This window comes from Stenotrophomonas sp. NPDC077421 (assembly GCF_049545505.1).
In the GTDB taxonomy this organism is placed as follows: domain Bacteria; phylum Pseudomonadota; class Gammaproteobacteria; order Xanthomonadales; family Xanthomonadaceae; genus Stenotrophomonas; species Stenotrophomonas nematodicola.
This window is the reverse complement of the sequence record NZ_JBMWDP010000036.1, coordinates 1-46,607: the sequence shown is the minus strand read 5'-3', so window position 1 is coordinate 46,607 and position 46,607 is coordinate 1. Positions and strand designations below refer to the sequence as shown.

Genomic DNA, 46,607 nt, shown 5'->3' with positions numbered 1-46,607 from the left:
AGGGCCTGGCTCTTGAAGCCGGTGAACACCGCGCCGTGGTCATTGCCCTCGAACCACGCGGCCGCGTTGCCGGTGGCCTGCGCGCCGCCGCTGGCGACCTGGTTGTGCGAGGCATCGTTCTGGCCGCGGCCGTTGTAGACCGCACCGACCACCACCGGACGGTCGATGTCCCCCTCCAGGAACGCCACCAGTACCTCCTGGCCACGCCGCGGCAACACCACCCCGCCCCAGTTGTCGCCGGCCCACGGGGTCATCACCCGCACCCAGGTCCAGGCACCGCCGTTGGCCGGGGCATTGTCGTCGCCGCCCGGGTGCGCCTGGCCGGTGCTGGACGCACCGCCGCGCTGCCACGGGAACTGCACCTTGATGCGATGGTCGCGGTCGGACTGCAGCGGCTCGCCGTCGCTGACCACGATCGCGCTGAGCGTGCCGGTGATCGACGGGCGCGGATGCAGGCGCACGCCGTGGCCGTCCTCGGTCTGCGGGCGATAGACCACGTCAGCCGGAATCACCACGAAGCGGTTGTCGTAGAAGGTGGAGGTCACCGCCTGCGCGGGTGCGGCGGCGGCCAGCCCGGCCAGTGCGACCGGCAGCGCCAGCGGCGCCTGTGCGACCGGGCCGAGCTGCTGCTCGAGCGCATCGAGGATGTCCGCCTCGAGATTGTTGCGGGCCTGGTGCTGCACCGACAGGCACAGGAAGCTCGTGCCGGCGTCCACACCCGGATGCTGGCCCAACTGGAACTGCGCGCCCGGCACCAGCTGGCGCCAGCTGCCCTGCCCCTCGATGGTGTGCGCGCGCACGCGCAATGCATCCAGATGCTGCTGCGCGCGGCGCTGGCCGCGGGCGCTGTCCTGCCAGCCGTACGGGCCGCTGGTGTCGATGTCCTCGCCGATACCCGACACCTCCGCCGGTACCTCGGCACGCGCGTGGCGCAGGGTGGCGGTGCGGTGATCCCAACTTTGGCGTGACACGGCAGCCGGACACCAGCGCCGTGCCACGCGCCAGTGCCGCACGCTGTCGCTGCGCTCGGTGGCATCGCGGCGGTGGAAGCGCACGGTGCCCAGTCGAGGAACGTCGCCGTGGTGATCGGCCAGCACCAGCGTGTGTGCGCCCAGGCGGGCGTTGCCCGGGTCGCCGGCATGCTCGAACCAGTAGTAGATGCCCTCCTCGGCCAGCAGCCGCTGCAGGAAGCCCAGGTCCGACTCCTGGTACTGCGTGGTCAGGCTGCGCCTGGCGTACTGGCTGCGGTCGGCCAGCGCCCAGCGCCAGGCCGGCACCAGACCGGTGTAGTCGGCGAAGATGTCCTCGACGATCTCCACCACGCGGCGGTCATGGAACACGTAGCTGTCCACGCGCTGGGCCAGAAACGCCAGCCACGGCTGCAGGCGCAGCCGATAGCGCGCCAGACCGCCGTTGCTGCCGAGCCGCTCAACGGCGGTGACGTGCCCGTGGAACGCGCGTGGCGCGCCGGTGGTCTGCATCTGCAGCAGCGCAGGGGTGCCGTACAACTGTTCCAGCGGCAGATCGGCCTCCAGCGACAGCACCAGGACGTCCAGCACGAAACCCGCACCATCGACCTGCTCGATGCCGCTGAACGCCTCGACCGCCCCCAGCCGCGCTCCCAACAGCGTGTCCAGCCGCAGGTGGCGCCGCTCCTGCGTGGCGGCCGCCAGTGCCGCCCGCAGCGCGTATATCCCTTCCATGACCGATCCACTCCTTGTTGGCACGGAGGCTCCAGGCCGCCCGATGGCCGGGCGGGAGTACCCCGCACCGTGCGTCACCGCGTGAATTCTGGGCGGAGGCAGCGGAGTGCCACCATAGGAAAAGTTTGAATAAGCGATTGATGTTTCTATGAAATTTCGAAGATTGATCAACGCGGACTTCGCTCGACGCACGAACGGTGATGGCCAGCGCCGCATCCCCCATCCGCTCCTCCGCGTGGACCCCTGCGCACGCGCGACTTTTCCGATCCTGTCCCCATGACCTGTGGCCCCTTCGGCGGGCCTTGACGGCTGCTACGCTTGCCGGGTTTTCCTCTACGGTGCCGCCCGCAATGCCCAGAACGCTGCCCTTGTCCCTGCTGCTGCTCGCCGCCCTTGGCGGTACCGCCCACGCCGCGCCGACGCCGATCACCATCGAGCAGGCAATGGCCGACCCGGACTGGATCGGCCCGCCGGTCGAGAGCGCGTGGTGGTCCTGGAACAGCCAGCAGGTCGAGTACCAGCTCAAGCGCACAGGCAGCCCGGTCCGCGATACCTTCCGCCAGCCGATCGGCGGTGGCGTGGCGGTGCAGGTCAGCGACGACCAGCGCGGCACGCTGGACGTGGACAGTCCGGTGTACGACAGCGCGCGCCAGCGATCGGTGTTCGTGCGCAACGGCGATGTGTTCCTCCGCGACCTGCGCAGCGGCGCGCTGACCCAGCTGACCCGCAGCACCGAGAAATCCGCTGCGGTGGCGTTCGCCCGCGACGGCGGGGTGATCTGGCGCACCGGCCAGAACTGGTTCCACTGGACCGCCGCCGGGGGCGTGCAGCAGGTGGCCAGCCTGAAGGCCGAGAAGAATCCCGATGACGCGCCCAAGGCCGATGTGCTGCGCGACCAGCAGCTGCGCACCCTGGCCACGCTGCGCAACGACCGCGCGCAGCGCGAGGCGCTCAAGCAGCAGGAAGCGAGCTGGCGCCGCGCCGACAGCACCCGCGCCCCGGGTCCGGTGTACCTGGGCGCCGATGTGGAGATCGTCGACAGCGTGCTGTCGCCGGATGCCCGCACGCTGATCGTGGTGACCAAGCCGAAGAGCTTCGATGAAGGCCGCGGCGGCAAGATGCCCAAGTACGTGACCGAATCGGGCTATGAGGAATTCGAGGACACCCGCACCCGCGTGGGCCGCAACGATCCGGAGCCGCACGCGCTGTGGCTGGTCGATGCCGTGGCCGGCACGGTCAAGCCGCTGTCGCTGGACGGTCTGCCCGGCATCGGCACCGATCCGCTGGCCGCGCTGCGCAAGGCCGCCGGCAAGGACGCATTGAAGGGCAACCGTCCGCTGGAGGTGCTGGCCGGCCCGGGCAGCCCCGGCATCCGCTGGAGCGCCGATGGTCAGCAGGCGGCCATCATGCTGCGTGCCAACGACAACAAGGACCGCTGGATCGTCAGCGTCTCGGCGGCCAGCGCCAGGCTGGAGAATCGCCACCGGCTGACCGACAGCGCGTGGATCAACTGGGGCTTCAACGACTTCGGCTGGTCCAGCGACAACCGCACGCTGTGGCTGCTGTCGGAGGAATCGGGGTATTCACACCTGTACACCCAGCAGGGTACGGCCAAGCCACAGGCGCTGACCCGCGGCTCGTGGGAAACCTCGATGCCGGTGCCCAGCGCCGATGGCCGCGGTTTCTACTTCCTGTGCAACCAGCAGTCGCCCGGCGACTACGAAGTGTGTGCGGTGGACACCGCCAGCCGGCAGGTGCGTGAGCTGACCTCGCTCAACGGTGTGGAAGACTTCTCGCTGTCCCCGGACGGCCAGCAGCTGCTGGTGCGCTACTCCGGTGCCTACCTGCCGGCGCAGGTGGCGGTGGTCCCCACCGCCGGTGGCCAGGCCAGGCTGCTGACCGACACCCGTACGGCCGCCTTCAAGGCGCGCGAGTGGATCCAGCCCAAGCTGGTGCAGGTGCCGTCCAAGCACGGTGCCGGCGTGGTCTGGGCCAAGTACTACGGTCCGGAAACCCCCGAGCCGGGCAAGCAGTATCCGATCGCCATGTTCGTGCACGGTGCCGGCTACCTGCAGAACGTGCACCAGCGCTACCCGGCCTACTTCCGCGAGCAGATGTTCCACAACCTGCTGGTGCAGAAGGGCTACATCGTGCTGGACATGGATTACCGCGGCAGCGAAGGCTACGGCCGCAACTGGCGCACGGCGATCTACCGCAACATGGGCCACCCGGAGCTGGAAGACTACAAGGACGGCCTGGACTGGCTGGTGGACACCAAGCAGGGTGACCGCGCGCATGCCGGCATCTACGGCGGCTCCTATGGCGGCTTCATGACCTTCATGGCGCTGTTCCGCTCGCCGGGCACATTCAAGGCCGGTGCCGCGTTGCGCCCGGTGGTCGACTGGCACCAGTACAACCACGGCTACACCGCCAACATCCTCAACACGCCGGACATCGATCCGGAGGCGTACCGCACGTCGTCGCCGATCGAGTACGCCGATGGCCTGCAGGACCACCTGCTGATCGCCCACGGGATGATGGATGACAACGTGTTCTTCCAGGACTCGGTGAATCTGACCCAGAAGCTGATCGAGCTGCACAAGGACAACTGGACGATCGCGCCGTACCCGCTGGAACGCCACGGCTACGTGCGTCCGGATTCCTGGCTGGACCAGTACAAGCGCATCCTCAAGCTGTTCGAGGAGAACCTGAAGTGAGCCACGACGCGGCGCCGATCGAGATCGTCGCCGCGGTCATCCGCGACACCACCGGCCGCGTACTGGTGGTGCGCAAGCACGGCTCGGACACGTTCATCCAGCCCGGTGGCAAACCCGAGCCGGGTGAGGCGCCGCTGGACGCCCTCGCCCGCGAGCTGCACGAGGAACTGGGCGTGCGGCTGGACGCCGGCAGCGCCTTGCCGCTGGGGGCGTTCGAAGCCTGGGCGGTGAACGAGCCGGGCCGCCGGGTTCGCGCCCGCGCCTGGCAGGTGCGGGTGGCGGGAACGCCGCAGGCACGCGCCGAAATCGCGGAGCTGGCGTGGATTGCAGGCGTACCGCCGCACAATTGCCGCTTGGCACCGTTGAGCGCAGACCATATCCTGCCCGCGGCCGCACGTGCGGTGGCCGCGATCTGACATCGCGGTCTGGTCACCCAGGACACCGGATGTCATTGCCTCCTCCCCATTTACCGCTACGTACACCGCGCGCCGACGACTTCATCGCGCCGATGGCCAAGGCCTCGCTCCTGGTGTGCGCCGCCTCCAGCCTGTGGTTCGCCGTGCAGATGCTCGCGCTGCCGCTGCTGCTGACCGACGCCACGAGGATGGCGTTGTGGGAGAGCGACTGGTGGACCCTGCTGCCTGAGCCGGTAAAGCTGGGCATTGCGCATGCCCAGGCGTTGACCGCGGCGGCCCTGCTGCTCAGCCTGTTCGGCGTGGCTGCCTGCTGGGGGCTGCTGCGTTTCCAGCGCTGGGCCCTGGTGGGTTTCACCTTCCTGCTGGTGCTGACCGCGCTGCTCAATTTCGTGGTGCCGTGGCTGATGGACCTGTTTCTGCAGAACATGCAGGCCGCACTGGCCACCACCGTGCAGACCCCGGATATCCAGGCGCTGCGTGCGTCCCTGCGCGTGCAGCGCGCGATCTGGACCGGCCTGCTCGCGCTGGCGGCGATCGTGTTCTTCGCGCTGCACCTGTGGCTGGTGCAGCGGCTGTGGCGCGCCGACGTGCGCGCGCGGTTCTTTCCGTGATCCGGCGACTGCGGTGGGGGACGGGCGCGCTGGCGTGCCTGCTGGCCGGCAGCGCGCTGGCCGACGCGCAGCACATCCCGTGCGGCCGCTATGTGGTCGGCGAGGACGGACCGGCGCTGGAGGTGGTGGGCAGGGGCACGGTGGTCTACCCCTTCCCGCCCGACGACCCGACCTACTTCCGCCTGGAGCCGGACGGCGCGCACTGGCGCCTGACCGGGCTCGGCGATGGGCGACAGTACCGGATCGACTACGACGCAACCGACCAGACCCTGGTCAACGATGGCCAGCGCTATCGGCTGCGCGAAGCGGCCACCTGCCCCGACTGGACCGCGCCCGCCGAGGACGCAGCGCCGCTTCCCGTGACTCCGGTCGGCAGTGCCGGCCCGGTCCCCTGATCCTTTTTTTTCGTACAGGTACCTCCCATGTCCTTGATTCGTGTACTGGCCACGCTGGCCGGTCTGGCAGCGCCGGTGGCGCTGCTGTCGGCGGCCCCGGCGTCCGCCCCGCCCATCACGCTGCAATGCGGTACCTACCAGGCGGACGACAACCCCACCCGGATCGTCATTGAAAGCCCCATCCAGGGCTACCGCCAGATGCCCGGGAGTGCCCGCGAGCCGTATCTGCTGCGGCGCCTGGGGAAGCAACTGAAGATGGCCGACCCCGATGCCGGGGTGGTGCTGGAGGCGGACATCACCGATGGCGGCCGCAGCCTCGAAGCCGGTTACCTCACGTACCGGCTCAGCGAGCCGGCGCGCTGCAAGCCGCCTGTGCAGTTCCCGGAGAACAGTTGCCGTGCCAGCATCGGTACCTGCCTGGACGACATCCGCATGGCCGACCGCGACGTGCTGCGCCCGTGGTGCGCGGAGGGCGTGCCGGCGGCCTGCAAGGCGCTGCTGTCCAGTTACGAAACCGAGGCGCGCGAAGCCGTCACGCGCGAGGACATCGGCGAGGAGGATCCGGACCTGCAGGAACCGGCATCGTGCAAGCCCGACAGCGGCCAGTACGATGCCGAGGCCTGCAAGGAAGCGGCCAGCATGGCGATGGCCAAGGCATTCGCCGGCATCCTGCTGAGCAGCCAGAAGCCGGCCCCGCTGCCGGCGGCCGCGCTGGACGACGTGACCGCGCTGTGTCGCGCCTACCCGGCCGGCACGTTCTGCCAGGACGTGGCCCAGGCCCTGTGGACCGCCGGGCGCTGGCTGCCGGCCCGTGACGCGCTGCAACTGGCCTGCACCAAGGGCGGCAATCCGGACAGCTGCACCGCAGCTGCGCCGCTGCAGGGCCTGACGGCCGCCGACATGCGGCCGGTCGCCGCCACGTCCCTGCCCTGTGGCCAGTACACGGCCGCCACCGGGCTGATGGACAGCCTGGCCTTCGGCGATGGTGGGCTGGTGCAGATACCGCTCAGTGGCCAGCTGCGCGCACGCCTGGAGGACGGGCAGATCCGCATCCGCCACGACAAGGGTGACGACTTTGTGCTGCAGCCGCTCGCCAACGGCAGCCTGATCGGCGTGGACACCTGGAACCGCTACGCCTACTACACCCGCGAAGGCGCGGCCGGCCAGTGCGCCGCGTCGGTGGTGTTCGTCGAGGTGCCGCTGACCCAGGACTGCCCCACCGGCGGCAGCGAGCGCGGCGCGCAGGCCTGCTGCGATGCCGGCCGCCTGCAGGGCTGCAACGCGATGGGCCATCGCCTGGCGCTGGGCGATCGCTGGGCCGAGGCAGCCCCCTACTACCAGAAGATGTGCACCGCCGGTGTGCGCGAAGGCTGCGAGAACCTGGTCACGGTGTACGAGCACACCGGCGATGAGGCCATTCCCGAATCGATGCAGGCCCTGTGCGCCCGCGATGGCAAGGGCACCCATGTCGCCTGCGATGTGCACGCCACCCGCAACTGGGCGATGCTGCAGTTGTCAGGCAACCTGGAACGGATGGCCGACCGGCTGAGCCGCGAGGAGGACGAGGACACCGGATCGGACGACACCGCCGGTCCCGCGGCGGACGACGCGCCCGCATCGTCCAACCGCAACCGCAAGGGCGGCCGCTGAGCCCCCGGTGCCTGCGGCCTGCCGGCTGCAGGCACCTCGCGCGGCTGCGGTAAAGTACGCGCCATGAATGAATTCGAACGCGTACGCAGCTACCTGACCGACCTGCAGGACCGCATCTGCGCGGCCATCGAGGCCGCCGACGGCCGGGCGCGGTTCACCGAAGACCTCTGGCAGCGTGCCGAGGGCGGCGGTGGCCGTACCCGCATCCTGCGCGATGGCGCGGTGTTCGAGCAGGCCGGCATCGGCTTCTCCGACGTGTCCGGTACCCGCCTGCCGCCCTCGGCCTCGGCCAACCGGCCGGAACTGGCCGGCGCCTCGTGGCGGGCGACCGGGGTATCGCTGGTGTTCCACCCGCTCAATCCCTATTTGCCCACCACGCACGCCAACGTGCGCTACTTCCGCGCCGAGCGCGATGGCGAGGCGGTGGCGTCGTGGTTCGGCGGTGGTTTCGACCTGACCCCGTTCTATCCGTTCGACGAAGACGTGCAGCATTGGCACCGGGTGGCGCACGACCTGTGCGCACCGTTCGGCGACGAGCGCTACGCCGCGCACAAGCGCTGGTGCGACGAATACTTCTTCCTGCGCCACCGCAATGAAACGCGCGGCGTCGGCGGCCTGTTCTTCGACGACCTGCATGGCGACTTCGAGCGCGATTTCGCCTACCTGCGTGCGGTCGGCGACGGCTTCCTGGATGCGTACCTGCCGCTGGTGGCGCGCCGCAAGGCCACGCCCTACGGCGAACGCGAGCGCGAGTTCCAGCTGTACCGGCGCGGCCGCTACGTGGAATTCAACCTGGTCTACGACCGCGGCACGTTGTTCGGCCTGCAGAGCGGCGGTCGCAGCGAAAGCATCCTGATGAGCCTGCCGCCGCGCGCACGCTGGGAGTATGGCTTCCAGCCCGAGAGCGGCAGCGACGAGGCGCGGCTGGCCGATTACCTGGTGCCGCGCGACTGGGTGTGACGCGGCAACCCGAGGCTATGTCTTGTCCTTGGGCACGATGGTGATGTGGCCGTTGATCTCCAGCAGCGCCATCGCCACTTCGCTCACATCGCGACACCCCTGCTGACGCATGGCCGCGTTGAAATCGGCCTGGGTCACCAGTTCCCGTTTCAGCACCGAGGCCAGCAGTTTGCCGTCGCGTGCGATCAGCACCGGCTCGCCTTCGACCAGCGTTTCGATGCGACGGCTGCGCGTACTGAGCCAACCGACCGAATAGTTGATCAGGATCAGCGTCGCCGCCAGCAGCAGACCGCCGCCCAGCGAGGTGTCCTGCCCCAACAGCGCGTTCTGCACCGCGTTGCCGAGCAGCACAATCAGCAGCACGTCGAACGGCGTGATCTGGCCCAGCGCGCGTTTACCGGACAGGCGCACCATGCCCAGCACCACCACGTAGACAACCACCGCGCGCAGGATGAATTCCCACCACGGCATGGCCAAGGCAAACAGATCGCTCATTGCACTCTCCCCGGAACGTGCCGGCAGGATGGGCCAGAGCGCGGGCTGCAGGCAATCGGCAGTTGCGACAGGGGGCCTCCCGGGGCGGCCGTGCGGCTGGCAACGGCCCAAATAAAAAGCCCCGCCGACCAGGGGGAGGTCAGCGGGGCCGGGGAACGGGCGCTTGGGGAGGAGCCCCCGTTCCGAGATCTGCTCCAGGGGATGGGAGAGATCCACAACAGGCGTTGCGCCTGTCGAGGTCTATAAAAGCACCTCGAACATTGATAGTTCGTGAAGGGGCCCAATTAATCCTCGCCGCGTCACGGAAACATTCATCGAAGAGTCAGATTACGGCCGCGTAATGAACAAGTTCATCCTTCTGCGGCCGAAAATCCCTCAGTGCGCCTCATCCCAGTTGTCGCCGACGCCCGCGTCCACCACCAGCGGCACGCGCAGTTCCGCCGCCGAGGACATCAGCGCCACGACCTGGGAACGCAAGGTTTCGAGGAAGCTGCTTTCGGTTTCGAAGACCAGTTCATCGTGTACCTGCAGGATCATCCGGGCCTGGCCGTCCTGGGTCTGCAGCCAGTCATCCACCCGCACCATCGCGCGCTTGATGATGTCCGCCGCCGTACCCTGCATCGGCGCATTGATCGCCGCCCGTTCAGCGCCGGCGCGCAGGCCCTGATTGCGGGCGTTGATGTCGTTCAGATACAGGCGGCGACCGAACAGGGTTTCCACGTAGCCCTGCTCGCGCGCCTGCTGGCGCATGCGCTCCATGAAATCGCGCACGCCCGGATAGCGGCTGAAATACAGCGCGACATAATCCTGGGCCTGGCCACGGTCGATGCCCAGATTGCGCGCCAGGCCGAACGCACTCATGCCGTACATCAGGCCGAAATTGATCGCCTTGGCCGCGCGGCGTTCATTGGGGGTGACCTCGTCGAGCGCACGCCCGAACACTTCGGCCGCCGTTGCGCGATGCACGTCCGCCCCCTGCTCGAACGCACGCACCAGGCCCGGGTCCTCGGACAGGTGGGCCATGATCCGCAGCTCGATCTGCGAGTAGTCGCAGGCCAGCAGCTTGCGCCCCGGCGGCGCCACGAATGCGCGGCGGATGCGGCGACCGTCGTCGGTGCGGATCGGGATGTTCTGCAGGTTCGGGTCGGAGGACGACAACCGCCCGGTGGCCGCACCGGACTGGTGGTAGCTGGTATGGACGCGCCCGGTATCGGGATTGACCATCTCCGGCAGCTTGTCGGTGTAGGTGCTGCGCAGCTTGGCCAGCCCGCGGTACTCCAGGATCACCCGCGGCAGCTCGTGCTGTTCGGCGATGGCCTCCAGCGCCTCTTCGTTGGTGCTTGGCTGGCCCTTGGGGGTCTTCACCAGGGCCGGCAGCTTGAGCTCGTCGAACAGCACGGCCTGCAACTGCTTGGGCGAATCCAGGTTGAAGGTGTGGCCGGCCAGCTCGGTGGCCTTCTGCTGGGCCGCCAGCATGCGCACGCCCAGGTCCTGGCTCTGCCGGCGCAGTTCGGCCATGTCGATGTGCACGCCATTGGCCTCGATGGTGGCCAGCACCGGCACCAGCGGCATTTCGATGTCGCGGTAGACGCTGTACAGCGCCGGCACCGCCAGCAGCTGCGGCTGCAGCGCGTGGTGCAGGCGCAGGGTGATGTCGGCATCTTCGGCGGCGTAGCGGCCGGCTTCATCCAGGCCCACCTGGGAGAACGGGATCTGCTTGGCGCCCTTGCCGGCGACGTCCTCGAACTTGATGGTGGTGTAGCCCAGATAGCGCATCGCCAGCGAATCCATGTCGTGGCGGGTGGCGGTGGAGTTCAGCACGAAGCTCTCGAGCATGGTGTCGTCGTGGTAACCGCGCACCTCGACGCCATGCCGGCGCAGCACGTGCAGATCGTACTTGCCGTGCTGTCCGACCTTCTTCTTGGCCGGGTTCTCCAGCACCGGGCGCAGCGCGGCCAGCACCTGCTCGCGCGGCAGCTGGGCCGGCGCGCCGGGATAGTCGTGGCCCACCGGAATATAGGCCGCCCGGCCGGGCTCGACCGCCAGGCTGATGCCGACCAGATTGGCGCGCATCGCATCGAGCGCGTCGGTTTCGGTGTCGAAGGCGATCAGGTCGGCTGCTTCCGCACGCGCCACCCAGGCGGTGAGCTGTTCGGTGGTGAGCACAGTTTCGTAGTCACCCGGGGCGGACAGCGCCGGGTCGATCGCGGCGTCCGCCTCGGCCGGCGTGCTGCGGGCGAAGCCGGCCGCCGTGCCGCGCAGGCTGACCGGGGCGTCGCTGGCGGCGGCCGGTGCCGGTACCGGCCCGCCCAGCTCCTTCAGCGCCTGGGTGAAGCCGTAGCGCAGGTACAGCTCGCTCAGGGTGGGCACGTCCGGCTCGCGCAGCGGCAGCGTCTGCGGCGTGACGTCCAGCGCCACGTCGGTGCGGATGGTGACCAGCTCGCGGTTGAGTGGCAGGCGCTCGAGCGCCGCGCGCAGGTTGTCGCCGATCTTGCCCTTCATGGTCGCCGCCGCGGCCATCACCCCCTCCAGGTGCTGGTACTCGGCCAGCCATTTGGCAGCGGTCTTGGGGCCGCACTTCTCCACCCCGGGCACGTTGTCGACCGCATCGCCCATCAGCGCCAGCAGGTCGACGATCTGGTCGGCGCGCACGCCAAATTTCTCCATCACCGCCGTGTCCGAGTCCATGCGGCTGCCGGTCATGGTGTTGACCAGTTCGATGCCCGGGCGGACCAGCTGGGCGAAGTCCTTGTCGCCGGTGGAGATGGTGACCTGCAGGCCGTCACGGTGGCCCTGCAGCGCCAGCGTGCCGATCACGTCGTCGGCTTCCACGCCGGGGATGCGCAGGATGCTCAGCCCGAGTGCTTCGACGATGCGGCACATCGGCTCGATCTGCGGGCGCAGGTCATCGGGCATCGGCGGCCGGTTGGCCTTGTAGTCGGCATACAGGTCGTCGCGGAAGGTCTTGCCGGGCGCATCGACCACGAAGGCGACGAACTCTGGGCGCTCCTTCAGCGTGGCGCGCAGCATGTTGACCACGCCGAACAGCGCGCCGGTGGGTTCACCGTGCGCATTGGTCAGCGGCGGGAGCGCGTGGAACGCGCGATACAGGTAACTGGACCCGTCAATCAGGACTAATCGGCTCATGCGACGATTCTACGCGCCCGGCCCGCGCGGTTCGCGGCACCGGGCTCACAACGCATGGGGCATAATCCGGACTCCCCTGTCCAAGGACCTACGGCCCATGAAGATCCTGTTGCTGGCTGCCCTGCTCGCACTGGCTGGCTGCGCTTCCACCGGCGGCGCGGGCGCTCCCCCGGTCGATGTCAGCGGCGCGGACATTTCCAGGCGCACCCTGGACAACGGCGATACCGTCGAGGAATACCGGGTCAGCGGCCAGCTCCGCATGGTCAAGGTAACGCCCTCGCGCGGCCCCGCGTACTACATGTACGACCGCAACGGGGATGGCCGCATGGACAACGACAAGGATGGCGTATCGCCGGTCTACTGGAAGCTCTACAGCTGGTGAGCACCTGCCCTGCCGCTGTCGCCCGCCCCGCCCGATGACCACGCCTGAACGCCGCCAACCGCCGGACCCCGCCCAGCTGCGGGCCGGCCTGACCCCGGAACAGCGGCAGGCGGTGGAGACGCTGGAGCATTTCGGCTGGGTGCTGCGCTTCGTCCGCCGCCCGCTGTTCCGCGACCCGATCCCGGTGCTGTTCGATCGCAGCGGTGAACGCTATGTCGTGCTGCAGCCGGACGGCAGCCTGGACGAATCGCAGACGCTCGCGCTGCGCCCGTAGTGCCGGCCGCTGGCCGGCACCACGCCTCAGCGGATGACCAGCACCGGTACGGTACTGCGCGCCAGCACTTCGGCGGTCTGGCTGCCGAGCAGCACCCGGGTGACGCCGCGACGGCCGTGCGAGGTCATTACGATCAGGTCGCTGCCACGCTCGGTGGCGGTGTCGATGATGCCGTCGGCCGCGTAGCGGTCGAGCACATGCACGGTGTTCGCGCGCAGTCCCTGTGCATCGGCGGTCGCCTTGGCCGGGGCCAGCACCTTCTGCGCGGTCTCTTCGCGGTCGGCCTTGTACTCGGGGCTGTTCATATACCCCACGCTCCAGCCCATCGCGTCGTACATGCCCACCGCCCAAGGCTCGGACACGGTCACGATGTCGACCTCCGCATTGAGGTCCTTGGCCAGCTCCAGGCCTTTGAGCAGCCCCTTCTCGGCCAGCTCCGAACCATCGGTGGCAATCAGGATTCGCTTGTACATGACAGGGCTCCAGGGAGGGGCAATGGAAGGGACACCATTGCACACCCGGTGTGGAGATCATGCCTTGAGCAGGATCAATCCCCGTGCGGGCGCGCCACCACGCGCGCCGGATTGCCGACCACGGTGGCCCCGGCAGGAACGTCGCGGGTCACCACGCTGCCGGCGCCAACCACGGCGTCATCACCGATCTCCACGCCAGGCAGCAGGATGGCACCGCCCCCGATCCACACATTGCGCCCGATCCGTACCGGCCGTGCCGATTCCAGCCCGGCGGCGCGCTGCTGCGGATCGCGTGGATGGTCGGCGGCGTAGATCTGCACGGCCGGCCCGATCTGGGTGCCATCGCCGATGTGGACCTCGGCCACGTCGAGGATCACGCAGTTGTAGTTGAGGAACACATCGCGGCCCAGATGGATGTGGCTGCCATAGTCACAGTGGAACGGCGGACGGATCACCGCGCCCTCGCCGACCGCGCCCAGACGCTCGCGCAGCAGCTCGCGACGTACCGCCGGCGAGGCCGCCAGGGCCGCGTTGTAGCGCACCATCCACGCTTTGGCTGCCGCCATGTCGGCCTGCAGCACCGGGTCGCCCGGCCGATAGGGTTGGCCGGACAGCATCTTGTCCTTCTCAGTCAGGGGCATGGCAGTTCCTCAGGGTAGACAGCCGATGATGCACTGCCCGGCCACGTTCCGGGGATGCCGCCGTCAGGCCGCGTGCCGTGCGCGCGGCCCCCCCCCCGGCCGCGCCGCCAGAACGGCGGCGACCGCGACCGCCGCCGCCGTCGCCCAGAAGGGCCACGTCGCCAGCGCGGCACACAACCCGGTGGGCTGCGCCTCACAGCGCAGGCGTACCAGGTCCAGGCCACCGCCGCCCTCCAGGCAGGCATAGGCATGCTGGAACAGGGCCAGCACCGGTGCACCCCAGTCGGCCGACAGCGTCAGCGCGACCAGGACGGCAAGCAGGTACGGGATTCCCTTGTTCATATGCGCGCTCCCAGCGGACAGCGCCAGACTCTGGGCGCGCGCCGGGACCCGGGCAAGCGGCACGCGACGAAGCGCGTGAAATCCGGGATGAGCCGGGGGCGGGGGCGGATGAAGCGGGGGGGTTGGGATGATGAAAGGGGGGAACGCGCCGGTCAGGCGATCCGCACCACGCGCGCGCCCTGGCACAGCGGATAGCTGGCGAGCAGATCGGCAATGCGGTCGCGCAGTGTGTCGAAGCTGGCGCCGTACAGATACAGCGCTGTTTCGCTCGGCCCCTGCCACCAGCTGCAGATTTCACCGTGGCCGTCGATGCGCTCGACGATCTGGTCGAACACATAGTTCGAATCGCACTGCTCGTAGACCTCGTCCGGCAGATTCACGCCATCCAGGTACAGCCCCAGGCCTTCGGTGATGCCAAACGGCAGATCGTCCTCACCGTCACGCTGGATCAGCGACCCCTTCGGCGCGCCGAGCTGCTCGAGCAGTTCGATCACCTGCGGCAGTGCGGCGGCGTCGTGCAGCTGGATCTCCAGGTCGCCGTACTCGACCTCCCCGTCCTCGGACAGCGCCGTGCCGCCGCCCAGGATTTCGCCGATGCCGACGCCCTCGAGCATCGCATCGAGCGGATCTTCGAACAGCTGCAGCCGATGCTCGGGCTGGAGCCGGGCATTCAGCTTGACGTTGATGTGCAGCGGCGAATCGGTCATGGGGGCGATCTACGCAAAAAGAGCCCCCATTGTAGTGCCGGCCACTGGACGGCTGCTCAGCGCAGAAGCGGCGGCACCTTGCGCTCCAGCAGTTCCACCCGTGCCGGCTGCATGAAGTCGTAATCGTCGGGAATATCCAGGCACACCACCCGCTTGCCCCCCAGCCATGACCGCAACCGGCTGGACAGACGGCTGCGGTGCGCGCGCTCCATCACCACGATCAGATCGGCCCACTGCAGCAGTTCCGGACTGACCGGCACGTCGGCATCCGGCTTGAGACCGGCCGATGCGGTCTCGATGCCGGGCCAATCGGCAAACACCTGCTCAGCTGTCGGGCTGCGCAGGCGGTTCTGGCTGCAGATGAAGAGAATGTGGCGCGTCATCCGTGGCGCGCCCTCCTTACAGCACCGTCAGGTTGGCGTACGCCATCACCAGCCACTTGCTGCCGGCCTCGGCAAATTCCACCTGCACGCGTGCGTGCTGGCCGCTGCCTTCGTAGTCGGTGACCATGCCTTCGCCAAAGCGGGCGTGGGAAACCATCGCGCCCAGCTTGAGCGGCGGCGCTTCCAGCGCGGCGTGGCCCATCACACGGTTGGCACCGAGCGAGGCGCTGCGCGAGACCTGCACCTTGGGGCGCACTTCGTTGAGCAGCTCGCGCGGGATCTCGCGCAGGAAGCGCGAGGGCACGTTGTAGTTGTCCTGGCCGTGGATGCGCCGCGATTCGGCGTAGCTGAGCACCAGCTTCTGACGCGCGCGGGTGATGCCCACGTAGGCCAGGCGGCGCTCTTCTTCCAGCCGGCCGCTTTCTTCCAGCGAACGTGCGCTCGGGAACAGGCCGTCTTCCATGCCGGCCAGGAACACGATGGGGAACTCCAGGCCCTTGGCCGAGTGCAGGGTCATCAGCTGCACGCCCTCCTCGCCCGCCTGCGCCTGGCCTTCGCCGGCCTCCAGCGAGGCGTAGGACAGGAAGGCAACCAGCTCGCTCATCGTTTCGCCGGTTTCTTCGATGTCGTCCTCGCGGCGCACGAAGCGCGAGGCCACCGACACCAGTTCGTCCAGGTTGTCCGCACGCGATTCCGAATCCAGCGCGTTGCGGCTTTCCTTTGACCAGTGCTCGCGCAGGCCCGAGCGCACCAGCACGTGGTCGATGCGTTCAGCCAGGGTCATCTCGCCGGCTTCGCCGTGCAACTGGTTGACCAGGGTCAGGAACCCGGCCAACGCGTTGCGCGCGCGCGCAGCCAGGGCGTCGCCCTGCGTGGTCAGCATGGTGGCTTCCCACAGTGAGATTGCCTGGGTGCGCGCCAGCCGGCGCACTTCGTCCAGGGTGCGGTCGCCGATGCCACGCGTGGGCGTGTTGACCGCCCGTTCGAATGCGGCGTCATCGTTGCGGTTGGTCATCAACCGCAGGTAGGCCAGCGCATCCTTGATTTCGGCGCGCTCGAAGAAGCGCATGCCACCGTACACCCGGTACGGCACCTGCTCGGACAGCAGCGCTTCTTCGAACGCGCGCGACTGCGCGTTGCTGCGATAGAGCACGGCGGCATCGCCGTAGCTGCCACCATCGCGCACCCACTGCCGCGCGCGCTCGACCACGTAACGCGCCTCGTCCATTTCGTTGTAGGCGGCGTACAGATCGATCGGCTCGCCATCGCCGCTGTCGGTCCACAGCTCCTTGCCGATCCGGTCCGGGTTGTGCGCGATCACCGCATTGGCAGCGCCGAGGATGTTGGCGCTGGACCGGTAGTTCTGCTCCAGGCGCACGGTCTGCGCGCCGGGGAAGTCCTTCAGGAAGCGCTGTACGTTCTCGACCTTGGCACCGCGCCAGCCGTAGATGGCCTGGTCGTCGTCGCCGACCACGAACACGTGGCCGCTGTCGCCGGCCAGCACGCGCACGAAGGCGTACTGGATGGCATTGGTGTCCTGGAACTCGTCGACGAGGATCTCGCGGAAGCGCGAGCGGTAGTGGGCCAACAGTGCCGGGTTGTCGCGCAGCAGTTCATGTGCGCGCAGCAGCAGCTCGGCGAAGTCGACGAGCCCGGCACGGTCGCAGCGCTCCTGGTAGGCGGCGTAGGCCTGGCGCATGGTTTCCAGCCAGGCGTCATGCGGCTCGGGCTGGATGTGCTGCGGCCGACGGCCTTCGTCCTTCTGCTCGTTGATCCACCAGGCGATCTGCTTGGGCGGGAACTTGCCGTCGTCGATCTCCAGCTGCTGCACGACCCGCTTGACCAGGCGCAGCTGGTCGTCCGAATCGAGCACCTGGAAGCTGTCGGGCAGCTTGGCGTCCTGGTAGTGCAGCCGCAGCAGGCGGTGCGCCAGGCCGTGGAAGGTACCGATCCACGCGCCGCGGCTGCCCTGCGGCAGCTGCAGGTCGATGCGGTGACGCATCTCACCGGCAGCCTTGTTGGTGAAGGTCACCGCAAAAATGCCGTGGGTCGGCACGCCGCAGACTTCATTGAGCCAGGCGATGCGGTGGATAAGCACGCGGGTCTTGCCGGAACCGGCACCGGCAAGCACCAGATGGTGGCCGGGCGGCGCGGACACAGCTTCGCGCTGGGCGGGGTTGAGCCCGTCGAGCAAGTGGGAGACATCCATGCCCCATTTTACCCCGTGCAGCGTGCGGCGACCGCCACCGCCTGCAACCGGTTCAGCCCAGCGCGGCGCGTGCCGCCTGCTGGGCCTGGCCGCGCAGTTCGGGAATGGCCAGGCTTTCCCAGAGCGTGCCGATGCGCAGGCTGCCGACCACCTGCACCCCGGCCTGGGGTTGGCCCGCCGCATCCAGCAACTGCCCCCGCTCCACCGAGGTATCCACCCCCAGGCCGTGCGGACCCGGGCGTGCGTGGCCATCGGCGAGCAACTGCCGCACCAGCGGATTGCGCATGGCGGTGGCGCGGGTTTCCACGCCGGTGGCGTTGATCAGTACGTCCACGTTCAATGGCGGCAGCACGCCGGCGGCATCGTGTGCGTGCACCTGCAGGGAGCCGTCCAGCACCCGCACGGCGTCCAGGCGGGCCCGATGGCGCTGCAGCTGGCCGGACTGCTCCAGTGCGGCGACCTGCGCCTCCACCGGCTCGGCGATGCGATGGCGATGCACATCCCAGTACCGCACCACGTGGCGCAGGAAACGGCGCTGGTCGACCGCATCCAGCCCCTGCCACAACGCCTGGCCCAGCGGGCGGATGCGGTCCATCACCGCCTGCCAGGGCAGCCCCTGGCTGACGGCACTGCGGGCGTGCACGCGCAGCGCGCGCAGCGCCTGGCGCAGCGGCATGCCCGGCAGCGGCTGCGGATCGAAGGTCGCCGCGCCGCCGTGCGCATGCGGCAACGGCAGCAGTGCATGGCGCGACAGCACATGGATGCGCCCGCGGTGACCGGCGTTGGCCAGCGCGACCACGCTGTCGGCCATGCTCAGGCCGGAACCGATGATGGCCACGTCGCCGGCGCCGGCCAGCAGGCGCACACCGTCGTAATCCCACGCATCGACCACCTTTCCCGGGGGCAGCGCCTCGGCGCCGGGCACCGGCAACGGCCGCATGCTGTTGCCACAGGCCAGCACCACCTGGCGCGCCTGCCAGTGATCGCCGTTGGCCAGCGACAGCCGCTGTACGGCGTTGCCCGGATGCAGGCCAAGGACGGCCTCATGCACGACCTGCAGCCGGGCCGGGCTGTCGGCCTGTGCCTGCTCCAGGCGCGCCTGCAGGTAGGCGGCGTACATGCGCCGCGGCACGTATGCTGCCGCCAGTGCGTCACGGTCCAGGGTCGGGAACGCCTCGATCTGCAGGAGATATGCCAGGAAGTCATCGGAGGCGTCGGGCAGGCCGCTCATCCTGCCGACCGGCACGTTGAGCAGATGGTCCGGCCATGCCGTGGCATAGGCGATGCCCTGGGCCAGCACCGAGGCCGGCTCGAACAGGACGATCTGGGCAGCGCCGGTGGCGGAGCGCAGCGCGTGCAGCGCGACCAGCACGCCGGCCGCACCACCGCCGACGATGGCCAGGTCGCACTGGCGGGAAGTTTCGGTGGCAGTCATGCAGCGATTGTAGGCGATGCGCGCGACCGCCTCCGTCGGACGCCGCCGCAGCGCTACATCAGCGCGTCGGCCAGCCGGGCGATGCCTTCGCGGCTGCGTCGCCATGCCGGCCGGCCGCGCCAGGTTTTCAGGTCGAGCTGGCGCGACTGCAGCAGGTAGTCGTTCTCGATGCGCAGCAGCTGCGCCACGATGCCGGCGTCGTAGCAGAGCATGCCGATCTCGGCGTTGAGGGCGAACGAGCGGATGTCCAGGTTGATCGAGCCGACCAGCGCGATGTCCTCGTCCACGGTCAGGTGCTTGGCATGCAGGAAACTGGGCTCGTACAGGGCGATGCGCACACCGCAGCGCAGCAGTTCGTCGTAGTACGCCTCCTGCGCCCAGGCGGTCAGCCGCTGGTTGCTGCTGGCCGACAGGATCAGCTGCACCTGCACGCCGGACAGCGCGGCGATGCGCAGTGCACTGAGGGTGGCCTCGTCAGGCACGAAGTACGGCGTGACCAGCACGATGCGCCGGCGGGCCAGGTGGATCAACGCATTGACCGCGTCGCGCGCGTTGCTGAAGGGATAGGCCGGGCCGCTGGGCAGCAGCTGGGTGGCCACGTCGGCCGAGCACACCGGCACGGCGGTCAACACGTCCAGGCGCTGGCCGGTTTCCATGTACCAGTCGCTGGCAAATACCGCTTCCAGATGGGCCACGGCCGGACCGCGCACCCGCGCCACCAGTTCCCTGTTGGGGAAACCGGGCACGAACTGCGGCTGGGCCAGGTTCTGCGAACCGATGTAGCCGACCCGGTTGTCGATCACCGCGATCTTGCGATGGTTGCGCAGGTCCATGCGCCCGCTGCGCCGCCAGCGCAGCCCACCGGGCAGCATCGCGCGCACGTCCACGCCGAGCGCCTGCAGCCGATGGCGGTAGCGGCGCAGGCCGCGCTTGGCGCCCACCGCATCGAGCAGCAGCCGGCAATGCACGCCGCGCGCGGCCGCGCGTTGCAGCGCCTGCACGATCGCCTCGCCGACCGCATCGTCGAACATCAGGTAGTACAGCAGGTGCACGCGGTCGCGGGCCTGGTCGATATCGGCGATGAGCGCCTGCAGGGAGGCGTCGTAGTCGCTGAGCAGTTCAACCGCGTTGCCGTGGATGGGCATGAAGTCGCCCTGGCGCTCGATCAGCGGCACGATCTCGGCGGTGGCCGTGTCCGGCAGCGGCGTCCAGCGCAGCGGCGGTTGCAGGGCCTGTTCCTCGCGGATGACCTGGGAGGCTTCGGCCTGTCGCTGCACGCGCTGCCGCGACAGCCACGGATGGCCGAACAGCAGATACAGGGGCAACCCCAGCAACGGCACGAAGCCGACCAGCAGCAGCCAGCTGCGTGCTGCCCCCGGGGTGGTCCGGGTGGGAATCCAGAACAGCGCCGCCAGCCGGATCAGCCAGTCCAGCATCAACAACCAGGAACCCAGCATCCACTCGAACAGCATCGCGTCGCCCGTCGGGGGTGGAACCGCATTCTGCCACGGCTGCCGTGTGCGGCCGTGGTGGCCGGCCGCCCAACAAAAAACCCGCCTCTCGGCGGGTTCTTCGCGGGACATCAACCAATCCGGTGACGGATTACTTGATCTTGCCTTCCTTGTACAGGACGTGCTTGCGCACGACCGGATCGTACTTCAGGAATTCCATCTTCCCGGGGGTGTTCTTCTTGTTCTTGTCCGTCGTGTAGAAGTGGCCAGTGTTGGCCGTCGAAATCAGACGGATCTTGTCGCGCTTGCCTGCCATGATCGTTTACTCCTCAGACCTTTTCGCCGCGCGCACGCAGCTCAGCCAGAACGGAATCAATGCCGTTCTTGTCGATGGTGCGCAGGGCATGCGCGGAAACACGAAGCTTGACCCAGCGGTTCTCGCTGGCAACCCAGAAGCGGCGCTCGTGCAGGTTGGGCAGGAAACGACGACGGGTCTTGTTGTTGGCGTGCGAGACGTTGTTACCCGTCTGCACTCGCTTGCCGGAAACTTGGCATACGCGGGACATTGCGCACCTCGATGAAAGTAAGTGTCGGCCCATAGCCCGGGCGACGGCGGCCTCGACGGTTTCCCGCCACACGTCATGAGAATCAAAGGGTTACGCTGTCGAGGGCCGGCCGGATGACGTGTTCCCGGCCGCCGATCCAAAGGTTTTTGGACACAGCGAGCCGCGCATTATGCCAGCGCGCGCCCTGTGATGCAAGGCGCCGGCGGCTCAGGTCAGCACGGCGCGGCGCGGGCGGCCGCTGGTCAGCGGGGTGCCGGCGATCGCCTCGCCCGAGGCGGGTACGGCCCGCTCCCGGCCCCAGGCGCGGATGTTCTCGATCTGCTCCGGCGCGGTCCGCGACAGCGGCACCACGTTCTGGAAGCTGCGCCGGAACAGGTCATCGGTGACCACCGCATCGCCCTTCAGGTAGGCCTCCTTGACCACCTCGCGCACGGCCGACTCCAGGTCCGAGCCGGCAAAGCCCTCGGACAGCTCGACCAGCTCGTCGAGCAGCGCCGGGGCCAGCTCGCGCTGTTGGAGGCCGCGCCGGGCATAGATCCCGATGATGTCGCGGCGTTCCGGCGCGGTCGGCAGGTCGACGAAGAACAGTTCGTCGAAGCGGCCACGGCGCAGCAGCTCCGGCGGCAGCTTGGAGACATCGTTGGCGGTGGCCACCACGAACACCCGGGTGCGGGCTTCCTGCAGCCAGTACAGGAACTGGCCGACCAGCCGGGTCGAGGTCCCGCCATCGCCGCCGCCGGTCGCGCCGGCCAGGCCCTTCTCGATCTCGTCGATCCACAGCACGCACGGCGCCACGTGATCGGCGGTGGCCAGGGCTTCCTTCAGCCGGCCCTCGCTCTGCCCGAGGTACTGGCCGTGGATCGTGGACAGGTCCAGCCGGTACAGCGGCAACTGCCAGTCCTGCGCGATGGCCTTGGCCGACAGCGATTTGCCGCAGCCGGGCACGCCCACCAGCAGCACGCCGCGCGGCGGGCGGATGCCGCGTTCGCGCAGGTCGGCGGTCAGCAGCGGGCGCTCGCGGGCCAGCCAGTCCTTGAGCCCGCCCAGGCCGCCCACGCTGAGGTCGCCGCCGCGCACGGGCACCCGCTCGATGCCGGAAATGTCGGCAAAGATGCGGTCCTTGGCATGCATCAGCTCCACCAGATCGTTCTTGTCGATCCGACCGTTCACCAGCAGCGTGGCGATGATGTTTTCCGCTTCCAGGCGCGAGATGCCGGCAAGGATCGCGGCCGCCTGGCGGATGTCGGCATCGTCCCAGGCGATCTGGAACTGGCTGCGATACGGGTCGATCTGCTCATGGATGATCGCCGCCATCTCGTCTTCGGTGGGCGGCGACAGCACCAGCGACATGCCCAGCCGCTGCAGTTGGCCGAAGATCGGCTTGCTGGTCACCACCACCAGCGAACCGCCGTGGTCGGCGGCCAGCATCGCCACGTCGATCAGTTGCCGCGCCGAAGGCGTGTCGTCCTCCAGGTCGGACACTTCGGTGAGCACGAAACTCAGGTTCTGGCGCTGGGCCATCTGCTGGCTGGCGAAGTCGACCGCGCCGACCACCGACCTGTCCTCGTTGACGATGCGGCCGGTGGACAGCTCACGCGTGCCCTGCGACAGGGTGTGCACGTAAAACGGGGCATTCAGCGCGCCGGCAACGTCGCGCAGGATGTCCAGCACCCGGGCCCGCTCGGTGCTGCGGATGGAGATGAAGGGCACGCGCGCCTTCAGGTAGCGGGTCAGCGTGGCGTGGAACTCGCGGGTATCGCTCATGGCGTCAGATCATCAGGGTACGGCGGCGCGCCGGCAGTGCCGGCGGTTCCGCGGAAAGGGCGCCGGGCATCGGGGCAGGCGCCACGGCATCGGTAGCGGCAGGCCGGTAGTGGCACAGGCTGTTGTGGCGCAGCGTGCGCAGCGAACGCTCGCAGCGGGCGCGTTGCGCGCCCTCCTCCAGTCCGCGCTGCATGTCCGCGGCGATGCGTTCCAGCTCGGTGCGCAGGTGCGCACGCAGCGGTTCGGGCAGCGTGGCCAGGGTGGCAAGCTGGTAGAGCACGGCGAAGTGGCGGCGCGCATCGAGCAGCGCGCGCACCAGGGTGACCTCGTCGCTGCGCAGGCCGAGGTCACGGGTCAGGCGTGCGCCGCAGCGCTGCACGCGGCGGTCGAGCAGCGCGCAGACACGCTGGCTGAACAGCGTGGCCACGCCGGGCGTCCAGTCCACCTGGCCGGCCGCCATCGCCGCCAGGGCCTCGGCATCATGCTGGCCATCGTCAAAGGCATCCAGCACCTGGCTCCATTGCGCGTAGGTGCGGGGAACCGGCAGGGTCATCCGGCCGTAGCGCGCTTGCGCCGCACGAAGCCGGTGGCCGGGAGCAGGTCCCAGCCCGGCAGGGCGCCAGCCAGGGCGTCCGGAGCGACGGACACGGCCGGGGACGGTGCGCGCTCGACCGGCAACGGCGGCAGGGGCGGTGCTTCGGCCGGCAACGGCGGCGGCGTGACAGTGGCATCCAGCAGGGATCGGGTCATGGCGGGCCTCAGGCGGTGGCGGCAAGAATGCGGCGGGTGTTGTCGTGGCCGCCCAGGGTGAACTGGTCGGGCGTGATCGATTCCAGCAGCGCGGTCACCGACGCGGACTGCGCATCGCGCGCGGCCAGGTCGCGGCGTACTTCGACCACTTCGGCAACGCAGGCCTTCAACGCCTGCTGGCTCTGCTCGCGCAGCGCGGCGAAATCGGCGCGCACCTTGGTGCGCTGCTTGTCCAGATTGCGGTACGCCATGTACACCCACAGCAGCATCACCGCCGCGATCACCATGCCCACGATGTTGCCCAGGGCCAGCAGCATCAGCAGGATGCCCAGGCCCATCACCAGCCAGTGGTGGATGCCCAGCTTGACCGAGGCCAGTGCCTCGGCCAGACGGCCGTCGATGTGCTGGCCCAACGCGGCTTCCAGGTCGGCCTGGTTGCCGCCGTCGGTGGTGCTGCCTTCCCAGCCATCCAGGTGCAGCTGCACCTGCGTTGGCACCGCCAGGCGGATGCTGGCGGTGAGGTCGTGGTGCGCCTCCAGGATCCAGGCGCGCGACTGCGCGGTGGCAAAGCGTTGGGTGGCGCGCGAGGCGTGCGAGGTTTCCGGATGCATCGCCGCGTTGGTCAGCAGCTGGGTGAAGCTGATGCGGTGCTCCAGCGCGGGATCCTGCAGCTGGAAGCGCGACGTGGCGGCAGCGCGGTCACCGTTCTCTTCGATGATCAGGCGGCACAGCTCCTCATCGCGACGCAGCGGCAGTTCCTCCACATCGAAATGGGAGACCAGCTTGGTCAGCAGTGCATCGACATCGGCGGCCAGGCCGGCAGTCGCGCGGACCTCGCCACTGAACACGGCCTGGAAATGCTGGGCGACCGCGCCGTGCGTGGCGGTGGCATTGAGCGAGGCCTGCAGGGCCGGCCAGGTGGGGCTGTACTGCTGCAGATGCGGGTAGCGGGCGCTGTCGTCGCCGTGCGGCGTCTTCGAGCGCAGCGCGTCGATCCACTGGCTGCGCTGGCTCTCGATGAAGCCGGCGCGCTGGGACAGCTCCTCGATCCAGTCGCTGGTGCGCGCCACGCAGGTCAGCGCGGTTTCCACACCAAACACACCGGCGGCGATCGCATCGATGAGCACCACGGTCTGGCGGTCCAGTTCCACCGGGTTCTGCATGCCCAGGTAGCGGTCCATCCACTGCTGCGATGCGGCCAGGCGACCGGCGCGGCGGCTGACCAGCGCGAACAGCAGGCTGGTCTTCTCATCGTCGCGGCGGATCGCTTCGGCCAGCGCGCGCTCGGCCAGGTCCTTGTGGTCGTTGAGCCAGGCAGCCAGGGCCACCAGCGCCGGCGCAAGCCAGTACCCCGGTGCGGCCAGCATCAGGTTCTCGCTGGCGGCACGGATGGTGTCCTGGCGGACCAGCGAAATGTCGGCGGCCTGCAGGATGCCGGTGGTCTGGCGACGCACCTCGCCGTAGTGGCCGAAGCGGGTTTCCAGTTCCTGGCGGATCTTGACCTGGCGGGTCTCGGCGAGCGACAGCTCCTTGGCCTTGACGTCGGCGGCGACAAAATCCATGAACGCCTTTTCCAGGCGCGCCAGTTCGCTGCGGGTTGCGCCGACGTCGTGCTGGACCGCATCGACCTGCGCGTTCAGCGAGTCCAGATCGCGGCCGAGGGTGCGCAGGCTGCTGTTGATGGCGGACAGGTCCGCCATATGGATGATGCGTTGGGTACTCATGCCGTTCCTTCAATGATCGCGGTCTGCCCGGACTCGCTCACCGCCACCATCCGGGTGGCGTACACCTCGATGAAGGCATACGACGGATGCGTGGCCAGGACGCGGGCCCGTTCGAGCGTTAGCGGCAGCGGGTGACCTTTCTTGAAATGCTCGGTGATGCGCCCGCCGAGGTCCAGGGTGTGCACTTCGTAGGGGTGCCCCAGGTAGCAACGCCCGACAATGCCCAGCAGGCGCTCCTGGATCTCGATCGTGCCCAGTTCCTGATCGATCTGCGCGAGCAGCGCATCCAGTGCCTGGCGATCGTGCACGTGGCCGCCGGCATCGAGTTTGGCCATCGCCTGCAGGTAGGCCGGCGAGCGCTTCTGGCGCAGGCGGGTGTCCAGCGATGCGGAGGCCAGCCCGCTAGCGGCCTGCGACCGCGTCGTGGTCAGGGTCGGGGTGGTGGTGGCGGGGGTGCCCAACAGTAGATTGCGCGCCATGTCGCTGCGTCCTGCATTGCCGCGGCCGCGGCGTAACGACGCAGAAAGGTACCAGAGTCGGGCGTGCTCCGCGCGCCACATGGCGCGCGGAGCACGGGCTCACGCCGACGACGCGTCGCGACGATGCAGCCAGCGGTAAAGCACCGGCAGCACCAGCAGGGTCAGCAGCGTGGACGACACGATGCCGCCGATCACCACCGTCGCCAGCGGGCGCTGCACTTCCGAACCGGCACCGACATTGAAGGCCATCGGCACGAAGCCCAGCGATGCCACCAGCGCGGTCATCAGCACCGGGCGCAGACGGCCCAGTGCGCCGTCGCGCACGGCCTGCGCGAGCGGCAGCCCTCCTTCGCGAAGGCTGCGCACGAAGCTGATCATCACCAGGCCGTTGAGCACCGCCACGCCGGACAGCGCGATGAAGCCGACGCCGGCCGAGATCGACAGCGGAATGCCCCGCGCGGCAAGCGCCAGCACACCGCCGGTCAGCGCCAGCGGTACGCCGCTGAAGACGATGGCCGCGTCCTTGATCGACCCGAAGGCCCAGAACAGCAGCGCGAAGATGATGACCAGCGTGAGCGGCACCACGATCGCCAGGCGCCGGCTGGCCGAGATCAACTGCTCGAAGCTGCCGCCATACTCGATCCAGTACCCGTTGGGCACCTGCACCTCGCGGCCGATGGTCTGCTGCAGCTCGCCGACGAAGCCGCCCAGATCGCGGTCGCGCACATTGGCGGTGATCACGATGCGGCGCTTGCCGTTCTCGCGGTTGATCTGGTTCGGGCCCTCACTGTTGGCCAGCGTGGCCAGTTCACGCAGCGGCACGGTGCGCGCGCCGTTGGTGCCACTGGCGGCGCGGCTGGACTCATCGGCATCACCGCCGGACAGTGCGCTTTCCAGCGATACCGGCAGGTCCGCCAGGGCGGCCGGGTCCTGGCGCAGGGCTTCGGGCAACCGCACCACGATGTCGAAGCGGCGGTCGCCTTCGAACAACTGCCCGGCCACCTGCCCGCCCACCGCCGTGGCGACGGTGGACTGCACCTGGCCCGGGTTGAGCCCGTAGCCGGCCAGCGCGGTGCGGTCGGGGGTCACGGTGAGCAGCGGCAGGCCGCTGGTCTCTTCGACCCGCACATCGGCCGCGCCCGGTACCTTGCCGGCCACCGCCGCGATGCGTCTGCCCACCGCCAGCAGCGTCTCCAGGTCATCGCCGAACAGCATCACCGCCACGTCCGCACGGACGCCGGAGATCAGCTCGTTGGTGCGCATCTGGATGGGCTGGGTGAACTCGTAGTTGTTGCCGGGCAACTGCTCGACCGCGGCCTCCAGCTCGCCCAGCAGCGTCGCGCGCGGCTTGCGCGGGTCCGGCCAGTCCTTGCGCGGTTTCATCATGATGAAAGTATCGGCCACCGACGGCGGCATCGGGTCGGAGGCGACCTCCGGCGTACCGATCTTGGAGAACACCTTGCTTACCTCGGGAAACTGCACCAGCCGGTTTTCGATGTGCTTCTGCATGTCGATGGACTGGGTCAGGCTGGTGCCGGGAATGCGCATGGCATGCATGGCCACATCGCCTTCGTCCAGGTTCGGCACGAACTCGCTGCCCAGCCGGGTGGCGAGCAGCCCGCAACCGACCACCAGCACCAGTGCACCGGCCACCATCCAGCGCCCGCGACGCAGCGAGAACGCCAGCAGCGGCTCGTAACGGCGACGCACCCACGCCATCAGGCGGTTTTCCTTCTCCTGCACGCGCCCGCCCAGGAACAGAGCGATCGCGGCCGGCACGAAGGTCAGTGCCAGCACCATCGCGCCGGTCAGGGCCAGGACCACCGTGATCGCCATCGGGTGGAACATTTTTCCTTCCACGCCGGACAGCGCGAAGATCGGCAGGTACACCGCGGTGATGATGCCCAGTCCGAACAGGCTGGGGCGGATCACCTCGGCCGTCGCGCTGGCGGTTTCCTGGAAACGCTCCTGGCGGGTCATGTCACGACCGAGCGCGTGCTGGCGTTCGCCGAAGCGGCGCAGGCAGTTCTCGATGATGATCACCGCACCGTCGACGATCAGGCCGAAATCCAGCGCGCCCAGGCTCATCAGGTTGGCCGAGATCCCGCCGCGCGCCATCCCGGTGAGGGTGAACAGCATCGCCAACGGAATCACCGCGGCGGTGATCAGCACCGCGCGGAAATTGCCGAGCAGCAGGAACAGCACCACGATCACCAGCAGCGCGCCCTCGACCAGATTCCTGGCCACGGTGGCGATGGTACGGTCCACCAGCGCCGTGCGGTCATAGCTGGCCGTGACAGTGACACCCTCGGGCAGGCTGCGCTGGGCCTGCTGCAGGCGCGCGGCGGCCGCCTGGGCCACGTCGCGGCTGTTGGCGCCAATCAGCATCACCACCGTGCCCATCACCACTTCGTGGCCGTTCTGGGTCGCCGCACCGCTGCGCAGTTCCGGACCGTCCTTGACCTCGGCCACGTCATGCACATGGATCGGCACGCCTTCGCGCCGTGCCAGCACGATGTTGCCGATCTCCTCCAGGTTGGCCACCTGGCCGGGGATGCGCACCAGGAACTGCTGGCCGTTGCGTTCGATGTAGCCGGCGCCGACGTTCTGGTTGTTGGCCTCCACCGCCTCGGCGACGTCTTCCAGGGTGAAGCCCAGCGCACGCAGCCGGGCCGGGTCCGGCGTGATGTGGACCTGGCGCTGGAAGCCCCCGATGGTGTTGACCTCGGTCACGCCCGGCACGTTGCGCAACTGCGGCCGGATCACCCAGTCCTGCAGGGTGCGCAGGTCGGTGGCGGTGTACGGCGTGCCATCGGCCTTGCGCGCCTTGGGATCGGCGTCGATGGTGTACATGAAGATCTCGCCCAGACCGGTGGCGATCGGGCCGAGCTGCGGGTCCAGCCCTGTCGGAATCTGCGATTTGACCTGCTGCAGGCGCTCGGCCACCTGTTGCCGGGCGAAGTAGATGTCGGTGCCGTCCTCGAACACCACGGTCACCTGCGACAGGCCGTAGCGCGACAGCGAGCGGGCCTGCTCCATCCGCGGCAGACCGGCCATCACCGTTTCCACCGGATAGGTGATGCGCTGTTCGGTCTCCAGCGGTGAATACCCCGGTGCGGCGGTGTTGATCTGCACCTGGACATTGGTGATGTCCGGCGTGGCGTCGATCGGCAGCTGGGTGAAACTCCAGATGCCCACTGCGACCAGCACCGTGGTCAGGCTCATCATCAGCCAGCGATGGGCGATGGAGATGCCAATGATGCGCTCAAGCATGACGGCATCCTCCGCGGACGGGCGGCGGCAGAACGGGATCAATGTTCATGCGACGCCCCCGCCTTGCCGATGTCGGCCTTGACCACGTAGCTCTGCTCCACCACGACGTCCTCGCCGGGCGTCAGGCCCGACAGGACTTCGACCTGCGTGGCGTCGCGCGCGCCGAGCGTGACCGGGCGGGCGGTGTAAGTGTCGGCGGTGCGCACGAACACCACGTCCTGGCCGTCCATGCTCTGCAGCGCCGACAGCGGCACTACCTGCGCGGCCGGCGTGGTCGCCACCACGATGCGCGCCTTGACCGCCGCACCAGGCCGCCACAGACCGTCGTCGTTGCGCAGCGTGGCGCGCGCCACGGTACTTTGGCTGGCGGTGGCGGTGCCGGGCAGCACGCGTTCGAGCGTGGTGGCCTGGCTCACGCCATCGGTCATGCGCGACACCGTGACCGGCACGCCGGCGGTGATGTGCTGGGTGTCGTTGCCGAAGATGTGCAGGTCCACCCACAGCGTGGACAGATCGCCGATCTCGAACAGCGGCGTGCCCTCCCCGGCCACGCCGCCGACCTGCGCCTGGCGTGCCAGCACCACACCGGCGATCGGCGCGCTGACGGTGTAGGTGGTCAGGCTGAGGTTGCTTTCAATGCTGGCCAGCACCTGCCCGGCCGCCACGCGGTCGCCGACGTTGGCGCGCAGCGAACGGATCGGGCCGGGGAAACGCGCCGTCACCTGCGCCACGCGCCCATCGACGGGGGTCAGCAGGCCCTGCACATCATGTTCGTCGGCGATGGTGCCGGCGACCACGGGCGCCACACGGATGCCGGCCTGCCCGGCCATCGCCGCCGTGATCGTGGTGCTCTCCGGTGCGTCATGGTCGTCCTCGCCCTCCTCGTGGCCAGGCTCGCCGTGGCCCGGGGCTGCGTCGGCCGGGGTGTCCTTGCCACAGCCGGTCAGGGCCAACAGGGCCAGCAGCAGGCTGGCGGCCAGGGCGGTGCGGGATGCGGAAAGGGTCATGGGCGGTCCTCCGTGGACACCGTGGAATGTGCCGGGGCATCGGCGGTAGCGACCATGCTCTGGCCGGTGAGTCGCTGGATTTCGATCAGCGCGGTCTGTGCGGCGATCGCGGCAGCGAGCTGGCGCTGCCGCGCCTCGATGCGAAGGGCCTGCAGTTGCGCCCACTCCATGTAGCTGATGGCACCGGCACGCCACGCCTTTTCGGCCGCGTTCTCGGCGCGCGTGAGGCGCGGCAGCACGTCGCTGGCCATGCGCGTGACTTCCAGCCGCGCGGTCAGGTAACGGCCGTGCGCCTCGGCCAGGGTGGCGTAGAGCTGGAGTTCGCGCGCCTCGCGCTCGACGCTGCTCAAGGCCAGTTCGGCCTCGGCCGCACGGATGTCCGGTTCGGCGCGGCGCACGCTGCCCAGCGGCAGGCTGACGCCGGCCACCAGCGAGGTATCGCGCGTGTCGCGGCTGTTGCGCATGCCGACCTGCCAGCTCATGTCCGGCCGCGCCTGGGTCCGGGCCAGGGTCAGCTGCGCCTCGCGCAGGCGACGCTCGCCGGCCAGCACGGCCAGTTCGGGGGTGCGCTGCAGTTCCTCGGCCAGTGCGGCGAAGGCCTGCAGGGCTGGCAACCGCATCGGATCGCCGGTGACGACCTCGAAGCCGGGGTCGCGCGCGCGCCACAGCGCGGACAACGCCGCGCGCGCGGACTGGTCCATCTGCCTGGCACGGTCGCGGTCCAGTTCAGCCTGGGCCAGCATCGACTGCGCGGTGAGCAGCACCGATTCCGGCGACGCGCCGGCCTGCAGCCGCAGGCGGGCCGCGGCAACCGCGCGGCGGCGCTGTTCGATGTCGGTGGTGGCGATGGCCAGTTGCTGGCGCGCCTCGGTGACCGCCAGGTAGCGGCGGGCCACCTCGGCCATCAGGTCCAGCCGCGCGGTTTCGCGTTGCGGTGCGAGTGCGTCGATGTTGGCCTGGGCCACCGCACGACGGGCGTCCAGTTTGCCGCCGCGTTCGAGCACACCGGCCAGCGTAACGGTCAGTTCGGCGGCCTGCAGGCCGCTGGCGTCGCCGCTGCCGAACGCGTTCTCCAGATCCACGCCGAGCGTCAGCGGGGGACGCAGTGCCGCCGCGTCACGGCGCGCTTCCCAGAGCGGGCGCTGCGCATCGACCAGGGGCAGATCGGGATGGTAGCGGGCGACGCGGGCGATCGCGTCGTCCAGGGTCAATGCGGTGGGGGGTGACGCTACAGCCGGCGCCGTGCCCTGTGCGGACACGCACGGCACGAACGCAAAGGCAGCCAAGGCTGCCAGACGCATCCACATGGGGATTCTCCAGAAAGCGGTTCAGATGTCGGACGGCGGCACGGAGCCGCGTGGCATCAGGCCGCTATCGGAGGACGCAGCAGGCTCTCGGGCGGCTGGGTACGCAGCTGCGCGGTCAGGCTGGACGGCAGTGCGTGAGGCGGCGCGGACGGCAGCGTCCACGGCAGCGACGCCATCGGCAGCACGCCGCCGTGGCCGTGACAATGGCCACAATGGACCAGGGTGTGCAGCAGATCGCTGCCGTCGTGATCGGGACCTTCGGCGTCGGCATCATCGGCCAGGTGCGCGGCATCGGCATGCAGGCTGATGTGGATGTCGGCCAGCGCCGACGCCGTGGCGCTGCCGAACACGCCCAGTCCCACCGCAACCAGCATCAGCAGGCGCAGCAGCAGGGACGGACGCGGGCGGGCACGGCGGAACATGGCCGCAGGGTAGCGGTCCGCTTGCCCGTTACACAATCGCAGTGCGCTGCGAAGGTTCACGTTGACGGGGCCTGCTGCGTGCCTGCAGGCCCCGTCTGTCTCAGGTCGCGGCCTTGCGCTGGGCGATGTAGGCCTGGATCTGCCGTTCCAGCACCGGCAGCGGCACCGAGCCCTGCTTGAGCACGGCGTCGTGGAAGGACTTCACGTCGAAGCGATCGCCCAGTTCCTGCTCGGCCTGCGCCCGCAGGCGCACGATCGCGATCTCGCCCAGCTTGTAGCTCAGCGCCTGGCCCGGCCAGGAGATGTAGCGATCCACCTCGGTGGTCACCTCGTGCTCGCTCAGCGCGGTGTGGTCGCGCAGGTAGGCGATGGCCTGCTCACGGCTCCAGCCCTTGTGGTGCACGCCGGTGTCGATCACCAGGCGCGCGGCACGCCACATTTCGTAGGTCAGGCGCCCGAAATCCTCGTACGGGGTTTCGTAGATGCCCATCTCCACGCCCAGCTTCTCGCAGTACAGGCCCCAGCCTTCGCCGTAGGCGGAGATGTAGGCCGTGCGGCGGAACTCGGGCTGCTCGCCCTGTTCGGCGGCGAGCGCGCCCTGCAGTGCATGGCCCGGATCGGATTCGTGCAGGGTCAGCGCCGGCAGGTTGTACAACGGGCGCGCCGGCAGGTTGTAGGTGTTGAGCCAGTAGGTGCCCATGCCGCCGCGGCCGGCGGTCCAGAACGGGGCAATGTCCGGCGGCACCGGCACGATGGTGAAGCGCGCGCGCGGCAGGGTCATGTACTTGCCGATCACGCCATCCACGCGCTTGGAGATCCAGGCGGCGCGGTGCAGCAGTTCGTCCGGGGTCTTGGCGTAGAACTGCGGGTCGGTGCGCAGGAAGGTGAGGAACTCGGCGAAGCTGCCCTTGAACTGCACCTGCTGGATGATGCCGTTCATCTCGCTCTGGATGCGTGCCACTTCCTTCAGGCCGATTTCGTGGATCTGCTGCGGGGTGAGGTCCAGCGTGGTGTATTCGTGGATCTGCTGCTTGTAGTAGGCCTTGCCGTCGGGCATGGCTTCGGCGGCCAGGGTGGTGCGCGCCTGCGGCACGTACTCGGTGACGAAGAACGTGCGCAGCTTGGCGAACGCCGGCACCACAGCGCCGCCAATGGCCTGCCGCGCCTGTTCCTGCAGTTGCGCCTGCTCGGCGGCCGGGATGCTGGCCGGCAGCTTCTTGAACGGGGCGTACAGCGGCGACTGGGTGGGGTCCTTCAGCTCGGACACGGTGGCGATGGACACTTCGCGGCCGTCGAGCACCGCACGCGGCACGCTGAAGCCGCGCTTGAGGCCGGCGCGCATGTTGTCGGTCTGCTGGTCGAAGTAGCGCGGCACGTCGTTGAGCCGCGCGATGTAGTTGCGGAAGTCCTGCGCGGTCTTCATTTCGCGGCGCGCCATGAACGACAGGTTGGACCAGAACGAGGAGTCGGCGTTGAACGGCATTTCATAGCCGCGCAGGCGCACGTCGGCCGCCAGGTTGAAGACCTGGTCGCGGTAGATGGCGTAATTGATCTGGTTGTCGGGCGAGAGCGTCGCGGGGTCGATCCGGTCGAGCTGGGCCAGCACCGCGTCCCACACCTTCAGCCGCGCCTGCTGGGCAGCGGCGCCGACGTCGGGCATGCGGGTGGCATTGGCCGGACCGTCACCGTCTTCGCTGGCCTCGCCGCCGCCGTCCTGGCGCCACGTCCATTCCTTTTCGTAGATGGCACGGAACTGCGCATCGGCGGCATGCTCGGTGGCCAGGCTGGCAGGTGCGGCGGCCGGGGCGGCCGGCGGGGCGGCAAAGGCGGCGGCGGCAGGAAGCGCCAGGGCAAGCAGCAGGGCGGTGACGAGCGGCGATTTCACGATCAGCGGTTCCCGATGGACGGCAAACCCCGATCATGGCACTCCCGCAGGGGCCGGTGCATGGATCAAAGGTCCTGCCGCACCGCCGCAGGAACGGGGATCGACCGCGGGTCGCGGCCAACCAACGGCCGGCTCCCCCGTCAGGTCAATGCTGCGCCTTGTCCCGCTTCCAGCCGCGGTGCTGGATGTCCAGCTTGAGGCTGTACAGGGCGGTGAAGGCCGGGAACAGGTTCTGCAGCACGCCAACCGAATCCTGCTTGGCCGAGAACAGGAAATAGCTCAGCGTCATCAGGCTGCCGACCACGCTCATGTACCAGAACAGGCGTGGAATCACCGGCTTGCCCGCACGCCGGGAGGCGATGAACTGCACCAGCCAGCGGCCGCCGAACATCAGCGCGCCCGTATAGCCGATCAGCTTCCAGCCGGTCACGTGCAGGCCGGTCCAGTACAGCCAGGTCAACGGCTGGTCGAGCCCGTGCAGTTCCATCAGCGCTCTTCCACGGCGGTGCGCTTGCTGCGCGTGATCAGCCAGGCCACGCCACGCAGATCGCGGATGCCGACCAAGGCACGGCCCAGGTTGTTGTACTTGGAGACACCGGCGGTGCGGTGGCGATGGTTGACCGGCACGCTGACCGTCTTCCAGCCGGCGCGCTGCATCAGCGCTGGCAGATAGCGGTGCATGTGGTCGAAATACGGCAGGTCCAGGAAGGCCTCACGCTCGAACAGCTTGATGCCACAGCCGGTATCGGGGGTGTTGTCGCGCAGCATGCGCGCACGGATCGCGTTGGCCCACTTGCTGGCCCAGCGCTTGCTGCCGCTGTCCTGGCGGTTGACCCGCCAGCCGGCGAACAGCTTCACCTGCGGCGCGGCCGTGTCACGGGCGGCCAGCAGCCCGGGGATGTCGGCCGGGTCGTTCTGGCCGTCGCCGTCCAGCGTGGCGATCCACGGCGCACGGGCGTGCTTGACGCCGGTGCGGACCGCCGTGCTCTGGCCGCTCTGGCTGACGTGGTGCAGTACCCGCAGTTCCGGGTTGTCGGCCTTCAGGCCCTGCAGCACCGCCAGGGTGTCGTCGCGGGAGTGATCGTCGACGTAGACGATCTCGAAGTCGATCCGGCCGCGCAGCGCGGCGGTGATCTCGTCGATCAGGGGGGTGACGTTGTCGCGTTCATTGAAGACCGGGACGACGACCGACAGCTGGGGTTGGCTCATGGTCGGGCTCTGCGAAGGGCCAGGATCGAAAAAGAGCGCGCATTGTCCGCACGCAAGGTTATCTGAAGATGAATTGGGGCGCGTGTGTCAGGCGTGATCGCCGAAATAGTCGCGGCACCAGGCCACCACCGGCGGCAGGCCGCGCTCGATGGGCGTGGCCGGTTCATAGCCGAAGGCGTCATGTGCGCGCGTGGTATCGGCCATCGTGCGCACCATATCGCCAGGCTGCAGGGGCTTGTAGACCTTGTGCGCCGGACGCCCGGCCGCCGCCTCGATGACACTGATGAAGTGCTCCAGCTCGACCGGTGTGTGATTGCCCAGGTTGAAGACACGGTGCGGAACCTCCTCCCCGGACGGATGCGCCAGCGCGCCGAGGATACCGGCCACGATGTCGGAGACATGTGTGAAGTCGCGCTGCATTTTTCCGTCGTTGAACACGTCGATCGGGCGGCCCGCCAGCACCGCGCGCGAGAACAGCAGCGGCGCCATGTCCGGGCGGCCCCACGGGCCGTACACGGTGAAGAAGCGCAGACCGGTGGCACGCAGACCGTACAGATGGGCGTAAGTGTGTGCCATCAGCTCATTGGCCGCCTTGGTGGCGGCATACAGCGAACGCGGCTGGTCGATGCGCTGGTCCTCGGAGAACGGCGGCGTTGCCGAATCGCCGTACACCGAGCTGCTGGAGGCATACACCAGGTGCGCCACGCCGCGGTGGCGGCACAGTTCGAGCATGTTGACGAAGCCGACCAGGTTGCTGTCAACGTAGGCGTGCGGATTCTCCAGCGAATAGCGCACCCCCGCCTGGGCGGCGAGGTGGATCACCCGGGTCGGCTTCACCTCGTCGAACAGCGCGGCCAGGCCGTCGCGGTCCGTGAGGTCCAGGACGCGGATATCCGCATCCGGGCACAGTGCGGCCACGCGATCGCGCTTGATCTGCGGGTCGTAGTAGTCGTTGTAGTTGTCCAGGCCGACCACCGCGTGGCCCGCATCGAGCAGGGCACGGACGGTGTTGGCGCCGATGAAGCCGGCAGCGCCGGTGACAAGAAGGGTCATGGAGAGGCGTCCCGGAAAGTTCACTGCGCCTATTGTGCTACGCCGCGCTCATCGCAGGGTCAACGGCGCTTCCTTTGCCAGCGTGGCCTTGCGTTCCTTGCTGAAGTCCCACCAGGGTCGCGGTGCCTCGCCCTGCATGAAGCGCACGATGGACAGAAAGACATCGATCACGCAGGGGTCGTGCACGACCCCGGTGCGCAGGCACAACTGCGCGTACATGTCATAGGCGTCGCGGCCGCGGACATGCGCGGGCACGCGGATGCCGATCAGACGCAGATCCTTCTCGCAGGCCGGCCCGACGTTCGGCAGGTCGGTCAGACGCAACAGATGATTGCGGTCGACCTTGGTGGGATTCATTGCAGGGGGGACATCCTCTGGCGCAGGTCGGGACTCAGCCCTTCTGTGCGCGGAGTCGTTCGAGCACGCCATCCAGCGTGTCCAGGTCGGTGTAATGGATGATCAGCTTGCCCTTGCCGCCACGGCCGTGGTTGATCGCCACGCGGGCGCCCAGCGATTCGGACAGTTCGGTTTCCAGCGATGCGATGTCGGCCTGCGGCGCACTGGCGGCCGGCTTCCTGCGCAGCGCACCGGGCACCTTGCCCGCCGCGAACTGCTGCGCGCGGTGTTCCACTTCGCGCACCGACCAGCCTTCATCGGCGGCTTCCTGGGCCAGCTTGCTGGCCAGTTCCGGCGCCAGCGTCAGCAGCGCGCGGGCGTGGCCCATTTCCAGCCGGCGGGTTTCCAGCAGCAGGCGGATGGCGATCGGCAGTTCAAGCAGGCGCAGCAGGTTGGACACCGCCGCCCGCGACCGGCCCACCGCCTGCGCGGCCTCGGCGTGGGTCAGGGCGAACTCGGTGATCAGCCGCTGCAGTGCTTCGGCTTCTTCGAGCGGATTGAGGTCTTCGCGCTGGATGTTCTCGATCAGCGCCATCGCGATGACGGTGCGGTCTTCCAGCTCACGCACCACCACGGGCACTTCGTCCAGGCCGGCCAACTGCGAGGCGCGCCAGCGACGTTCGCCGGCCACGATCTCGAAGCTGTCCGCACCGAGCTGGCGCACCAGGATCGGCTGGATCACGCCCTGCGAGCGGATCGAGTCGGCCAGTTCGCCCAGCTTGGTCTCGTCCATGTCGCGGCGCGGCTGGTACTTGCCGGGCTGCAGCTGCCCCACCGGCAGCTTGCGCAGGATCTCACCGGGCTGCGGCTCGATCACTGCGGCCGCCTGCACCTGCGTCACCGCCCCCTTCGGGCCCAGCAGGGCGTCGAGGCCACGGCCGAGGCCGCGTTTCTTGCCGAGGGCGGGCTTGGTGCTCATCAGGCGGTCTCCAGGGCCTTGTCGGCCTTATTGCGTTGTTGGTGGCGGCGGATGATCTCGCCGGCCAGGCCGAGGTAGGCGACGCCACCGCGCGAGGCACGGTCGTACCCGACGATGCTCTGGCCGTGGCTGGGCGCTTCGGCCAGGCGTACGTTGCGCGGCACGATGGTGCGGAACACACGATCACCGAAATGCTCGGTCAACTCGGCCGACACCGCATTGGCCAGGTTGTTGCGCACGTCGAACATGGTGCGCAGCACGCCCTCGATCTCCAGTGCCGGGTTGAGGTTGGCACGCAGCGCTTCAATGGTTTCCACCAGCGCGCTCAGGCCTTCCAGCGCGTAATACTCGCACTGCATCGGCACGATCACCGAATCGGCGGCAGCCAACGCGTTCAGGGTCAGCAGCGACAGCGCCGGCGGGCAGTCGATCAGGATGTAGTCGTATTCGTCCCGGACCGGGGCCAGCGCGCGCTTGAGGCGCTGCTCGCGCTCGCCCTGGTCCATCAGCTGGATCTCGGCGGCGGTCAGGTCGATGTTGCCCGGCAGCAGATCGAAGCCTTCCGGCGTGGTGACCCGGACGTCGGCAGCGGTGGCTTCGCCGAGCAGCAGATCGCAGGTGGACGCGGCGACTTCACGCTTGTCCACGCCGCTGCCCATGGTCGCATTGCCCTGGGAATCGAGGTCGACCAGGAGCACGCGCTTGGGTGCAGCAGCCAGGGAGGCGGCCAGATTGACGGCGGTCGTGGTCTTGCCGACGCCACCTTTCTGGTTGGCGATGGCGATGATGCGGGCCATGCGGGTGAGCCTCATCGGCAGGGAGTGGGACTGGTCATTATGCGTATATGGGGCGTGTCATGCACTGTGAGATGCGCCGCGCCGGGCGCCCGAACGTCCCGGTGCGCGTGTTCGACGCACCCCGGGAAGGGCGGAGCGGCAACGGGGGCGGGCGCTGGCGCCGATGGAGCGGCGGGCGGCAGGCCACCCGGCCACGGTCACGCGTGCGGGCTCAGGGGCCGGCCACGACCACCAGATGCCGCTCGCCGGTCAGGCCCGGCACGTGCAGCGGCAGCACCTGTTCGACCGTCCAGCCGGCCGGCAGCTGGGCGATCTCGTCATGCGGGTACACGCCCTTCATGGCCAGCAGCCGGCCGCCGGGGCGCAGCAGATGGCCGCCGACATCGATGATGCCGGCCAGAGTGTCCATCGCGCGGGCGGTCAGCGCGTCATAGGCACCGGGTTCGGCCAGGGCTTCGGCGCGCGACTCGGCGACGCGGGCATTGCCCAGGCCAAGCTGGCGCACCGCTTCGCGCATGAAGCGGGCTTTCTTGCCGTTGCTTTCGACCAGGGTCACCTGCAGCTGCGGGCGCGCGATGGCCAGCGGGATGCCGGGCAGCCCGGGTCCGGTGCCCAGGTCGGCCAGGGTGCCGCGCTCCAGGTGTGGCTGCATCGCCAGCGAGTCGAGCAGGTGGCGGGTGACCATCTCCAGCGGGTCGCGGATGGCGGTCAGGTTGTAGGTGCGGTTCCAGCGGTCGAGCAGGGCCAGGTAGGTCAGCAGGGGCGGCGCCAGGGCGGCATCCAGCTCCATTGCGGCCAGGCCGCGCGCGAGCGCATCGGCCACGCCGGCCGGAAGGGTATGTTCGGTCATGGAGGGATTATCGCAGGTCGGCGGCATGGGCGACCGCGTCAACCAGCGTCCCCGCGGGCCTCACAGCGCGTGAAACGCCAGCGCCGCGCGGAAATCGGCGGCGGCCTGCCATTCGTGAAGGTGCCAGCGCGCGGGGTCACCGAGCTCGGGATCGCACCAGGCCAGATGCAGGGCGCCGTTGGCGTCCGGGGCCAGCTGCAGGCGGTGCAGGCCAAATGAGATGCCCTGCCCCTGCGCCTTGAGGATGGCTTCCTTGACGCACCACACGCGGAAGAACCACGGCGCGCGGGCGTCTTCCTCCAGGCCCAGCAGCCACGCCACCTCGGCCGGATGGAAGAAGCGCTCGATGATCTCGCGCATGCGCGGGCGCGGGCGCAGGGGCTCCAGGTCCACGCCCAGGCGCACCCCTTCGCCCAGCGCGACCAGCAGCAGGCCGTGGCTGTGGCTCCAGCCGGTGCCCAGGTGGGCCAGCGGCCCATGCAGTTCCGGGCGGCCGCGCGAGTCGCGGTGCAGCGGCAGGCGGTCCGGGTCGCCGCCCAGCTGCTGGGCCAGCAGCACCCGCGCCTGCGGCTCGCCACGGGTGCCGGGCACGTGCGGCAGCCGCCACACAGTGACCGGACCGAACCGCCACGGACCGTCCAGTGTGACCGGCAGGCTCATGGCTGTGCCAGGTGAGCAGGGCTGCACGACAACTTCACGGGCGTTGCCGTCAACTGGGCCGGTCGCACACGCAAACCGGGAGTCAACGCTATGGGCATCATCATCTGGCTGATCGTCGGCGGCATCGTGGGGTGGCTGGCCAGCATCATCATGAAGCGGGACGCGCAGCAGGGCATCATCCTCAACATCGTGGTTGGCATCGTCGGTGCACTGCTGGCCGGTTGGTTGTTCGGCGGTGGCATCAACGAAGCCATCACCCTCCGTACGTTCCTGTTCTCGCTGATCGGTGCGGTGATCCTGCTTGCGATCGTCAATCTGTTTACCCGAAAAAGCGTCCGTTAGCAGGTACCCACGTCGGGTGGGTATGCACGTCCCAACAAGGCCCGGCACCGCCGGGCCTTGTTGCATGGCCGGGATCAGCCCAGCTGCACCCAGGCCGGCGCATGGTCGCTGGGGCGGTCCCAGGTCCGCGGTTCGCGATCGATGCCCGACGCCAGCGCGCGCGCCTTGAGCGCGTCGGTGACCAGGGTCAGGTCGATACGCAGGCCCAGGTTGCGGCGGAAGCCGGCGGCGCGGTAATCCCACCAGCTGAACACGCCTTCCTCTTCGTTGTGCAGGCGGAAGGCGTCATGCAGGCCAAGCTGCAGCAGCTTGTTCAGCGCGCCACGCTCGGCGGTGGAGGTGAGAATGTGGTTCTCGTTCCACACCAGCGGATCGTGCACGTCGCGGGCGTCCGGGGCGATGTTGAAGTCGCCCATCACCACCAGCTCGGGGTAGCGCTGCAGTTCGTCGGCCACCCAGGCGTGTACCGCCTCGAGCCAGCGCAGCTTGTAGGCGTACTTGTCGGTGCCCACGTCCTGGCCGTTGACCACGTACAGGTTGATGATGCGCACGCCGTTGACGGTGCCGGCGATCGCGCGCTTCTGCTCGTCCTCGAAGCCGGGAATGCCGATCTGCACGTCCTGCGCCGGCTCGCGCGAGAGCAGCGCGACACCGTTGTAGGTCTTCTGCCCGGCAAACACGCTGCGGTAGCCCAGCCCGGCCAGCACCGCGTCGGGGAACTTGTGGTCCTCCATCTTGGTTTCCTGGATGCCGACCACGTCCGGTGAGAACGTGGTGAGCCATTGTTCCAGGTGCGGCAGGCGCACATTGAGTGAGTTGACGTTCCAGGAGGCGATTTTCATGGCGCCATTCTACCCGGGTACTGCCGGCTGCCGGCCGCCGGCCGGCATCAGCGCACCAGCGCCCTGAGCATGCCGGCGATCTTCGCGTACGGCGGCTTGAGCAGATCGCTGGCCGCCCAGCGCGACTGCCACAGGACCGGCAGCTGCTTGCTCATCGCATCGAAACCGGCGCGGGCGTGGTACGCCCCCATGCCGCTGGGCCCGACACCGCCAAACGGCAGGCCGTTGATGGCGAAGTGCAGGAGCGTGTCGTTGACGGTGACGCCGCCGGCCACGATCTGGTCGAGCACCCGCTCGACCGTGTCGCGCTGCTGGCTGAAGACGTACAGCGCCAGCGGCCGGTCGCGCGCCTGCACCCCGGCCAGCGCCGCGTCCAGATCCGGATAGGCGCACACCGGCAGGATCGGGCCGAAGATCTCCTCCTGCATCAGGTCCAGGTCGGCCGGCGGATCGAGCACGATGGTCGGCACGATCAGGCGCTCGCGCTCGGCCCGTGCCGGATCGACACTGGCCAGTTCGATCACCGGCACGCCGCGGGCGCGGGCCTGTTCCAGATACCCACGCAGGCGCTGGTACTGGCCGGCATGGATGATCCGGGTGTAATCGGAGGGATCGCTGAAATCGCCGTAACGCGCGCGCACCTGGGTCTGCAGCTGCTGCACCAGCTCACGCTGGCGGCGACCGTCGATGAGGATGTAATCCGGCGCTATGCAGGTCTGGCCGGCATTGAACCACTTGCCGGTGGCCAGCCGCGCGGCGGCCTTGTCCAGCGGGTAATCGCTGCACACGATCGCCGGCGACTTGCCCCCCAGTTCCAGGGTCAGCGGGGTCAGATGCTGCGCGGCGGCAGCCATGACCTTGCGACCGACGGCGGTGGAACCGGTGAAGACCAGATGGTCCAGCGGCGAGCCAGCCAGCGCAGACGCCAGTTCCGCGTCGCCCTGTACCACCGCCACACGGTGGGCCGGAAACACCTGGGCCAGCAGGTCCTGCAGGAACGCGCTGGTGCGCGGCGTGTGCTCGGAGGGTTTGAGGATGACGTGGTTACCCGCCGCGATGGCGGTGGCCAATGGAATCAGCGCCAGGTTCACCGGGTAGTTCCACGGCGAGATCACCCCGACCACGCCCAGCGGCACCGGACGGGTCTGCGCGCGCGCCGGCCAGAAGCGCCAGCCCACGCCGACCCGGCGCGGGCGCATCCAGCCGCGCAGGTGCCGCAGCAGGTGGTCGATCTCGTTGAGCACGGTCATGCCATCGGCGATCAGCGACTCATGGGTGGAGCGGTGGCCGAAGTCGGCCGAGATCGCCTCGGCCATCTGCGGCAGCCGGACCTTCAGGGCTGCACGCAGGCGCTGCAGGTCGTCCCGGCGCTGGTCCAGCGACGGACGATTGGCCTGCCAGGCGCTGCGCAGGACGTTCAGGAGCGCCGGAAGCGCGGCGGGATCGGTATGGGTATCGCTCATGCCGCGACTATAGCGGCAGCCTGCGTGACGGCGGAGCGCTGTGCGCGGTTGCCGGCCAGCGGCCGGTCCTGCCGGGAAACGGACAGGGCCGCGATTCGCATCGCGGCCCTGTCCTCACGCCGTGGGGCTCACCGTTACTTGGTGATGTCCACGCCGCGGGTTTCCTTCAGGAACAACCCGCCCACCACGACCGTCATCAGCGCGATGATGATCGGATACCACAGGCCGTAGTACAGGTTGCCGGTACCGGCCACCAGCGCGAACGAAATTGCCGGCAGGAAACCACCGAACCAGCCGTTGCCGATGTGATACGGCAGCGACATCGAGGTGTAGCGGATGCGGGTCGGGAACAGCTCGACCAGGTAGGCGGCGATCGGGCCGTACACCATCGTCACGTACAGCACCAGAATCCACAGCATCAGGATGGTGCCGGGGATGTTGATGCGGGCGTTGTCGGCCTTGGCCGGGTAACCGGCCGAAGTCAGCGCGGTCTTCAGTTCCGCACCGAACGCATCGGCCTTGGCCTTGCCGTCTTCCTTGGTCAGGCCGGCGGCCTCGTAGGAGGCGACGCTGGCGCTGCCGACGTTGATCACGGCCAGCGAACCGGCTGCGGCAGGTTGCACTTCATACGGCACGCCGGCCTTGGTCAGTGCGGCCGTGGCGATGTCGCAGGAGCTGGTGAACTTGCGCACCGCCACCGGATCGAACTGGAACGAGCAGGTGTTCGGATCGGCCACGACCAGGGCCGGCGAGGTTGCACGGGCCTCTTCCACGGCCGGGTTGGCGAAGTGGGTCAGGCCCTTGAACACCGGGATGTAGGTGACAGCCGCCAGCAGGCAGCCGGCCAGGATGATCTTCTTGCGGCCGATGCGATCGGACAGCCAGCCGAAGAAGATGAAGAACGGCGTGCCCAGTGCCAGCGCCGCGGCGATCAGCAGGTAGGAGGTGGTGGCTTCAACCTTGAGCATGCTGCTCAGGAAGAACAGCGCATAGAACTGGCCGCCGTACCAGACCACGGCCTGGCCGGCCGCGGCGCCGAGCAGCACCAGCAGCATCAGCTTCAGGTTGCCGCCCTTGAGGCTGTCGCGGAACGGGGTCTTGGAGCCCTTGCCTTCGGCCTTCATCTGCTGGAACAGCGGCGATTCGCTGAGCTGCAGGCGGATCCACACCGAGATGCCCAGCAGCACGATCGACACCAGGAACGGAATGCGCCAGCCCCAGGCTTCGAACGCCTCGTTGCCCAGGAAGTAGCGGCAGGCCAGGATGATCAGCAGCGACATGAACAGGCCCAGCGTCGCGGTGCACTGGATGAAGCTGGTGTACAGGCCGCGCTTGTCCACCGGTGCGTGCTCGGCCACATAGGTTGCCGCACCGCCGTACTCACCGCCCATCGCCAGGCCCTGGGCCAGGCGCAGGACGATCAGGATCACCGGAGCGGCAAAGCCGATCGAGGCGTAGTTGGGCAGCACGCCGACCAGGAAGGTCGAGATGCCCATGATCAGGATCGTGACCAGGAAGGTGTACTTGCGGCCGATGCGGTCGCCGAGGCTGCCGAAAAACGCCGCGCCGAACGGACGCACGAAGAAGCCGGCCGCGAAGGCCAGCAGCGCGAAGATCATGCCGGTGGTTTCGTTGACGCCGCTGAAGAACTGCTTGGCGATGATCGCCGCCAGCGAGCCGTACAGGAAGAAGTCATACCACTCGAAAACGGTGCCAAGGCTGGACGCGAAGATGACCTTCTTGTGGCCTTGGGTAAGTTCAGCTTTTGCAGGTACAGGTGTAGTGGACATTGGACGATTCCCCTCGGTAGTGCCGACTGTTCGTCGGCAATCGTTCTAGTTCTTCCGGCAGGTGCCGACCATCGGTCGGCACGCTCATTCAGAAGCTGTACTTCGTGGTGAACTGCAGGCGGTTGATGTCGCCCTTGCGGCCATCCTCGATCTCGCGGACGCCGTACATGTACTCGGCGCCGATATCGACCTTCGGCATCGGCGTGTAGAACACGTTGCCGCGGATGCTCTGCACGCTCTTGGTCACCAGGGGACCGAGCGAGCCGCTGTTGTCGTAGTCGCTGCGCGCATAGATCAGGTTGGTACGCAGCTTGGGGCTGAAGGCGTGGCGCCAGCCGACGTAGCCGGCCAGCACGCCGGTCGGGTCGAGCTCGTCACGGGCGATGTCGTAGGCGGTATCGGCCGTCACGCCCAGACCCACGTAGCGGGCGATGCCTTCGCCGCCACTGAGCTGGTAATGCAGGGTGTCGCTGTCGCCCATCACCCACTTGCCGCCCAAGGTCAGGCCGCCTCCGATCTTGTCGGCGTCGGCACGGGTGGCCTGGTTGTCGACCTTGAGCTGACGCACGATGCCGCCCACGCCAAAGGTGCCCCAGTCGCCTTTCCAGCCGTAGCGCAGGGTCAGGTCCGGCAGCGCGCCGCGGTCGGCGTTGCTGGCCGCGTTGGTCCACGCACCGGTGACCGGGTTGCGGGTACCGGTCAGCACGGTGGTTTCAGGGTTTTCCAGCGCGACGCTGAAGCCGCCACGGGTGTAGCGGATCTGTGCCTGGCGCACGAACAGCACACCATCGGTCGGGCCGACGAAGTCGACGGCTTCCGGCAGCGAGGCGGCGTCCATGAAGTTGGACCAGGTCTGGCCGGCCATCCAGTTGTTCCAGTACATGTACGCGTGACGCAGGGTCACACCGTAGGTATTGGTCGCGGTCTGGTTGCCCAGCGAGTTGCCGAAGAAGTCCATCTCGAAGAACGCACCGGACTTGTTGCCCTTGTCCGACACGTTGTCGATGCCCAGGTTGAAACGCGAGAACTTGGCGTGGGCGTTGAAGTCCACGTCGGACCGCTGGCCGCTGCCGCCGGCACCGGCCACCGGGGTCTGGCCCGGCAGATACAGCGCGCGGCCCGTGGCATCGTCGGCGAGCTGGCCGTCGCCGGTCTGGGTGGCCAGGAAATCGGCCTTGATGAAGCCGCCGATCTTGACGGTGGTGCCCGGCGCGGCGCCCGGGGTGATGGTGGTGACCTGGATCGGCTGCTTGCCTGCCGGCACGGTGGCCGTGGCCGGCTGCTGGGCCTGAAGGGTGCGGACCGCAGTGACATCGGTCTGCGCCTGGCTGATCTGGGTCTGCTGCTGCTGCGAGGTGGACAGCAGCAGCTGCACCTGGCGTTCGAGCTCGGCAACGCGGGCTTCCAGCTGCTTCTCTTTGGCGGTTTCGGCAAACGCCATGCCAGGCGCCACCAATGCGACCAGCAGGCAGGTCGCCAACGGCGTGCGCATGGTCTTCAACATACGGGTACTCATGTTGCCCTCTCTCCCGGGTGGCAAAGTGATCGCCGCGTGTGGGGTCACGGTCGAGCCGAGCGTGCGTCAGCCTGACGCACCCCGGTATTAGCCATTGGTAGTAGCCGCGACGTCGGCGCGGGCACCTGGAGGCCGCAGGAGGGCAGCAAGGTGCCGCAGGCAACCGGGTGGGTACCGGCTGTCTGTCGGTACGCCGACCGCCGCTGGTACGACCAAGGTCTAACCGTCCCGATAACGCGAAGGCGGATGGATGCGGCAAACTGAGGGGGATGAATCGCGGGTTATGCTGCGATCGCACAACCCAAGTCCTAGTGCAAGTGAGGGTGTCATGGCCGATATTTACCCCGTCAAGGCGGAGTTCGCCGCCAAGGCGCGCATTGACAAGAACACCTACCAGCAGCTCTACCGCGCGTCGGTGGAGAATCCCGACGCGTTCTGGGGCAAGGCCGCAGAACGCCTGGACTGGTATACCAAGCCGTCGACGATCCGGAACGTGAGCTATCAGCTCGACGATTTCCGCATCAAGTGGTTCGAGGACGGCGAACTCAACGCCAGCGTCAACTGCCTGGACCGGCAACTGGCCACGCGCGGCGACAAGGTCGCGCTGCTTTTCGAGCCGGACAGCCCCGATGCGCCCGCCCAGGGCGTGACCTACCGCGAGCTGTACGAGCGCACCTGCCGCCTCGGCAATGCCCTGCGCAACCTGGGCGTCAGGAAGGGCGACCGGGTCACCATCTACCTGCCGATGATCGTCGATGCCGCCGTGGCCATGCTGGCCTGCGCACGCATCGGCGCGATCCACTCGGTGGTGTTCGGTGGCTTTGCACCCAACTCGATCGCCGACCGCGTGATCGACTGCGGCAGCAAGCTGATCATCACCGCCGATGAAGGCCTGCGCGGTGGCAGGAAGATTCCGCTGAAGGCCAACGTCGACGCCGCCTTGAAGCTGCCCGGCACCACCACCGTGGAAACGGTGCTGGTGGTCCGCCACACCGGCGGCGCGGTGGACATGCAGGCGCCGCGCGACCGCTGGTTCCACGATGTGGTGGACCCGCAGCCGGCCACCTGCGAACCGGAGCGGATGAACGCCGAAGACCCGCTGTTCATCCTCTACACCTCCGGTTCCACCGGCAAGCCGAAGGGCGTGCTGCACACCTCCTGCGGTTACCTGCTGTACGCGGCCTACACCCACGAAGCGGTGT

Annotated in this window: 45 protein-coding genes; 10 read left to right on the top strand and 35 right to left on the bottom strand. The window is 68.5% G+C overall.

Translation table 11 applies throughout. The features are described 5' to 3' along the window. On the bottom strand, positions 1–1,703 hold a 1,703-nt coding region (locus ACPEH1_RS16640), incomplete at its 3' end, for a type VI secretion system Vgr family protein (RefSeq protein ID WP_423716083.1). Positions 1,704–2,053: 350 nt separating this feature from the next. Between ACPEH1_RS16640 and ACPEH1_RS16635 the strand changes: the two genes are divergently transcribed. The 6 genes from ACPEH1_RS16635 to hemF all read left to right on the top strand — a co-directional run bounded on the left by ACPEH1_RS16635 (position 2,054) and on the right by hemF (position 8,452). Then, on the top strand, positions 2,054–4,420 hold the full coding sequence (locus tag ACPEH1_RS16635) for an alpha/beta hydrolase family protein (protein ID WP_026070538.1): 2,367 nt from the start codon (positions 2,054–2,056) through the stop codon (positions 4,418–4,420). After that, the gene (locus ACPEH1_RS16630) at positions 4,417–4,836 is read left to right on the top strand and encodes an NUDIX hydrolase (RefSeq protein WP_423716082.1); all 420 of its coding nucleotides are present in this window, start codon (positions 4,417–4,419) and stop codon (positions 4,834–4,836) included. Before ACPEH1_RS16635 ends, ACPEH1_RS16630 begins: the two co-directional genes overlap by 4 nt. A 29-nt stretch (positions 4,837–4,865) precedes the next feature. After that, a complete protein-coding gene (locus ACPEH1_RS16625) occupies positions 4,866–5,447 on the top strand; it encodes a hypothetical protein (protein WP_262072387.1) in 582 nt (193 codons plus the stop codon). After that, positions 5,444–5,842, top strand: coding sequence for a hypothetical protein (locus tag ACPEH1_RS16620; protein WP_423716081.1), 399 nt, complete (start codon positions 5,444–5,446; stop codon positions 5,840–5,842). Before ACPEH1_RS16625 ends, ACPEH1_RS16620 begins: the two co-directional genes overlap by 4 nt. Before the next feature lie 27 nt (positions 5,843–5,869). Further along, positions 5,870–7,492 (top strand): hypothetical protein, encoded by a 1,623-nt coding sequence (locus ACPEH1_RS16615; RefSeq protein WP_423716080.1) that lies wholly within the window; start codon positions 5,870–5,872, stop codon positions 7,490–7,492. Positions 7,493–7,555: 63 nt separating this feature from the next. Then, on the top strand, positions 7,556–8,452 hold the full coding sequence (hemF, locus tag ACPEH1_RS16610) for an oxygen-dependent coproporphyrinogen oxidase (RefSeq protein WP_136006420.1): 897 nt from the start codon (positions 7,556–7,558) through the stop codon (positions 8,450–8,452). A 15-nt stretch (positions 8,453–8,467) separates the two neighbouring features. Here the strand turns inward: hemF and ACPEH1_RS16605 are convergent, their stop codons facing one another. Together ACPEH1_RS16605 and polA are read right to left on the bottom strand one after the other, a co-directional pair. Then, entirely contained in the window at positions 8,468–8,947 is a 480-nt protein-coding gene (locus ACPEH1_RS16605) for a DUF421 domain-containing protein (RefSeq protein ID WP_017354629.1), read from the bottom strand. A 375-nt stretch (positions 8,948–9,322) separates the two neighbouring features. After that, entirely contained in the window at positions 9,323–12,094 is a 2,772-nt protein-coding gene (polA, locus tag ACPEH1_RS16600) for a DNA polymerase I (RefSeq protein WP_136006423.1), read from the bottom strand. 97 nt (positions 12,095–12,191) lie between these two features. Here polA and ACPEH1_RS16595 point away from each other — a divergent pair, with 97 nt between their 5' ends. Beyond that, positions 12,192–12,476, top strand: a complete 285-nt coding sequence (locus tag ACPEH1_RS16595) for a DUF2782 domain-containing protein (protein WP_017357493.1) — start codon at positions 12,192–12,194, stop codon at positions 12,474–12,476. A 34-nt stretch (positions 12,477–12,510) separates the two neighbouring features. After that, positions 12,511–12,750 (top strand): hypothetical protein, encoded by a 240-nt coding sequence (locus tag ACPEH1_RS16590; protein ID WP_017357492.1) that lies wholly within the window; start codon positions 12,511–12,513, stop codon positions 12,748–12,750. Between the two features lie 26 nt (positions 12,751–12,776). Here ACPEH1_RS16590 and ACPEH1_RS16585 read toward each other — a convergent pair whose 3' ends face one another. The 28 genes from ACPEH1_RS16585 to ACPEH1_RS16450 all read right to left on the bottom strand — a co-directional run bounded on the left by ACPEH1_RS16585 (position 12,777) and on the right by ACPEH1_RS16450 (position 39,452). Then, positions 12,777–13,223 carry a universal stress protein gene (locus ACPEH1_RS16585; protein ID WP_017357491.1) on the bottom strand — a complete coding sequence of 149 codons (447 nt, stop codon included), beginning with the start codon at positions 13,221–13,223 and terminating at the stop codon, positions 12,777–12,779. A 74-nt stretch (positions 13,224–13,297) separates the two neighbouring features. Further along, positions 13,298–13,864 (bottom strand): sugar O-acetyltransferase, encoded by a 567-nt coding sequence (locus ACPEH1_RS16580; protein WP_423716079.1) that lies wholly within the window; start codon positions 13,862–13,864, stop codon positions 13,298–13,300. 63 nt (positions 13,865–13,927) lie between these two features. Further along, positions 13,928–14,206: a hypothetical protein gene (locus tag ACPEH1_RS16575; protein WP_313160983.1), complete on the bottom strand. Its 279-nt coding sequence runs from the start codon at positions 14,204–14,206 to the stop codon at positions 13,928–13,930. A gap of 152 nt (positions 14,207–14,358) precedes the next feature. Beyond that, the gene (locus ACPEH1_RS16570) at positions 14,359–14,913 is read right to left on the bottom strand and encodes a hypothetical protein (protein WP_017357488.1); all 555 of its coding nucleotides are present in this window, start codon (positions 14,911–14,913) and stop codon (positions 14,359–14,361) included. 56 nt (positions 14,914–14,969) lie between these two features. After that, on the bottom strand, positions 14,970–15,296 hold the full coding sequence (locus ACPEH1_RS16565) for a low molecular weight protein tyrosine phosphatase family protein (protein WP_423716078.1): 327 nt from the start codon (positions 15,294–15,296) through the stop codon (positions 14,970–14,972). A 16-nt stretch (positions 15,297–15,312) separates the two neighbouring features. Further along, entirely contained in the window at positions 15,313–17,505 is a 2,193-nt protein-coding gene (uvrD, locus tag ACPEH1_RS16560) for a DNA helicase II (RefSeq protein ID WP_017357485.1), read from the bottom strand. Positions 17,506–17,557: 52 nt separating this feature from the next. Next, entirely contained in the window at positions 17,558–18,940 is a 1,383-nt protein-coding gene (locus tag ACPEH1_RS16555; RefSeq protein ID WP_423716077.1) for an FAD/NAD(P)-binding protein, read from the bottom strand. 53 nt (positions 18,941–18,993) lie between these two features. After that, on the bottom strand, positions 18,994–20,412 hold the full coding sequence (gene cls / locus ACPEH1_RS16550; protein WP_136006500.1) for a cardiolipin synthase: 1,419 nt from the start codon (positions 20,410–20,412) through the stop codon (positions 18,994–18,996). A 130-nt stretch (positions 20,413–20,542) separates the two neighbouring features. Continuing rightward, positions 20,543–20,710, bottom strand: coding sequence for a 50S ribosomal protein L33 (rpmG, locus tag ACPEH1_RS16545; protein ID WP_172407465.1), 168 nt, complete (start codon positions 20,708–20,710; stop codon positions 20,543–20,545). A gap of 10 nt (positions 20,711–20,720) precedes the next feature. Next, a complete protein-coding gene (rpmB, locus tag ACPEH1_RS16540) occupies positions 20,721–20,957 on the bottom strand; it encodes a 50S ribosomal protein L28 (RefSeq protein WP_005411638.1) in 237 nt (78 codons plus the stop codon). 207 nt (positions 20,958–21,164) lie between these two features. Then, complete coding sequence (locus tag ACPEH1_RS16535) at positions 21,165–22,721, bottom strand: AAA family ATPase (RefSeq protein ID WP_136006436.1); 1,557 nt, start codon at positions 22,719–22,721, stop codon at positions 21,165–21,167. A gap of 4 nt (positions 22,722–22,725) precedes the next feature. Beyond that, a complete protein-coding gene (locus ACPEH1_RS16530) occupies positions 22,726–23,274 on the bottom strand; it encodes a hypothetical protein (protein WP_423716076.1) in 549 nt (182 codons plus the stop codon). After that, complete coding sequence (locus tag ACPEH1_RS16525) at positions 23,271–23,471, bottom strand: hypothetical protein (protein WP_287250583.1); 201 nt, start codon at positions 23,469–23,471, stop codon at positions 23,271–23,273. The genes ACPEH1_RS16530 and ACPEH1_RS16525 overlap by 4 nt, the downstream gene beginning before the upstream one ends. An 8-nt stretch (positions 23,472–23,479) precedes the next feature. Then, on the bottom strand, positions 23,480–25,195 hold the full coding sequence (locus tag ACPEH1_RS16520) for a hypothetical protein (RefSeq protein ID WP_153165118.1): 1,716 nt from the start codon (positions 25,193–25,195) through the stop codon (positions 23,480–23,482). Beyond that, on the bottom strand, positions 25,192–25,674 hold the full coding sequence (locus tag ACPEH1_RS16515) for a hypothetical protein (protein WP_423716075.1): 483 nt from the start codon (positions 25,672–25,674) through the stop codon (positions 25,192–25,194). Before ACPEH1_RS16515 ends, ACPEH1_RS16520 begins: the two co-directional genes overlap by 4 nt. 99 nt (positions 25,675–25,773) lie before the next feature. Then, positions 25,774–28,947: an efflux RND transporter permease subunit gene (locus ACPEH1_RS16510; RefSeq protein WP_423716074.1), complete on the bottom strand. Its 3,174-nt coding sequence runs from the start codon at positions 28,945–28,947 to the stop codon at positions 25,774–25,776. Positions 28,948–28,985: 38 nt separating this feature from the next. Further along, positions 28,986–29,954, bottom strand: coding sequence for an efflux RND transporter periplasmic adaptor subunit (locus ACPEH1_RS16505; RefSeq protein ID WP_017356331.1), 969 nt, complete (start codon positions 29,952–29,954; stop codon positions 28,986–28,988). After that, positions 29,951–31,261 (bottom strand): TolC family protein, encoded by a 1,311-nt coding sequence (locus ACPEH1_RS16500; RefSeq protein ID WP_423716073.1) that lies wholly within the window; start codon positions 31,259–31,261, stop codon positions 29,951–29,953. The genes ACPEH1_RS16505 and ACPEH1_RS16500 overlap by 4 nt, the downstream gene beginning before the upstream one ends. 56 nt (positions 31,262–31,317) lie before the next feature. Next, positions 31,318–31,683, bottom strand: coding sequence for a DUF2946 family protein (locus ACPEH1_RS16495; RefSeq protein ID WP_136006449.1), 366 nt, complete (start codon positions 31,681–31,683; stop codon positions 31,318–31,320). A gap of 100 nt (positions 31,684–31,783) precedes the next feature. Then, complete coding sequence (locus tag ACPEH1_RS16490; RefSeq protein WP_153165122.1) at positions 31,784–33,568, bottom strand: DUF885 domain-containing protein; 1,785 nt, start codon at positions 33,566–33,568, stop codon at positions 31,784–31,786. Positions 33,569–33,713: 145 nt separating this feature from the next. Continuing rightward, complete coding sequence (locus ACPEH1_RS16485; protein WP_017357131.1) at positions 33,714–34,055, bottom strand: lipid-A-disaccharide synthase N-terminal domain-containing protein; 342 nt, start codon at positions 34,053–34,055, stop codon at positions 33,714–33,716. Further along, positions 34,055–34,777 (bottom strand): glycosyltransferase family 2 protein, encoded by a 723-nt coding sequence (locus ACPEH1_RS16480; protein WP_017357132.1) that lies wholly within the window; start codon positions 34,775–34,777, stop codon positions 34,055–34,057. The genes ACPEH1_RS16485 and ACPEH1_RS16480 overlap by 1 nt, the downstream gene beginning before the upstream one ends. Positions 34,778–34,864: 87 nt before the next feature. Beyond that, entirely contained in the window at positions 34,865–35,830 is a 966-nt protein-coding gene (locus tag ACPEH1_RS16475) for an NAD-dependent epimerase/dehydratase family protein (RefSeq protein ID WP_423716072.1), read from the bottom strand. 48 nt (positions 35,831–35,878) lie between these two features. Further along, a complete protein-coding gene (locus ACPEH1_RS16470) occupies positions 35,879–36,187 on the bottom strand; it encodes a helix-hairpin-helix domain-containing protein (RefSeq protein ID WP_017357134.1) in 309 nt (102 codons plus the stop codon). Positions 36,188–36,221: 34 nt separating this feature from the next. After that, positions 36,222–37,145 carry a ParB/RepB/Spo0J family partition protein gene (locus ACPEH1_RS16465; RefSeq protein WP_017357135.1) on the bottom strand — a complete coding sequence of 308 codons (924 nt, stop codon included), beginning with the start codon at positions 37,143–37,145 and terminating at the stop codon, positions 36,222–36,224. Continuing rightward, on the bottom strand, positions 37,145–37,942 hold the full coding sequence (locus tag ACPEH1_RS16460; RefSeq protein ID WP_017357136.1) for a ParA family protein: 798 nt from the start codon (positions 37,940–37,942) through the stop codon (positions 37,145–37,147). Before ACPEH1_RS16460 ends, ACPEH1_RS16465 begins: the two co-directional genes overlap by 1 nt. Before the next feature lie 211 nt (positions 37,943–38,153). After that, positions 38,154–38,792 carry a 16S rRNA (guanine(527)-N(7))-methyltransferase RsmG gene (rsmG, locus tag ACPEH1_RS16455; protein ID WP_153165125.1) on the bottom strand — a complete coding sequence of 213 codons (639 nt, stop codon included), beginning with the start codon at positions 38,790–38,792 and terminating at the stop codon, positions 38,154–38,156. A gap of 60 nt (positions 38,793–38,852) precedes the next feature. Further along, positions 38,853–39,452, bottom strand: coding sequence for a 4'-phosphopantetheinyl transferase family protein (locus tag ACPEH1_RS16450; RefSeq protein WP_136006459.1), 600 nt, complete (start codon positions 39,450–39,452; stop codon positions 38,853–38,855). 90 nt (positions 39,453–39,542) lie between these two features. Between ACPEH1_RS16450 and ACPEH1_RS16445 the strand changes: the two genes are divergently transcribed. Next, a complete protein-coding gene (locus tag ACPEH1_RS16445) occupies positions 39,543–39,794 on the top strand; it encodes a GlsB/YeaQ/YmgE family stress response membrane protein (RefSeq protein WP_136006461.1) in 252 nt (83 codons plus the stop codon). Positions 39,795–39,868: 74 nt separating this feature from the next. Here ACPEH1_RS16445 and xth read toward each other — a convergent pair whose 3' ends face one another. The 4 genes from xth to ACPEH1_RS16425 all read right to left on the bottom strand — a co-directional run bounded on the left by xth (position 39,869) and on the right by ACPEH1_RS16425 (position 45,405). Further along, positions 39,869–40,636 carry an exodeoxyribonuclease III gene (gene xth, locus ACPEH1_RS16440; RefSeq protein ID WP_136006462.1) on the bottom strand — a complete coding sequence of 256 codons (768 nt, stop codon included), beginning with the start codon at positions 40,634–40,636 and terminating at the stop codon, positions 39,869–39,871. 47 nt (positions 40,637–40,683) lie between these two features. Then, the gene (locus ACPEH1_RS16435; protein ID WP_423716071.1) at positions 40,684–42,099 is read right to left on the bottom strand and encodes a coniferyl aldehyde dehydrogenase; all 1,416 of its coding nucleotides are present in this window, start codon (positions 42,097–42,099) and stop codon (positions 40,684–40,686) included. 134 nt (positions 42,100–42,233) lie between these two features. Beyond that, the gene (locus tag ACPEH1_RS16430) at positions 42,234–43,889 is read right to left on the bottom strand and encodes an MFS transporter (protein WP_017356017.1); all 1,656 of its coding nucleotides are present in this window, start codon (positions 43,887–43,889) and stop codon (positions 42,234–42,236) included. An 88-nt stretch (positions 43,890–43,977) separates the two neighbouring features. Beyond that, positions 43,978–45,405: a DcaP family trimeric outer membrane transporter gene (locus ACPEH1_RS16425; protein WP_017356018.1), complete on the bottom strand. Its 1,428-nt coding sequence runs from the start codon at positions 45,403–45,405 to the stop codon at positions 43,978–43,980. A 328-nt stretch (positions 45,406–45,733) separates the two neighbouring features. On the opposite strand from ACPEH1_RS16425, the gene ACPEH1_RS16420 reads away from it, so the two are divergent. Further along, a partial coding sequence (locus tag ACPEH1_RS16420; protein ID WP_423716070.1) for an AMP-binding protein occupies positions 45,734–46,607 on the top strand: 874 nt, incomplete at its 3' end.

Bases quoted from the DNA above. Each gene is read 5' to 3' on its own strand.
- ACPEH1_RS16635 (WP_026070538.1), top strand. From the start codon at position 2,054: ATGCCCAGAACGCTGCCCTTGTCCCTGCTGCTGCTCGCCGCCCTTGGC.
- ACPEH1_RS16625 (WP_262072387.1), top strand. From the start codon at position 4,866: ATGTCATTGCCTCCTCCCCATTTACCGCTACGTACACCGCGCGCCGAC.
- ACPEH1_RS16615 (WP_423716080.1), top strand. From the start codon at position 5,870: ATGTCCTTGATTCGTGTACTGGCCACGCTGGCCGGTCTGGCAGCGCCG.
- hemF (WP_136006420.1), top strand. From the start codon at position 7,556: ATGAATGAATTCGAACGCGTACGCAGCTACCTGACCGACCTGCAGGAC.
- ACPEH1_RS16605 (WP_017354629.1), bottom strand. From the start codon at position 8,947: ATGAGCGATCTGTTTGCCTTGGCCATGCCGTGGTGGGAATTCATCCTG.
- polA (WP_136006423.1), bottom strand. From the start codon at position 12,094: ATGAGCCGATTAGTCCTGATTGACGGGTCCAGTTACCTGTATCGCGCG.
- ACPEH1_RS16595 (WP_017357493.1), top strand. From the start codon at position 12,192: ATGAAGATCCTGTTGCTGGCTGCCCTGCTCGCACTGGCTGGCTGCGCT.
- ACPEH1_RS16590 (WP_017357492.1), top strand. From the start codon at position 12,511: ATGACCACGCCTGAACGCCGCCAACCGCCGGACCCCGCCCAGCTGCGG.
- ACPEH1_RS16585 (WP_017357491.1), bottom strand. From the start codon at position 13,223: ATGTACAAGCGAATCCTGATTGCCACCGATGGTTCGGAGCTGGCCGAG.
- ACPEH1_RS16580 (WP_423716079.1), bottom strand. From the start codon at position 13,864: ATGCCCCTGACTGAGAAGGACAAGATGCTGTCCGGCCAACCCTATCGG.
- ACPEH1_RS16575 (WP_313160983.1), bottom strand. From the start codon at position 14,206: ATGAACAAGGGAATCCCGTACCTGCTTGCCGTCCTGGTCGCGCTGACG.
- ACPEH1_RS16570 (WP_017357488.1), bottom strand. From the start codon at position 14,913: ATGACCGATTCGCCGCTGCACATCAACGTCAAGCTGAATGCCCGGCTC.
- ACPEH1_RS16565 (WP_423716078.1), bottom strand. From the start codon at position 15,296: ATGACGCGCCACATTCTCTTCATCTGCAGCCAGAACCGCCTGCGCAGC.
- uvrD (WP_017357485.1), bottom strand. From the start codon at position 17,505: ATGGATGTCTCCCACTTGCTCGACGGGCTCAACCCCGCCCAGCGCGAA.
- ACPEH1_RS16555 (WP_423716077.1), bottom strand. From the start codon at position 18,940: ATGACTGCCACCGAAACTTCCCGCCAGTGCGACCTGGCCATCGTCGGC.
- cls (WP_136006500.1), bottom strand. From the start codon at position 20,412: ATGCTGTTCGAGTGGATGCTGGGTTCCTGGTTGTTGATGCTGGACTGG.
- rpmB (WP_005411638.1), bottom strand. From the start codon at position 20,957: ATGTCCCGCGTATGCCAAGTTTCCGGCAAGCGAGTGCAGACGGGTAAC.
- ACPEH1_RS16535 (WP_136006436.1), bottom strand. From the start codon at position 22,721: ATGAGCGATACCCGCGAGTTCCACGCCACGCTGACCCGCTACCTGAAG.
- ACPEH1_RS16530 (WP_423716076.1), bottom strand. From the start codon at position 23,274: ATGACCCTGCCGGTTCCCCGCACCTACGCGCAATGGAGCCAGGTGCTG.
- ACPEH1_RS16525 (WP_287250583.1), bottom strand. From the start codon at position 23,471: ATGACCCGATCCCTGCTGGATGCCACTGTCACGCCGCCGCCGTTGCCG.
- ACPEH1_RS16520 (WP_153165118.1), bottom strand. From the start codon at position 25,195: ATGAGTACCCAACGCATCATCCATATGGCGGACCTGTCCGCCATCAAC.
- ACPEH1_RS16515 (WP_423716075.1), bottom strand. From the start codon at position 25,674: ATGGCGCGCAATCTACTGTTGGGCACCCCCGCCACCACCACCCCGACC.
- ACPEH1_RS16510 (WP_423716074.1), bottom strand. From the start codon at position 28,947: ATGCTTGAGCGCATCATTGGCATCTCCATCGCCCATCGCTGGCTGATG.
- ACPEH1_RS16505 (WP_017356331.1), bottom strand. From the start codon at position 29,954: ATGACCCTTTCCGCATCCCGCACCGCCCTGGCCGCCAGCCTGCTGCTG.
- ACPEH1_RS16500 (WP_423716073.1), bottom strand. From the start codon at position 31,261: ATGTGGATGCGTCTGGCAGCCTTGGCTGCCTTTGCGTTCGTGCCGTGC.
- ACPEH1_RS16495 (WP_136006449.1), bottom strand. From the start codon at position 31,683: ATGTTCCGCCGTGCCCGCCCGCGTCCGTCCCTGCTGCTGCGCCTGCTG.
- ACPEH1_RS16485 (WP_017357131.1), bottom strand. From the start codon at position 34,055: ATGGAACTGCACGGGCTCGACCAGCCGTTGACCTGGCTGTACTGGACC.
- ACPEH1_RS16480 (WP_017357132.1), bottom strand. From the start codon at position 34,777: ATGAGCCAACCCCAGCTGTCGGTCGTCGTCCCGGTCTTCAATGAACGC.
- ACPEH1_RS16475 (WP_423716072.1), bottom strand. From the start codon at position 35,830: ATGACCCTTCTTGTCACCGGCGCTGCCGGCTTCATCGGCGCCAACACC.
- ACPEH1_RS16470 (WP_017357134.1), bottom strand. From the start codon at position 36,187: ATGAATCCCACCAAGGTCGACCGCAATCATCTGTTGCGTCTGACCGAC.
- ACPEH1_RS16465 (WP_017357135.1), bottom strand. From the start codon at position 37,145: ATGAGCACCAAGCCCGCCCTCGGCAAGAAACGCGGCCTCGGCCGTGGC.
- ACPEH1_RS16460 (WP_017357136.1), bottom strand. From the start codon at position 37,942: ATGGCCCGCATCATCGCCATCGCCAACCAGAAAGGTGGCGTCGGCAAG.
- rsmG (WP_153165125.1), bottom strand. From the start codon at position 38,792: ATGACCGAACATACCCTTCCGGCCGGCGTGGCCGATGCGCTCGCGCGC.
- ACPEH1_RS16450 (WP_136006459.1), bottom strand. From the start codon at position 39,452: ATGAGCCTGCCGGTCACACTGGACGGTCCGTGGCGGTTCGGTCCGGTC.
- ACPEH1_RS16445 (WP_136006461.1), top strand. From the start codon at position 39,543: ATGGGCATCATCATCTGGCTGATCGTCGGCGGCATCGTGGGGTGGCTG.
- xth (WP_136006462.1), bottom strand. From the start codon at position 40,636: ATGAAAATCGCCTCCTGGAACGTCAACTCACTCAATGTGCGCCTGCCG.
- ACPEH1_RS16435 (WP_423716071.1), bottom strand. From the start codon at position 42,099: ATGAGCGATACCCATACCGATCCCGCCGCGCTTCCGGCGCTCCTGAAC.
- ACPEH1_RS16430 (WP_017356017.1), bottom strand. From the start codon at position 43,889: ATGTCCACTACACCTGTACCTGCAAAAGCTGAACTTACCCAAGGCCAC.
- ACPEH1_RS16425 (WP_017356018.1), bottom strand. From the start codon at position 45,405: ATGAGTACCCGTATGTTGAAGACCATGCGCACGCCGTTGGCGACCTGC.